The organism is Kribbella sp. NBC_01510, assembly GCF_045040325.1.
Classification (GTDB): Bacteria; Actinomycetota; Actinomycetes; order Propionibacteriales; family Kribbellaceae; genus Kribbella.
Genome location: NZ_CP109418.1, coordinates 5,372,413 through 5,428,499, shown reverse-complemented (window position 1 = coordinate 5,428,499; position 56,087 = coordinate 5,372,413). Strand labels below are relative to the sequence as shown.

Below are 56,087 nucleotides of genomic sequence, written 5' to 3'. Positions count from 1 at the left end.
TTGCAGCAGACCTGGTACGCCAAGAACGCCGACGGCAGCGTCACGGTCGCACTGTTCAACCTGGCCGGCACCCCTGCCACGGTGACCGGCACTTTCGACCAGCTGGGCATCACCGGCAAGGCGACCGTCCGCGACATCTGGGCGGACCAGAACACCCGGAACGTGTCCGGCCAGGTCTCCGCCGCGCTGCCGGCCCACGGGTCGAAGCTCTACAAGATCACTCCGAACGACACATCAGGTCCGACCAAGCCGGCCGACCTGACCACGACGGACGTCAGCCGCACCACCATGTCGCTGACCTGGCGGCCGAGCACCGGCGCCTCGTCGTACAAGGTGTTTGCCAATGGCAAGCAGGTGGCAACCAGCTCGACCACGAGCGCCGTGGTGACCGGGCTGCTGCCGCAGACGCAGTACACCTTCACGGTGAAGGGCGTGAACGGCGGCCGTACGTCGGACGCCAGTGCTCCGGTCACCATGTTCACCGCGAAGTCGGGTGGACCGGTCCGGTACGAGGCCGAGGCGCCGACCAGCACGCTGACCGGGAACGCGGGTATCTCCGGGTGCACCCTGTGCTCGGGTGGCGCGAAGATCGGCAACATCGGGTACGACGCCACGGTGACACTCAACAACATCACGGTCCCGGCCACCGGCACGTACCTGGTCAAGATCGCCTACACCGACGGCGACACCAGCCGGCAGAGCATGCTCACGGTGAACGGCACCGACACCTACTGGGCCGACTACTCAGGTCTCGGCGACAACGACTGGGGGACGCCGCAGGTGACCTACCTCCCGATGAAGCTGACCGCCGGAGCCAACTCCATCAAGGTCAGCAACCCGGCCGGCTACATCGCCGACATCGACTGGATCACAGTCTGACCGTTCCGGAACCGTTCGTACGACGTCTGCCGTAGTGGCGAGGTATGACGGACGATGGATTGATGAGCGCCTATCCAGAAGCACTCGTGCCACCCGGCGGAACCGCTCCGGTCCCCCGCCGGGTGCGCGCGACCCTTGGCAACCGCGTCGTTCTCGACACGACGGACGCGATCTATCTGTGGGAGTTCCCGCCGTACCCGCAGTACTACATCCCGCTCGCGGACGTGGCGGCCGGCGTACTGACCGATACCGGCGAGACGAAGGAGTTCGAGCACGGTGTTGCGCGGGTGCACACCGCCGGATCCGGCAAGGCCTGGGTGTACGACGAGGGTGTCGCAAAGGACCGGGCGCGGTTCCAATTCGACGCTCTCGACAGCTGGTTCGAGGAGGATGAGGAAGTCTTCGTCCATCCGCGCAACCCGTATGCGAGGTGTGACGCGATCCGGTCCGGCCGGCACGTCAAGGTCGAACTGGACGGGAAGCTGCTGGCCGAGTCCCGCTCGACGGTGATCGTGTTCGAGACCGGGCTGCCGCCGCGCTACTACTTCCCGCGGACCGAGGTGAACTTCGAGCACCTGACCCCGAGCGACACCCGGAGCGCGTGCCCGTACAAGGGCCGGACGTCCGACTACTGGTCCGTCAGCGACCGCCGCGATCTCGCCTGGTCCTACGACTTCCCGACGGCTCCGTTGCTGCCGATCACCGGCCTCGTCTCCTTCTTCAACGAGAAGGTCGACCTGACCATCGACGGCGAGCTGAAGGCCCGTCCCATCACCCCGTTCTCCGACCGCGAGATCAGCGCCGGCCCCCCGAACTGAGGTCAGATGGCGGCGGTGGTGGCGCCGTCCATGGTGATGATCGAGGCGGTGACGTAGCTGGCCCGTGGGGACGCGACGAAGACGGCCACGTCGGCGACCTCGCTCGGTTCGCCGGCGCGGCCGAGCGGGATCTCGGCGACGAGATCCCGCAGCAGTTCCTCTTTGGTACGGCCGGTCGCGCGGACTGCCGCCTCGAGGCCCTCGTCGACGCGGGAGGTCCGGGTCGTGCCGGGGTTGATCACGTTCACCCGGACGCCCTGCGCGGCGTACGCCTTGGCGTAGCCGACCGATGCCAGCATGAGCGCCGCGTTGGCCGCGCCGCCGCCGATGTGCAGCGGGTTCGCCGCGCGGCCGCCTTGGCCGACCACGTTCACGATCGCGCCGCTGCCGCGCTCGGCCATCCCGCGGATGACCGCCTCGGTCGCGTGCATGTAGGTGAAGTACTTCGCCTCCATCGCGGCGTGCAGCGTCGTGCTGTCCAACTCGTCGACGGGCGTCCGCCGGGCCGCACCCGCACAGTTGATCAGGATGTCCGGTACGCCGATCCGCTCGAAGGCCGCCGTGGTCGCGTCGGGATCGGTGAGGTCGACCGCCTGCACCTCGAAGCTCAGGCCCTTGGCCGCAAGCTCCTCCTGCGCCTTCGCCAGGTTCCCGGCGTCACGGGAGATCCCGATCACCTTCGCACCCTCCCAGGTGAGCGCCTCCACACAGGCCAGGCCGATGCCCTTGCTCGCTCCGGTGACGACCGCGGTCTTCCCGGACAGTTGCAGATCCACGTGACTCCTCAGGTGTTGGCGTCGTACTCGTCGCGGGCGGCGGCGATCTCGTCCATGTGGTCGTAGGCCCAGGTCCGCATCGTCGCGACGGCCGCCGCCAGGCTCAGGCCGAGCGGGGTCAGCGTATAGCTGACCGTCACCGGCACAGTAGGAAGAACATCACGCCGGACGACGCCGTCCCGCTCGAGGTTGCGCAGCGTCTGGGTGAGCATCTTCTGGGTGATGCCCTCGATGATCGACTTGAGCTGGCCGGAGCGCAGCGTGCCGCCCTTCTCGAGCGTGCTGATCACCAGCATCGTCCAGGTGTCGCCGATCCGGCCGAGCACCTGACGCGTCGGGCAGGCGCCTTTCGTGGCGTCCCACCTACCTCTGACCTGGTCGGTATCCATTCGGTGCCTATGGCAGTAATTAGTGCTGTCTTCCGCCCGCCACGATCGGTTCGTAGCGTCATTGCCGAGTCTAGGTGAAGGAGCAGGACGGCCATGAGAGCAGTGGTTCCGGTGGACACCGGAAGGATCGGGTTCGCGGACGTCGACGACGTCCGGCCGAGCGCGGACGAGATGGTGATCGAGGTCGCGGCGTTCTCGATCAACCGCGGTGAGACGTTCCAGCTGGAGCGGCCGCAGGACGGGTGGCGACCCGGCAAGGACATCGCCGGCCGGGTGATCGAGGCCACCCCTGACGGTCCGCCGGTCGGCACCCGCGTGGTCGCTCATCTCCCACACTCGGGCTGGGCCGAGCGCGTGACCGCGCCGGCCACCCAGGTCGCCGTACTGCCGGACACCATCTCCTTCGCGCAGGCTGCCGCGCTCCCGCTGGCCGGACTGACCGCGCTGCGCTTGCTGCGTACGGCGGGCAGCGTGATCGGACGGCGGATCCTCCTGACCGGCGCGTCCGGCGGAGTCGGCCACTACTTCACCGAACTCGCGGCCGGCGCCGGCGCATCCGTCACGGCCGTCGTCTCGTCCCCCGCCCGCGGCGAGCGACTGCTCGAACTCGGTGCCCAGGACCTCGTGTACGACGTCGCGGACGCACCCGGACCGTACGACCTCGTCTTCGAATCCGTCGGTGGCCAGAGCCTGCCGGTCGCGTTGTCGAAGCTGGTACCGGGTGGTGACCTGATCTGGTTCGGCGAGGTCAGCCGGCAACCGGTGACGCTCGACTTCTTCGACTTCTTCACCGCTCCCGAGGCGGCGCGCATCCGGCACTTCCACTACGTCCACGGCCGCGACGACGAGGACCTGGCAACGCTGGTCCGGCTGGTTGCGTCCGGCCGGCTCCACCCGGAGCTCGGCCGCGTCGAGGACTGGTCCCGGACGGAGGTCGTACTCGATGACCTGCGTGAGCGTCGCATCCGCGGCAACGCCGTACTGACCCTGCATGAGGAGGAGGCAACACCGATGGATCCGAAGACCGTTGTGACCCGGTACGTCGAGGCGGTGGCGGCGGGTGATCTGCCGACGATCCGCGCCAGTTTCGCGCCCGACGTCGTGTGGACGTATCCCGGTGACCTCCCGCTGTCCGGAGACTGGAAGGGACGGGACATGGTCGTCGACGAGTTCCTCGGTGCGGCCGCCGGCAACCTCTTCGCCCCCGGTACGCCGGTGACGATCAGGCTCGTCAACGTCATCGCCGACGGCGAGCAGGTGTTCGCCGAGTGGACCGCACAGGCGACCGCCCGCGCCGGTGGTGCCTACGACAACAAATGTGGCGGAGTCTTCACCGTTCGGGACGGCCTGATCGTCGCGGTCCGGGAGTACCTCGACACCGACCACGCCCGCCGGGTCCTGTTCGCCGGCGAATCGATGCCCTGAGCAATCGTCAGCTTTCGGCGCCCCAGGCAACGAATTGGAATCGGCGCTACTCCGGCCTTGATCGGGTCAGTACGATGAGTAACCAGATCGACACTCTTTGTTTCGACGCCTGATGCCCGAGCAGTTGCCCAGAGCACCCGACGCCGGAGGACCCGTGCCGACCACGTCACCTTCTCCTACCGCCACTGAACGCGTTTCCTGGCGGTCCGTTCTTCACCACGACCTCCCTGCCTCGCTGGTGGTCTTCCTGATCGCAGTACCGCTCTCGCTGGGGATCGCCGCCGCCTCCGGCGCCCCGCTGATCGCCGGCCTGGTGGCCGCGGTGGTCGGTGGGGTGGTCGCCGGTGTGCTCGGCGGCTCCCCGTTGCAGGTCAGCGGTCCGGCCGCCGGCCTGACCGTTGTCGTCGCCGGCCTGGTCGGTCAGTTCGGCTGGGCCGCGACCGCCGGCATCACCTGCGCCGCCGGCCTCGTGCAGATCCTGCTGGGCGTCACCCGGATCGGGCGGCTCGCCCTCTCCCTGTCTCCCGCCGTGGTGCACGGCATGCTCGCAGGCATCGGCGTGACGATCGCCGTCCAGCAGGTGCATGTCGTGCTCGGCGGCAAGGCGCAGAGTTCCCTGATCGAGAATGTGGCCGCACTGCCCGCGCAGCTGATCGCCCATCACGGTCACTCCGTCGTGGTCGGCGTACTGACCGTCGCCATCGTGCTGGCGTGGCCCAGACTGCCCAAGGTCAAGGTGATTCCGGCACCGCTGGTCGCCGTGGTCGCGGTGACCGCGCCGGCCGCGGTCTTCATGGTCGACGTTGCCAGGGTCGATCTACCCGACCGCCCTCTGCAGGAACTGATCATGCCCGCGATCCCCGATGGCACGCCGTCGGAGATCGCGACCGCGGTGGTGACCGTTGCCCTGGTCGCCAGTGTCGAGTCGCTCCTGTCGGCCGTTGCCGTGGACAAGCTTCATCGCGGGAGGCGCAGCAACCTCGATCGCGAGTTGATCGGCCAAGGCGCCGCGAACGCGGTGTCCGGCGCGCTCGGCGGCATGCCCGTGACCGGCGTGATCGTACGCAGCTCAACGAATGTCGCGGCTGGAGCGCGGACCCGCGCCGCCGCGGTCCTGCACGGCCTCTGGATCGCCGCGTTCGTCCTCGCCGCCGGCTCGATGCTCGAGCTGATCCCGATAGCCGCACTGGCCGGCGTCCTGCTCGTCACCGGGTTGCGCCTGGTCCAGCTCGCCCACATCCGCACGCTGCGGCGGCACGACGAGTTGCTCGTGTACGTCGTGACCGCGGCGGGCGTCGCCGTACTCGGACTGGCCGAAGGTGTCCTGATCGGACTGGCGCTCGCGATCGTGCGCGTGCTGTACCGACTCGCCCGGGCGACAGTGACCACAACCGAGGACGACGGGCTGTGGACCGTGCGGATCCGCGGCACGCTCGTGTTCCTCGGGGTCGCGCCGCTGGTCCGGACACTGCGGTCGATCCCGGCCGGCGCCCGCGTCCGGGTCGACCTGGATGTCGACCATCTCGACCACGCGGCGTACGAGGCGATCGAGGACTGGCGGCGTGGACACATCGCCCGCGGTGGTTCGGTCGAGCTCAACCGGGCGGCGTTCCGAGCGGCGATGCACTTCGATCCGGCGCGGCGGCTGATGCCCTGGCAACCCCAGGTCATCCCCGAGCCCGACCAGCGGGTCTCGATGCTGGACGGGATCCGTGAGTTCGAGGCCTCGGCCGAGCTGATCCGGCCGATGCTCGCGAAGCTGGCGGCGGACGGGCAGCGGCCGGCGCAGCTGTTCATCACCTGTGCCGATTCGCGGATCGTGCCGACGATGATCACGACCAGCGGTCCAGGCGATCAGTTCTGCGTGCGGAACATCGGCAACCTCGTTCCACCGAAGGGCTCGAACAGCAACTCCGTCGACGCCGCGATCGAGTACGCCGTCGACGTCCTCGGCGTGAAGTCGATCGTGGTCTGCGGTCACTCGCACTGCGGCGCCGCCGCGGCCGCACTGGAGGCGAACGTCCCGGCCGGTTCCGGCCTGCAGAACTGGCTACGCCACCTCGAGCCTTCGGTACGCCGTGCGGTCGGGCTGCCGGATATCGTCGACCCGGCGACCGGCGTGAAGTTGTCCCCGGCCGACAAGCTGTCCGTCGCGAATGTCGGCGTACAACTGGCGAACCTTCGCAGCTTCGCCTGTGTCCGCACGGCAGAGGCCGAAGGGCGGCTCGAACTGATCGGGCTGTGGTTCGACATCGGTGCGGCCGCGGCCCGGCTGGTGCTCGACCGCGAGCCCTATCTGGTCCGCGCCGACGAGGAACTCGCCACCGCGGGCAGACGCTGATCGAGCTGGGAGACGTCGGCCGGGATGCGTACCCGCCGTGCGTCGAAGATCAAGAGCAGCGGGAGTGCCAGGGTGATCGCGACCAGGCCGTCGAGCCAATAGTGGTTGGCGGTCACGACGACGACCGTGAACGTGAGCAGCGGGTGTGCCATCCACAACCAGCGCCAACGCGAGCGAGTGGCCCGGATCAGGAACACCGCGACCATGAACGCCCAGCCGACGTGCAGGCTCGGCATCGCGGCGAACTGGTTCGCGACTCCCGAGTCGGTGCTCGCTCCGTACACGGACTGGCCGAGCAGTACGCCGGTGTCCACCCAACCCGGCATCATCCGCGGCGGCGCGAGCGGGAAGAACATGTGCCCGATCAAGGCCAGCCCGGTCAGCGACGCGAGCGCCCAGCGCGCCTTCCCGTACTCGACCGGTCGCCGGATCATCAACCACAGCAGCACCACGGTCGTCAGCGGGAAGTGCACACTCGCGTAGAACACGTTGGCGACGTCGGCCAAACCGTGGACCCGCAACGCCTGCTGCTGCACGGCCGCCTCGCTCGGCAGGCCGAGCCAGTTCTCCCAGCGGATCAGCTCATCGGCATGCTTGTACGCCGATCCGGTGTGCTCCGCGGACAGGAACCGGCCGAGGTTGTACACCCCGAACAGCACCGCCAGCAGTGCGATCTCCCGCACGATCCGCCAGATTCCGCCCGGCGGTCTGGTCACCGTCGGACGTGATGACGGTTGTCCCACCCGCTCCAGAGTCATCTGTGCCACGCCGACCCCCAGCTCAAACCGAACGCTCGTTCTCCGAACTTCCACCCTGCTCCGACGGCCGCCCGAAAATCAAGAACGGTCATTCGTTTTCCCCTGTGATCCCTGGCACTCTTTCAAATTATCGCAACCTGCTGATAGTTGCGAAGAATATGAATTTACTCACAAGACCGGTGCACGATGGTGGCCCAGCGCCGGGAGAGTGCGGGCATGGCGACGGTGCCTCGCTACCCCTGGCCGTCCGGCCGCCTCGGTCGGTCACTTGGTGCACCAGATCCGCACCGCGCCGGCCCGCGGGTACGGATCTGGTGCACCAAGTCGATCTCTGCTGCGGCCGAACCCGGTTGCGACCTCGTACACGAGGGGATATCCCGGCACGCTGCCGGTTGTCGGCTCTTGTCAGGGTGAGAGAACCGGCAACGCGATGGGATAACCGGCGCTCCGGTCGGTTCCGTGGGTGTTGCGGCCGCCGTCGACCGGATCGCCAAGCCATCACAACCAGGCGCGGACGAAGGCCTCCCGCGAGCGGTCGCGGCGTCTGGGTGATTGTGATGGCCTGGAAGTCCACCCACACCACCCTGGCGGCGGTGCCGGTTGGGCGATGCTGCGCCGCTGTCCGGACCTGCACCACTCACAGCAACGCGATACCCCACAGGCCCCGCTCGACGGTGACCACTCGGCAGCTGCCGGACCGGGTTAGTGAGTGCCCCACGTCCGCCCAGGCCGAGACCCGCAGGCCGGCCAGCGGGCCCTCACCGCAGGCGCCGTGCTCCGTCGAGTGCGCCACGATCACCCCGATCGCTTCGCGGTAACCGCCGTACTCGTCCGTCAGCCGACCAGGGTCGGGTCCGCTGTGTAGGTGTCGCAGGCTGACGGGCCGGCCGCCTCGAAGCCGTTGAAGTGCCATAGCGCGAAATTCGCCACGTCCCCGTGGTCGTGGTCGGGATCACGGCTGTTCCGAATGGCCTGGTTCCGCAGGTCGAGCCATTCGCTGTCGACCGGGAAGGACTCCTGGTCAGCGCCGAAGTAGGCGCCGCCGAAGCAGTGTGCCTGAAGCTCGACTCTCCGGCTCTCCTCCCGTTGCGCGTCGGCCCCGGTGGCCGTGGTCCCCCATTCGTACTCCGCCAAGCGCATCCCGGTCAGCGCCTGGACGTGATGCCCGTACTCGTGCGTGATGGTCAGCGCCATCCAGGCAAGCGCCACCCCGGGGCCGCGCTTGTAGTCGTCCAGATTCTCCTGTGCGCCCAGGTAGATAGTGTCCCCGCAGTAGAACGCCCAGGCGTCGTCGCCGTGACATGGCGAGGTCGGCGACTTGCCCGGTACGACGGCCAGCTTCGGTGGGGTGAAGGTGAACCCGGCCTTCCGGATCACCGGTGCCCACGCCTTGTTCAGGCAGGCGACGAACTCGGCGTAGTAGGTCTGGACGTTCCGCAGCGAGGTCGCCGGCATCGCCGGCTCCACACATCGCGGCGCCGTGAGCTTCCCGGCGCGGTAGATCGGATTCCGCGTGAGCGCCGCCGGTTGAGGTGGCCTGGAGACCGGCGCGGTCGGCGCCGTCGTCGGGACCTTCGTCGGCACCAGCGATCGCACCTTGGCCGTCGCGGATGCGGCTGACTTCCTCGCGGTGAAGGGACCATCGGTCGGTGTGCAAGCGGAGAGCAGGACGACAGCGGCAGCGCAGAGGGCGGCCGCACCCCTTGTGTTCACCGACTGACTGTAGACCAGGTGATCGTGGCCTGGTCAGGACGGGCGTCGACCTGGACTAGTCCATCGGCTGGGAGGGCGTCGTACTGGTCGGCGACGACGACTGGGGTTGCGAGGGCATACAGCTCGTGGGCGATGAGGGCGCCGAGGGGGATGATCGGGTCGAGGCGGGCAAGGATGATCGCGGCTGGAGCGGTCCGGGTGCGGATCTGCTCGGCGAGGACGCTGGAGGCTGAACTGGAGCCGCGGCCGGATTCCATCAGGAGGATGCGGCCGGCGAGGATTGCGCCGCACTGGGGATGGTGGGCGTCGATGATGCGGCCGACTTCGTCGGTGCCGCCCCAGAAGGACAGTGGCGCGGTGAGGCGGATGACTTCGCCGGAAGCCGTGCCGGGGTGCAGTGTGCGGGCGGTGACGATCATGAGTCGAGCACGACTCGGCCTGCGCGGGCGGAGGCGACGCATTCCTCCAGCGATCCGAGGACCGCGGAGACGTTGATGTTGCCGGGAGCGTAGTGCGCCCACTTGCCTGAGTTCGTCATCACGTTCTTCCAGCCGGGCGCGAGGATCGACGTCACGTACGTGCAGGTGTCGACGACCACGGTCACGCCCGCGGCTTCCAGCACCCGCAGTACGCCGGTCTCCGCCGCCCGCGCCCGCGTCGCCCGACCGGTCGACAGATAGAAGGGCACCTTCAGCGCGGGCCCGTTCCCGACGAGGCCGGCCAGTCGAGCACATTCGCCGTACGACGCGTGCGGCGTACCGACGCTGACCGCATCGAGCTTGCCTTCGCGGAAGGTCGACAAGCCCCGCCGGACCTCCCGCAATGTGGCGAGGTGGACCTCGTGCACCGGCAGCCCATCCAGCGAGGTGGGCGCCTCCGGCGTCACGCCGACCGCGTGGAACAACGCGACTCCCCCAGCCGACGCGGCCGCCGCACCGAAGGCCTTCAGCTCGTCCTCCCCGACATCCGCCGGAATCCCTACCAGCACAGGGATCTCGGCACCGACCACCGATCCGACGTGATGCCCCAGCAATGGATATGCCAGGTCGGACTGCAGGAATCGACCCAGCGGACGGCAGTCGAAGACCACGGTCCCCCGCCGCGCCTCAGTCGTCTGGAGTCCGGAGTACGGCGCTCGCCCGGTGATGGCGGCGCAGATGTCGAGGAAGTCGCCGTACCGATCGGTCCGCGCGCCGAGGACCGAGTTGGCGAACACGATCGCATTCGACTCCGCCCAGGCCACGTGCTCGCCGAGACCCGGCCGATTCGGCAGCTGGTACGGCGCGCACGTGAAGGTCGGCGCACACCCGAGAGCGACGTACGCCGACATCAGCTCACGACCCGCGGCCGCGAGGTCCCGGTCACGGACCAGTCCGGGATGGAGAAGGTCCATCGAGCCGACGTTCAGCGTGGTCGGGACGCGGACCTTCGCATCCAGGTCGGCCAGCCGGTGGGCGAAGTCGAGACTGACCTGGCCGTGGTACAGGCATGAGTCGACATGCGCGGACGTGATCTCGACCAGCCGCGGCGCGTCGGAGATCCGCGCCTGCGCCACGATCACGCGCATCGCGAGCGCGACGCCATCTCCGCTCTGACCGCCGAGCATCGCTTCTTCCTCGGCGGTCAGGTGGAGACTCTGCATGCGTCGAAGCTAAACCTTCTGCCGGCGCGAGGCGACCAGCGCCCCCGATTCGTAGCCGTCGGCGCGTAGGCCCTGGCCGGCGGTGACCTCGAGGATGTCGATACTGAGCGGCATCCCGGTCAGGTCCTCGGAGCTGATCGGGCGGTCGTCCAGGTAGATGTCGACCCGGTCGATGCCCTGGACATCGATCGCGACGGTGAGCGTCGTACCGCTGAAGGTCGTCTTCAGGTCGAGCCGGCGGACCGGCCTCGCCGCGAGCAGCGAACCGGCCCTGTTCAGCAGGTCGACGTTGCCTTCGAGCAGATCGGCCTGGGTCAACTTGTGGGTCTCGGTCGGCTTGACACCGAGATCCTCGACCGGTGTGCCGGACAGCGCGCCGACGCGCAGAGTCCGCCGGATCGCGACCCGCATGTTCGCCCCGTTCGGCAGCGCGACGTACGGCGAGGTCTCGTCCGGTGGCGGTGGTTCGTTCAGCAGCGAGGCGAGCAGACCGTGGGTCCACACGTTCGCGCCGCCCGCACCGGTGTTGTCGTCCACGCCGAGGATCGTGCCGATGGCGTGGTCGGCGAACCCGGCGGCGAAGATGTCGGTCGCCGAGTACACCCGGGCGTCGGTGATCAGCACCACCGGACCGAAGTACTTCTGGCCGATGTCGTTGGAGCCGTCCACGGGCGTGATCGGCTTCGACGCCGAATACGCCGCGCCGGTCTCGGTGGCCAGGTCGAGCGAGTCGAACCACGGACCGAGGTCGATGCCGGCCGGGTTGTCCTTGTGCCGGCGGCAGATCCGGAGGTTGAGCGGCGTACTGATGAACTGCACCGGCTCCGGGTCGATGTGCCGCGGCGTCATCGTCTGCAGGGTGAATTCGCTGGCGTAGATGTGCCCGCCGCCGTTGTCGCGGACGTCGACGATCAGGCCGTTCTGCGGCAGCATCGCGGCCAGCCGGACGAACTCGTCCCGGAACGCGACCGGGTCCTGAACGCTGAACGTGAAGATCCGCAGGTGCCCGAAGGTCCCGGACGGCGTCACCACCTCGCGGGCCCGGAAGACACCGGGCATCGTGGTCGGCAGGTCGGCGCCGCTGACCGCGGCCGGGGCGCTCAGCTCGGCCGAGCTCTGGCCGCGTTCGAGGTCGACGACGTCGCGGACGTACAGCGTCTTTTTCGCGCGGGCCTTCTCGTCGGAGTCGAGGTCGAGTCCCATCGAGGCGGAGGTCGCGTTGACCGCGTCGAGGTCGGTCATCGGCGGGAGGTTGGTGGTGACCTTCCATTGCTCGCGCAGCTCTTGGGTTGAGCCGTCGAGACCGGTGTAGGTCAGCGTCACCCAGTCCTCGTCCGGCGGTGCCTGGATCACCAGGGGTCGCAGGGTGAGCGACTCCAGGCCGCGCGCGAGGTTGGCGGCGTCGTTGCTGCCGGCGAACACGGCGCCGTTCAACGCGACGGCACGAGCGATCGGCGTACCGTTCCAGTGCGTCACCTCGGCTCCCTTGCCGAACTGCGTCGCCTGATAGCCGGTGATGGTCTGGGTGATCAGGTAGTGCTCGGCGCCGGCCGGGTCGTAGCACTTCTCGATCATGAACGGCAGGAACGCGATCTTCCCCGCGAACGGGACCGGCAGCAGGTAGTTCGTGTGCAGGTCGCGGACCGAGTGGAAGATGCTCGACATCGCGCGATGGAAGATCCATTCCGGTTCCATCGTGTCGCTGGTCTGACGCTCCATGTGGGCTCGCATCACGCGCAGGCGCTGCAACGGGTTGACCGCATGCATCGCGACCTTCAGCGGCAGATGCGCGTAGTTCTCACCGAGCAGCAGGAGCGCCTGGTCGACCAGGAGCTTGCGCTGGTCGAGCGTCAGGGTGCCGGCCGATTCGAGGAAGTCCGGCAGGGGTACGACGGCTGCCTGCGCGGCGGCCGCCTGCGTCGTCGTGGTGGTCCCCCGGTTTGCCGTCGTACTCGCGATCGACTTGCGGGCGGCGCGTTTCGTCGCCGTGGCCGTCTTCGCCGGTTCTTGCCGGGCGGTGGTCCGCGACGCCGCGGTCTTCCGCGCCGTGGCCGTCTTCTTCGCTGCGGCGGTCTTCTTCGCCGCCGTCTTCTTCCCCGTGCCTTTCGTGCTGCGTGGCTGAGACATCGCTCCCCCAATACGGCGGCCCCTCCCCGGGCCGCGATGCCTCCACCGTCGTCCGCGCGTGTGGTGATGTCAACGGCCAGCGGTTGACCACCTGGCTGCAAGGATGGGCGCGTGAGTGAGTTCTGGGACAGCATCACGTCGGCGCAGCCGGACCCGTCGCTGAAGGTGGTGATCGGCACGGGTGTGGTCGCGCTCGTGCTGATCGCATGGCGGCCGTTCTGGCGGTTGACCCGGCAGGTCATAACGATCGCGCACGAGGGTGCCCACGGCCTGATCGCCGCCTTGGTCGGACGGAAGCTGGCCGGCATCCGGCTGCACTCGGATACGTCCGGCGTTACTGTGTCCCGTGGCCGTCCGACCGGTCCGGGGATGATCGCCGTACTGCTCGCCGGCTATCCCGGGCCCGCGCTCTTCGGCCTCGCCGCCGCGTTCGTCCTGAGTCGTGGGTACGCCGTTGCGCTGCTCTGGGGACTGTTGGTCGCGCTGGTGATCCTGCTGCTCCAGATCCGCAACCTTTACGGGCTCTGGTCGGTCGTGGTCTTCGGTGCTGTCGTCTTCGGCGTGTCGTGGTGGGGATCGCCGTCGGTGCAATCCGCGTTCGCTCAGCTGCTCACGTGGTTCCTCCTGCTGGCCGCGCCACGTGCCGTGCTCGAGCTGCAGCATTCACGCCGCGGCGGGCAGGGGCGGAGTTCGGATGCGGATCAGCTGCGGCGACTGACCGGCGTACCGGCGTTGCTGTGGGTCGGGATGTTCGGCCTGGTGACGCTGGCGTGTCTGGCGCTCGGTGTCGTGTGGTCCGGGGTGCTGCCGGGCTAGGGCGGTGGCGGCAGGGTCACTCCGAAGCCGGTGATCGCCAGGCGGAGCAGGACCTGCCCTGGTCTGAGCAGGTCGGCGATCTTCGCCGCACTCAGCAACTCCAGTTCCGCCAGACGTTGTGCATAGCCGCCTTGCACGCGCGCCTGCTGCAGTTCGATGGTGTTGTGCCAGACCTTCTGCCGGGACTCGCGCAGGAAACGCTGTGACGACAGGCGGTTGAGCGGTGTCAACGCCGCGTCGAGCAGACTCTTCGCACCCGATGCCGCCAGCTCGTCGTCCTCCGCGCCCACGCGTTCCGCGAGTACGCCGTCGATCCGCTCGTGATCCCGGCGCCGGCGGTCCATCAGGAACGGATCGCCGAAGTCGTCGTCACTGATCACGGCGAGCAGAGCCTGCGGCAGGTCGTAGTTGACGTGCGCGTTGATCCCGAGCAGCACGTGCCGCAAGGCAGGCAGGTCGGGCGGGGCGTCGAACGCAAGCCGCCACGGCCTGGCCACGGGGATCCGCAGCTCGTCCCCCGCCACCTTCGCCGCCGGCCGGCCCGCGAGATCCGCGTCGTGGGCCTGCAGGTAGAGCTCGGCGAATTTCACGTCCCAGTCCTCGACCCACGCCGGGTCCTCGAACCGGGCCCGATCGATCGCGTCACCCACCGCCTGCGTCGTGCGCAGGTACGTGCCGAGGAAGATCCGCCGGTGCGTGAGTTCGGCCGGCAAGTCGTCCAGCCGCTGCCGCATTCGCGCGACGACACCGGCCACCGGTTTACCATCGTTCATCGGATCTCCCAAGGGGGGAGGGATCAATGCGGGGCAGAACAGATCCACTGTCCTTCGACCCGGTGGTCGTCGGCAACCGTGAGACGGACGCCTGGGCGGCCTACTACCGGCACGAGTGGCGGCGGTTCATGGTCGCGTCCGTCGGGATGGTCGCGGCCGGCTTCGGGATGTCACCGGGCCGCACACTCGCCGGAGCCTGGTATGTACTGCGCGCGAACCAGATGTGGTCGCCGTACCCGGACAACCAGCCGGATGCGGCCCGTGCGTACATGCGCCGCTTCTACGAGCTGGTCGCACGCGCCAACGGTCTCCACTTCGACCCGGCGCGAGCCGCGCGCCTGGAGGTCGAGTGGTGGCGCGTCCACCGGGCGAACCAGCACGACGAGTCGGTCACCGAGGAGCAACTCGAGGACGCGCTGATCGATCTCTACGCCTACGTGTACGGCGCCGCCGACCGTGAGACGCTCCGCCCGGCCGCGAGCAAACGGGTCGAGGCGATGCTCCTGTCCGACCAATGGGTCCAGGCAGGCCGGCATCGCGACGACCCGTTGCTCGCGGCCGAGCGGCGTGCGCTGGTTGCGTCGTACGCCGCTCTCCGCGCTGCTGTCGAGCGTTAGTGCTGCACGGGCTGGCCGGAGACCGGGTCCAGGTAGAGCGACTTGTTCTTGTGGTGGAAGTCGAACAGGTTGCCCAGTGAGCCGGCCTTCTCGTCGAACGAGTAGTTACCGATCGGACCGGTCTTCCAGTTCTCCTCGACGAACTTCAGGATCGACGTCTGGTCGGTCGTGCTGTGGTCGACGAAGTTCTGCTTCGCGTACGGCGAGACGACGAGCAGCGGCAGCCGGGGACCGTAACCGCAACGGTCCTGGTAGCCGCCGGCGATCCGGGCGGCGTTCGTACCGCAGGTCTTGTCCATGGTGAGCCCGTCGTGCGCGGGGTCGTTGGACTGGTTCACGACCGGGGCGACCTGGTGGTCGTACCAGCCGTCGCTGTCGTCGTACGCGATGACGACCGCGGTGTTCTTCCAGTCCTTGGTCTTCTGCAGCCGATTGATCGTGTCGACGACGAAGTTCTGCTCGTCCAGCGGGGTCGAGTAGCCGGCGTGACCGTCCTGGTACGCCGCCGCCTTCAAGTAGCTGACCGCCGGCATGCTGCCGTGGTCGACGGACGCCCAGAAGTCCGTCAGGTCGTACTGGTGGTTCGCCGGGCCGTTGTTCCCGATCTCCGTGACCGACGCCGGACGGACGTGCTGCAGGTTCTGGGTGCTCTGGTAGTACTGGAACGGCTCGTGGTGCGGGATGTAGTCGACGCTGCTGACCCCGCCGATGTCGGAGTGCTTCGCCGTACAGTCCGCGAAGCCGCCCTGGAACCAGCCCCAGCTCACACCCTTGGCGTTGAGCAGGTCACCGACGTTCTTGTTCTTCGGGTCCGTCACCGTCGAACTGTCCCGGGTGTTGCACTTGTCGCCCGCCGGCTGCGGGTCACCGATCATCGTGCCGGTCGCGGCGGGCACGGCCTCCCCGTCGGCGCTGAAGCCGTGGGTCTGACCCGACACCAGGTTGATCGCGCCGGGCGACGACGGACCGTAGTTGGTCCCGTACGAATTGTCGCTCATCGCAAAGTGCTGCGCGTAGTTCCACAGGCCGGTGACGGTGTTGCCGTCGTAGTACCCCATCACCAGGCCCTTGCCGTGGCCATAGTCCGCGCAGGTGCCGGCACCGCGGCCGACCGTCTCGACCACCTTGTCCATCAGGCCGGAATTCACCGCCAACTGCTCGTCGGTGTAGTTGTGGTCCTGGTCGCAGGTCTGTGCCTGGTCGCGGGCGAGGCGGAACGGCTGGGCGGAGTTCGGGTTGTTCGGCGCGGCGAGCGGGGTGTTCAGCCCGTTCACACTCGGCGTCCCGGCGGCGGCCGCGAACTGCGGTTCGCCCGCGGGGTTGGCGGCGTTCGGGTACGTCGCGAAATAGTGGTCGAACGACACGTTCTCCTGGAAGATCACCACGAGGTGCTTGATCGGGGTGGCGGTCGGCGCCCCCTGATCGTGGCCCAGGGCAACCGCCGGTACCGTGGCGGCGGCGACCAGCACCGCCCCGAGCCCGGCGGCCAGGGGGATCCTGCGTTTGGTCCGGACGAACACGTCTGACTCCTTCGAAGTGTCGTAGGCCGGGAGCCACCGGATTGATGGCTCGTCAGCCCACCTAGCCTCTCCCCCATACCCCGGCTGACCCTAAGCCACTCCAGGTCAGCCGCGCCCGCCGATGATCGGCCGGCCCCGCTGGGCCACGCCGGGGCCGCCGTACGGGTAGTCCGCCGCCCCGGGGTCACTGGCCTGGTCGAGCTTCGCCGTCTCGTCGGCCGTCAGGTGGAGGTCCGCGGCGGCGAGGTTGTCGTCGAGCTGGTCCAGGGTGCGGGCACCGAGGATCACCGAGGTCATCGCGGGACGGTCGACCAGCCAGGCGAGAGCGACCTGGGCCATCGAGTTGCCACGGGCCTCCGCGATCTCCCGGACCGCTTCGACGACATCACGCACCCGCTGGTTGCGGCTCCGGCGATGCCAGGACTCGACCCCGCGGTCCGGATTCTCCCCGAGCCGGGTCGCGCCGGTCGGCTCCTCGTCGAAGGAGTACTTCCCGGTCAGCCAGCCACCGCCCAGCGGCGACCACGGCAGCAGGCCGAGTCCGTTCTCCTGCGCGGCCGGCACGATCTCCCACTCGATCTCCCGCACCAGCAGGTTGTACTGCGGCTGGAGGGTGACGAGCCGTGACCAGCCGCGGTGCGCGATCAGGTCGCACGCCTTCTGCAGCTGCCACCCGGTGAAGTTCGAGAGTCCGCCGTACGAGATCTTCCCTCCGCGGACGGCGTCCTCGAGGAAGCCGAGCGTCTCCTCGAGGGGCGTGACCGGATCCCACGCATGCAACTGGTAGAGGTCGATGTGGTCGACGCCGAGGCGCTGCAGCGACGCGTCCAGGGCACGGCGGAGGTGCCTGCGGGACGTCCCGACGTCGTTCGGTCCACCGCCGGTCGGGAACCGGCCCTTGGTCGCGAGTACGACGTCGTCGCGGGCGGAGCTCTTCGCGAGCCAGCGGCCGACGATCTCCTCGGACCCGCCGCCCGAGTACACGTCCGCGGTGTCGATGAAGTTGCCGCCGGCCTCGACGTACCGGTCCAGCTGCACGTGTGAGCCGGCCTCGTCGGTCTCGCTGCCGAACGTCATGGTGCCGAGCGCGTAGGTGGAGACGACGGCGCCGCTCGTGCCCAGGGTGCGATATTCCACGATGATCCCTTTCTCGGAACTGTCCCACCCGCAGACTACGGTGGCGATCATGAAGACGAGTGAACTGCTGATCGACGCACACAGCCGGATCCAGGAGGTGCTGCACGACGTCGTGGAAGGTCTCGACGACAAGACGCTCGCGACCCGGCCCGGTGACACGGCCAACTCGATCGCGTGGCTGGTCTGGCACCTGACCCGGGTGCAGGACGACCATCTGGCCGACGCCGGTGGCTACGAGCAGGTGCACACCGCGGACGGCTGGCACGAGCGGCTCGGCCTCCCGCTGTCCGCCGGCGACACCGGGTACGCGCACAGCTCGGAGCAGGTCGCGCTGGTCCAGCTCTCGGCCGACCAGCTGCTCGGGTACTACGACGCCGTGCACGCGCGCACGGTCGAGTTCCTGAAGACGGTCACCGACGAAGGTCTGGACCGGATCGTCGACCGCCGGTGGACCCCGCCGGTCACACTCGGCGTGCGACTGGTCAGCGTGATCGACGACTGCGCCCAGCACGCCGGCCAGGCGGCGTACGTGAAGGGTCTGCTCAGCTGAGGGTGGTCTGCCAGAGCGAGGTGCCGGCGATCAGGTAGAGCTTGTGATCCGGCATCTGCACGGCGTCGGTGACCTGACCTTCCGGACCTTGTGACTCCTGGACGGTCCAGTGCCCGTCCTGGCCGGTGAGCACCTTCACCTTGTTGTCCTGAGCAATGATCTGGACGATCTTGCCGCCGTCGACGACCGGCGGCGGCAGTTTGTCCTTGTCCCCCACCGGGATCGACGGGACACCCGGGAGCCGCTTCGCCGTACCGGAGGCGTCGAGCTGCCAGATCGCGAGCTGACCGTCGACGTACCCGGAGATCACACAGTCCTTGCGGCAGGTCGCGGTGATCGCCTGGCTGCGGTTGCCGGGCTCCGGCAGCGCGATCCGGGACCAGCCCTGGTTGAGCTTGGTGGATCGCCAGACGGCCGCCTCCTGGGCGACCACGTTCGGCGCGAGGCGGACCTGGGACCCGACCAGGACGATGCTCTCGCCGAGCGTCGTACCGAAGCCGGGACCGACCAGGAGGGACGGCGTGCTCTGGAGCGCGGTCTTCGCCGGGTCCTGCCGGGTCCATTTGGCGTCGCCCTGCGGCAGCCACACCATGGCGTCGTTGCCGGTCTCCACACCGCCCCACGAGCCGAGCAACGCGCGGCCGCTCGGGGTGATGACCGCGCTGTAGAGGTCGCCTGCGGTCTCTCCGCCGAAGGTCCAGAATTCCTGTGGACGCTCGATGAGTCCGGTCTGCGGCGTGCCGGTCCACACCGTCCAGCGGGTGTTGGAGTGGGCTCCGCCGGCTGCTCCACCGAGGGCGAGCAGCTGCTTGCCGTCGTACGCGATCGAATACCAGATGGCCTCGAAGGCATACGGGCTCGCGCGGTTGGGCTTCACGACGATCGACTTGCGCTGACCGGTGTGGTCGAGGAGCTGGAGCTCGGGGACGACCTCGGCACCGCGATGGCGCAGGCCGATGAGCAGCTGGTCGTCGTAGGCGGTGAGCGTGACGGGCTCCGCCGTACCGACGTCGACCTTCGACCAGGCGACCGCCGCCGGGGCGGCGGGCTTTTCGTGACTACAGGCGGCGATGGTCGCGAGCAGCAGCGCGACTGCGAACAGGCGTCGCATCAGCGGCTCTGCGGGAGTTTGGTGGCCTGCTTCCGGCCGGTCCGCGGCGCGGACGGCGGTGGCACGACCGGGCCGATGTCGCCGTCGGGCGCGGTGTCGAGGTCGATGATCACCGGCGCGTGGTCACTCGGCCCGGTCCCCTTGCGAGCCTTGCGATCGATCCACGCCGCCTTCACCCGCGCGGCGACCGGATCGGTCGCGAGCATCAGGTCGATCCGCATCCCGAGGTCCTGGTGGAACATGCCGGCGCGGTAGTCCCAGTAGCTGAACACACGCTGATCCGGCCAGCGGTCACGGACGACGTCGTGCAGATCCTTCGCGGCCATCAGGTCGGCCAGCGCCTGCCGCTCGGGCGGGGTCACGTGCGTCTGGCCGACGTACGCCGCGGGGTCGAAGACGTCCGCGTCGGCCGGGGCGATGTTCATGTCGCCGCAGACGATCTGGTCTGCCGGGCCGGAGGCGACGACGTCTCTGAGGGCTTTGAGCCAGGCCAGCTTGTACTGGTAGTGATCGGAGTCCGGGACGCGGCCGTTGGGCACGTAGAGCGAATGGATCCGGATGCCACCGCACGTCGCCGCGACCGCCCGGGCCTCGGGATTCGGGAACCCGGGCGCTCCGGCGATGCCTGTGACGACGTCCTCCAATCCGGCCTTGGACAGCAGGGCGACGCCGTTCCACTGTGGTTCGCCGTACAGGGCCGTCTCGTAGCCGCGGCCTGCCAGCTCGTCGCCGAGCAACGCGGTGAACGCGTCGTCCGCCAGCTTCGTCTCCTGCAGGCACACCACGTCGGGCTGCCGTTCGTCCAGCCAGCCCAGCAATCGGGGCATCCGCTGCTTCACCGAGTTCACATTCCAGGTCGCCACTCGCACTGGACCAAGGTAGACCCGACTACGGACCATTTTCATGGTTCCGTCGTCTGACGAGGGACAGCCGAGCGTGATCAGCCGAGCTTTGGTGCCCGCCAGACCAAGGTGTTGAGGAGATCGGTCGACGGTCGTTCGACGCTGTTGTTGTGCTTCGGCTTGTCCTTGCGGCCCCACGCGTCGTCGCCCAGCCACGGCGGTACGCCGAACGGCAGGTCGCGGGCTGGGATCGGTGCGTAGTCCGACTCAAGGAACTTCGGGCCATAGTTCGGTACGGCGAGATCACCGTCGGGATCCGGGGTGACGATGGCCCGCAGGTCGGTGATGGCCTGCCGCCAACTGTCGACCAGCTTCTGGGGCTCGCGGCTGGACGGATGTGGCACCTCGAACACCGGCACGTCCGGCTTGGTGTCCCACAGCCGCACCGCGGACCGAGCCTGCGCGCCGAACGCGACGATGGCCTGCAACTGCTCGCCGGTGATCATCTGGAGCAGGGTGTTCCGCCAACTCAGGTGATCTGGCTGCGACAGCAGCGGCACGGCTTGCTGGGCAAGCGACGGCCGCAGCGCGTACGCGTAGGCGTTGACGAGCGAGTAACTGCGGGTCAGGCCGAGCTTCGTCAGGAAACCCTGCACGCGTTGGCCCGCGTCGCCGACCAGCGTGCGCCCGGCGATACGTTCGGTCGGGCCGGGATCGGAGGCGATCGCGAGCAGCCGGGCGCTGCGGTTCAGCCGGCCGCGGTAGAACACCGGGCCCCAGTCGTACCAGAACAATTCCTGGAAGTCCGCATAACTCGGCACTTTCGCGAAGTGCCGCGCCACCACGGCGGGCGGGCCGGGATCGAAGTCAGCCATCGCAAATACCTCCCCCTCGACGATTCGTGACCTACTCTCGTGATCAGGGGCGGCAAGGGGATTCTACGGGAGGGAAGCCATGTTCGTACTGCGTGGAACCGTGGTGACGATGCGGCCGGACGGGCAGGTTCTCCCCCAGGGCGAGGTGTACGTCGGCGACGACGGACTGATCGCGGCCGTCACCCCGATCGACGCCGTACCCGCTGGTTTCGAGAACGCTGCACGGATCACGGCCGGTGGTCTGATCTATCCCGGGCTGATCGATCTACACAATCATTTGATGTACAACAGCCTGCCCTTGTGGACCGAGCCTTCGCGCACGAAGCCATGGACCTCGCACAACCAGTGGGGAAAGGCGCCGACGTACAGCGCGCAGATCAGTCAACCGGCCCGGCTGCTCGGTGCCGCGGCCGGTCGTGCGCTCCTCAGGTACGTCGAGACCCGGGCGATCGTCGGCGGTACGACGTCGATCCAGGGCAACCCGCGAGGCGCCGTACCCCCGGACAACGACCTGATCCGGAACGTCGACTCCGAGAAACTCGGCACCCACGACGATTTCATCCGGGTCAGCACACTGGTTGCCGACAGCAAGGAAGCGCTGGCTCCCTATGCGGCAGCGGTCGCGCAGGGGCGCGGATTCATCGCGCATTCGGCCGAGGGGTCGGATCCGAAGCTGCGCTCGGAGTTCGAGTTGCTGGACCAGGTCGGGGTGGTCAAACCGCAACTGGTTGCCATTCACGGTGCCGCGCTGAACGCGGACGACTTCGCGAAAATGAAGGCGGGGAATTCGAGCCTGGTCTGGTCGCCTTTCTCCAACTTCTGGCTGTACGGCGCGACAGCGGACGTTCGTAGCGCAAAGGCTGCCGGAGTGCGGTTGTGCATCGGCTCGGACTGGGGTCCGTCGGGGACGCGCAATGTGCTCTGGGAGTTGAAGGTCGCCGATCTCTGGAACAAGGCCCACTCGGTGTTCACCGACGAGGAACTGGTGCGGATGGCGACGTCCAACCCGGGCGAGGCGTTGTCCGGGGTCTGGCCGCATCCGATCGGACGCCTGGAACGCGGCGCGCTGGCCGATCTGATCGTCGTACGGCGATCCGGGGCCGACCCGCACCGCAACCTGATCGAGGCCACCGAGGCCGACATCCGGCTCGTGGTCGTCGGCGGACGAGCCCGGTACGGCCTGCGGTCCTTGATGAAGCCTCTGGCTCCGACGGCGACGCAGATCTCGGTCGGCAAGCTCTCTCGCTCGATCGACTACGGCGACGCCGCGGTCACCTGGAAAACAGTCGTCGCCGAGCTCGAGCGGATCCGGAAGGATCCCGCCGGTGCCGCGGCTCGGGCTGCGGAAACCTTCGCTGCCCTGGCCGCCGCCGACGAAGCCGGCTTCTCCGACCTGGTCACTGCGGACGCCTCCCCCGGCGGAGCTCCGGCCTTGCTGGCGGCCGGCACCTTCGTGCTGCTTCCGGACATGCCGGCGCCGGAGCTCAACGTCGAGCTTCGCCGCCGCGGCGCGGCCGGCGCCACGCCGGAAGCCGTGACCATCCCACCGCTCGAGCCCCTGACCACCGGGGACGCCTGGTTCGACGCAGTCGACGCGAATCCCTTCCACGACGGGTTGCTGAGCGGACTCCGCGCGTACGCCTGAGAGCGCGAGCGCCTGGGACTTCCGGTTGTCACGTCAGGTAGTTATCCACATACCGAAAGTCGTTGCGTTCCCGCGGGTCCGATCACGGCACTCTCTTTGACAAGGAGAGGGGCACGGATGGCTGAACTGGACTGTGAACCGGCGGACGTTTCCGCGCTGGTGGCCTACCTGCGCGACATCGGGCGGCACGAACTACTGACTCTGGAGGAGGTGAGCGAGCACTCGTACTGGATCGAGGCCGGGCTGCTGGCGGCCGAGCGGCTGCGCATCGATCCGGGCCGGCACGATCCGGCCGACCTGCGGCAGGTCGTCGCGCTCGGGAAGCACTCGTGGCGGCGGATGGTCGAGGGCAACCTGCGGCTGGTCGTCTCGCTGGCCCGGCGGTACACCGGCAAGGGCATCTCACTTCTGGATCTGATCCAGGAGGGCAACATCGGGCTGATGCGAGCGGTCGAGCGGTTCGACCACCGGCTCGGTCACCGGTTCTCGACGTACGCGATCTGGTGGATCCGGCAGTCGATCGGCCGCGCGATCTCGGACCGGTCCCGGTTGGTGCGGATGCCGGCGCAGGCGTACACCGATGCCTGCCGCCTCGCGTCGCTGCGCCACGACCTGACCCAGTCCCTTGGCCGCGAGCCCACGACCGCGGACCTCGCCACGGCAAGCGGCCTCACCGCGGCCCGGGTCGAGCGCGCCGAGGCCTGGCGAATCCACCCCGACACCCTCGACGCCGACGACTCCGAACCAGTCATCGACGACGCCCCGATCGTTCTCCGAGCCGCCCTCCGCCGCGACATCGCCCACCACCTCCAGTTCCTCGACGACCTCCACCAGGCCGTCCTCGTCCACCGCTACGGACTCCAGGACCACGCCCCCTGCACCCCTGAAGAAACCGCCAGCGCCCTCCATCTGACCCCCGACCAGGTCCGCACCCTCGAAAAGGAAGCCCTCCGCCACCTCCGCCGCCAAGCCATCCCCCACCTCCGCGACTACGCGGCCTGACCTGCCCCCCACACACAGCGTTTGGAGCAACTGGAATGATGAAGATGTGAAACTCCGGCGTACGTCCTGGCCGCGCGAGTTGGCTGACGCAGTGACCGTCGCCTCGCGCGACGCGTCCGGCGCGAAGGACGACATCCTCGCGGCGGTCCGACTGACGGACGGGCACTGGGTCGCCGGCACGAGGTCTGCCGTCTACCTGCCGACCGACTCTCCGGACACCTTCCGCCGGGTCGGCTGGGAGAAGATCGAGCGCGCCGGGTGGGACTCTGAGGCGTCGATCCTGAACATCTTCGAGACCACCGACTTCGGTACGCCGTTGCGCGCGACGGAGCTCAAGGTCGACGACCCCGGCCGCTTCGGCCAGCTCCTGCGCGAACGCGTCGACGCGAGCATCGTCATCCAGCGCCACGTCCCGCTCGCCGGCAAGCGCGGCGTCCGGATCATCGGCCGCCGCAACCCGTCCACCACCGACGCCGCGGTCACCTGGAACTTCGTTCTGGACAAGGGATTGGAGCCCGACCACCCCGGCGTACTGGACGCCGCCGAAGCAGCCCTCCGAGAAGTCCGCGAGGAGTTCGGAATCTGACGCAGAAGTCAGCCTCCAGGCCGGCGAATCCCGTTTTTGTAGTTCGGGTCGCGCCTGCTAACCTACTCAGGTCCTCGGGGTTCGGGGGGCAGGAAACACCCACGATCCCGCGTAGCTCAATTGGCAGAGCAGCCGGCTGTTAACCGGCAGGTTACTGGTTCGAGTCCAGTCGCGGGAGCAACACACCAAGCCGGTCTCCTCTGGAGCCGGCTTTCTTCATGCCCGCACCCCAGCGGCCGTGAGCACAGAGGCGGGTAGGTTCGGCGGCTCTGGGTGGGGCTGGCCGGAGCATTGCTGTTGGTGACCGAATGCGGCACCCAGAGTGCGGTTGGCGGAATACCCGAGCGGACGCCGACCCCATCCGAGCACTCAGTGCCGACACCCCGGCCGACGCCCACTCCGCCACCCTCCACATGCCCCAGCACCGGGGCGTCGATCTCGGTCGGCCAGGTCGACGCGGCCCTGGGACACCGCGCCGTCGTCATCAAGCTGACCAACTGCCACTCCGGCGTTTTGACCGTCAACGGCTACCCCGACGTGACCGTCCTGGACGCCAAGCGCAGGCCCATGAAGGTGACCGTCACACACGGTCTGTCGTACATGGCCATCGACCCCGGACCCACCAAGCTCAGCCTGCGGAAGGGCGAATCCGCCCTCGCGGCCGTCTCATGGTCCAACACTGTGGAAGCCGGCGAAGACAAAGCCGCCGGCACCTACCTGTCCATCGCCAGAAGCACGCGGGACAAGCCAGTGGTCTGGCCTGTCGACACCGACATCGGCACCACGGCCAAGATCACCCTCACCGCCTGGTGCCTGACGTTCCCGACCTGACGTCCCGACCACGGCGCGCTGGTCCAATTCCCGCGACACGCGGTTCCTAATTTGGCCTATACCAGCTATTCCCGTACCGTGCTCCTGATCCCGAGGGGGGCCTCGGGGATGAGGGGAAGGAACCCTGTGAACATCAAGAAGATCCTGAACAGCAAGAGCGGCCGTCTGATGGTCGCCGCTGTACTGGGGGCCGGCGTGCTGGTCGGAGTCTCCGTCGCGGCGAACGGCGCCGTGAAGCCGGACTGCAAGTCCCTGTCGTACCCGCTGTGCCCGCGGTCGGTCGCGGCGACCCAGGTCGTCGACAACAGCGTGCCGGCGAGCAAGCTCGCACCCGCCGACCGCGCTGCGTTCCTGAAGGACTCGAACGGCAAGCTCGGCGTTTCGAAGACGTTCGACCCGGTCGTGATCGCCCACATCGGCGGCTCGTTCAAGACCGGCAAGACCAAGGTCGGCGAGTTCACGCTGCCGTCCGGCACCTGGCTGATCAACTCGTCCGCGTTCTTCGCCCGCACCGCCGCGGGCCCGGCGGGCACCCGGCCGCAGCTGGCTCTCCGGGTAGGGGCATCCGACACCGCGTTCGGTGACGACTACGGCACCATCCTCGGCGCCGAGATCTCCCCCTCGAAGGACCGGGAGCTGACCGGCTCGACCGTGAAGGTCGTGAAGGTGACCGCTTCGACCAAGGTCGAGGTGTTCGCCTTCGGCTACAACGACGACGCCGGTTCGGCCGGATCCGGCGACATCACCGCCGCGGCTGACGTGGTCGCAGTACAGGTCGGCTGACCTCGTCCGCAAGCCATCGGGGCCCCGACCGCAGCCTGCGGTCGGGGCCTTCGCACGTCCGCCCTCCGGAAGAGGGCTCCGCGGCCGGCGCCTACTTGCCCTTCCGCCGGTCGATCGCGCGCTGAATACGCTGCTGCGGTTGCCCGGTCAGCTTCGCGATCAGCGGCACCCGATACTTGTACGCCGCGATCGCGCCCACCACGAGCACGAGGAAAATGAACCAGCCCATCGGCCTTCCCTTCCACGGAACAGCCCTGCACAGGACCTGCCTCCATCATGCCCGGTCCGACCCAACCACCACTCCGTCAAACCCCTGACCCACCCCTGGTTTCCCACCTCTCCCACTCCCACCAGATACGATCCTCCGAGCACGGGGCGGTAGCTCAGCTGGTTAGAGCAGGGGACTCATAATCCCTGGGTCGCGGGTTCGAGTCCCGCCCGCCCTACGGCATGAACCCGCAGGTCAGAGCAACTTCGACCCTCTGGCCTGCGGGGTGGCACCGAAGCGCGTGCCATGGGCCGTGCCATGAAGCCCGTGCTACCGTCCGTGCACGGCCGATGAATCCCGTAGGTCGAGGCGACAGCGTGGGTCGATCCGGCGCCTCAAGTCGGGATCGCTCCAGGTCCGCGTCTACGCCGGCGTTGACCCGGTGACGAAGAAGGACCTCTACCTCACCGCAGTTATCCCGGCAGGCCCGCGCCAGGAGAGGGAAGCAGATAAGGCGCGCACCCGGCTTCTCAGCCAGGTCGATGAGAAGCGAAATCCCAAGACGCGTGCAACGGTCGCGCAGTTGATGACGAGGTACTTCTCGGTGCTGGACGCGGACACGCAGACAGTCCGTGGCTACCCGTCGAAGTACGAAACTCACATCAAGCCGCTGCTCGGCACGACGCAGCTGTCGGCGCCTCGACGTTGAGACGCTCGACAGCTTCTATGCCGAGCTGCGCAGATGTCGCATTCATTGCCAGGGACGAAAGAAGGACATCGAGCATCGAACAACCCGTCCACACCAGTGCGACGAGCATGTCCGCGACCGTTGCCCGCGCAACAATCCTGAGAGATGCCGTAGATGCCGTCGAGTGTGCAAGCCCCACGTCTGCCCGGCAGCATGGTGCCGGACCAGATCGCGAAGGTGGGCCAGTCGGCCGCCGCGTGGCAAAGCGACATCTTGGAGCAGGAACCGATGACCTTCTCATTACGAGGGAGAACTACAGCGTCGGATCTGCTCTACCAGAGCTTCTAACAACACGGCCGCCCCCAACGAGCGCGAGATTCCCCATGAGTATCCGTCGTTTGGTGCCACGAGTCATGCCATGCATCTCGACCACCCTGGTCGCAGCTCAGGCCTGGTCGTGCCCGACCAAGTGCACCGGCCCGCCTTCTAATCTGTAGGACCCGCCCGGCTTCATTCCTGACCGGGTGGCCCCCAAGAACTCCCGTCGCCCGCGGTGCCGAACTCCCTGTCATTGGTGTTGTTGGAGTCACGCTGGGGTCAGCCTGAACAACAAGGTGCCGGTTCGACGTCGCCCCTGACCGACCTTCCGGCCTGCGGGACGATCGCAGCTCGCTACGGTGACCGCGCGAACGACGAACCGGTGACCATCAAGCTCACACACGACCAGGCCCTGGTCCTCTCGGACTGGCTGTACGCCGTGACGATGAGGTCGGATCAGCTGAACGCGATCGTGCCCGACCGAGCAGCCTGGCGCCGTTGCGGACGATTGCCGCCACGCCCGACAAAGCGCTGCCAGAGATCTTCGCGCCGGATCGTAGAGTGTGGTGGCAGATGACGGCGGCGATGATCAGGGCCATGGTGGGGTCGAGCCAGTTTGAGCTGCCGGTACCGCGGATGACCGCTCCCGTGACGGCGACGCCTGCGGCGGCCGTTGTGGCGCGCATTGCATCCGGCGATGTGGGTTGAGCTTGGAGCTTCCACCGCTCGGGATATCGCTTCCTAGCGCGCTGCCCTGCGCTGGATGGCGCAGGGGCAGCCGTTCTCGATTTAGTTCTTCTCGAATTCGTAGGTGTAGAACACCAGGCCGTCACCGATCTTTCGTGTGCTGACGAGGTTCAGCGCCTTCTTGTCGCTGGTCTCGTCGAAGACACGCTGGCCGATTCCCAACACGACCGGGAAAACTACCAGCCGCAGTTCATCGACCAGGTCCTGTTCCAGCAGTGTGCGCACGAGCTGGTAGCTGCCGTAGACCAGGATTTCGCCGTCCACTTTCCGCTTCAGCTCCGAGATCTCTTTCACCACGTCGCCGTTGAGGACCGTGGCGTTGCTCCACTGAGGACCTTCGAGGGTCGACGACACGACGTACTTGGGGATGCTTTTCACTCGGTTCGCCCACTCGGGGCTTACGCGGACATCCGCGCCATCGCGCGACAGCATCCGGGCCGCGAACCACTCACTGGTCCGCCCGCCCAGCAGTAGCGCCGCGGCACCCAGCGCTTCCTCGGTCTCGCGGGCGACCCAGTCTTCGAGGTCCTTGCCCCCCACGAACTGGTGGAACCAGCCGCCCCGCTCGAAGCCCTCCTCACCGTCGGGGTCTCGGACCACTCCGTCAAGGGTGACATTTGAGCTGATGACGATCTTTCCCATTCCGTGCTCCTTTGACGATGTTGTCGGCCATCACTGATCCAGACAGCGCGCCGTCGCTGCGGTCATGGCGTTGCTCATGACCCGGCGGTTTCCATCGCGGGGCCGACCTCGACCCCGCCGCCGACCCGCATCACCGGACAGTCCTTGGCCAGCGCCACCGCGGAGTCCATGTCGACGGCGGACACCACCGAGTGGCCGATCATCCGGAAGCCGCTGCCGCCGACCTCGCCGAGCGAGGCGTAATCGGTCACAGCGTGGCCGACGTCCACCAGCGCCGCGCCCAGCCCGCCGAACCAGGCCTGCCACTCGGCCGGCGTCTCGGCGGCGGGCCTGTAGTCGGAGGGCACACGGTAGGAGAAGACGTACGCGGCCATGATCTGTGGTCCTGTTCTGTAGTCGGGCGAGCCCCGGATTTGGGACCGCCTCTAACCGGGTAGACGCCGGCACGGCGATCAATTGGGCGCGCAGACACCGCCCAATTCGCGGGGCCGACGGCGTCTTTATTAGTAAGCAAGTCGAACGCGGCCTGCGGAAAGAAGAAAGGCGAGGATGCATGCCGATGGAGATGGACACGACGGACCTGATCGCTCGGGCTCGGGCCGGCGACCACAACGCGTTCCGCGACCTGGTCCAGGGCCACTCCCACGAGTTGCAGGTGCACTGCTACCGCATCCTGGGATCCCTGCAGGACGCCGAGGACGCACTCCAGGAGACCCTCGTGTCCGCCTGGCGTAACCTCGGCGAGTTCAGCCAGCGGTCCTCGCTGCGGACCTGGCTGTATCAGATCGCGACCAATCGGTGCCTGGACATGTTGCGCGCCGACAGCCGACGCCCCCGCATCGCACCCCCGCTGCCCCAGGCCACCCTGCCCGAACCCACCGGCGCCGGCGACCCACCCTGGCTGGAACCCTACCCCGACGTCCTGCTCGACCACCTCCTCGACCAGCGCCCCGGACCGGAAGCCCGCTACGAGACCACCGAGGCCATCTCCCTGGCCTTCATCACCGCCCTGCAACTGCTGCCCCCACGCCAACGCGCCGCGCTCGTCCTGCGCGACGTCCTGGGCTACCACGCCGCCGAAGTCGCCCAGATGCTCGATGCCACCCAGGAATCGGTTCAAAGCGCCCTCAAACGCGCCCGCGCCACCGTCGACAACCACCTCGCCGACTCCAGCAGCACCGGCAGCACCGGCAGCGGCAGGCCTGCACGCCAACCCGACACCGCGGCCGAACACCGGCTCGTCGCCCGGTTCACCGACGCCCTGGAACGCGCCGACCTGGACGCCCTGATCGAACTGCTCGTCACCGACGTGAGACTCTCCATGCCCCCCGTCACGCTGGAATACCGCGGCATCGAATCAGCCCAGCGCGTCTTCGCCGCCGTCGTCTTCCGCCCCGGCCTCACCTACCGCGTGGTACCCACCCGCGCCAACGGCCAGCCCGCCTTCGGCTTGTACCAGGCAGACCCCCACGCCGGTGCCTACCGCGCCTACGGCCTCCAAGTCATCACCACCGCCGACGACCACATCACCGCCATCACCTGCTTCAACACCAACGTCATGACACGCTTCGGACTACCCCGAACCCTCCCCGAAACAGATTGACAGACTTCTGGCGCCACCCAATTGTTGTCCCGCGCTTGAAGGCAGAACTCGGATGGTTGCCTCGGGCTGCTTCAACGAAGCTCCGGCTCGGGGCGCCGCCCCCATAGCCTTGCATCGCCGGCGAGCCGCGGCAGCAAGCCGGGCGGCCCGCGTCAGTGCACGCTCGAGTTTCCGCGTCCGGCTCTGGGCCTGGCGCAGTTCGCGGCGGGCCTGCCGCACCACTCAGTTCAGCGTGGGAACACCTGGGAACGAACAGGTGTCGATTCGAGTCGTCTGGAGACGGAATCGGCCGAACTGATGTTGGCTGGCCAGGCCTGGAAGGGGTTGGTGTCGACGGTGTACCTCGGTTTCCTAAACCGGGCATCATCCGCTGAGCTGCGGGCCGCGCTGCCCGATCAGCCTCCGCGCTGTAGCAGGCGGCCAGAGTGAGATGATCTGTAGTCCACACGGCTCCGGATCATCAAAGGGTCGCCGCGCACGTCCACGACCGCCACATCACCAGATCACGGCCTGCGGCTAGGTTCGCGCGTTGCGCACGGCCCAATCGAGCGAGTAGTCCGCCACTTCTTCCCAGCCGTCCTGGGAGAATGTGGAATGGGAGCGGTCGGGGTACTCCTTGAGCTCGGTGAGTGCGCCCGTCTTCTTCTGGATCTTGTAGGCGGCGCGGGTCGACACCGCGGGCACGGTGTGGTCCTTGCCGTTGGCGAGGAACAGCAGCGGCGCGCGGCTCGAGTTGTGCCGGTTAACCCTCGTCACCGCGTGGGGTGTGAAGTTGGCGAGCGCCGCCTGGAAAAGCGGGCGCCCCGGCCCCGGAACCGCGAGCCTGTCGTAGATCGGTCTCGACTCCTCGAGTGTGCGCGTGTTGGTGAAGCCGTAGTGGAATTCCTCCGGTGTGAGCATCTGAGTCCTGTGGCGGTTGGCCGGGTTCTTTAGCGCCACCGACGCGACCTTGGCCTGGGCGAGGGGCAGGGTGTATACGCCGTGGATCTGCGCCGGGCTGATCGCCACGGCCGAGGCGCCAAGGCCGCGGTCCAGCAGGAGCTGCGTGATGAGGCCGCCGAACGAGTGGCCCATGATGATGGGCGGGGCGTCGAGACCGCGAATGATCCGGTCGTAGTGGTCGGTGATCTCCTTTATCCCGAGCCGCTCGTACTTGGAGGTGTTTTGGCGGACCTCCTCCACCGTTCCCTCGAGTCCCGGCCAGGCCGGTGCTAGCACGGTGTGGCCCTTCGACTCGAAGCGCTGCTTCCAGCCTTCCCAGCTGAGCGGCGTGAGCCAAAGACCGTGAATGAGGACGATGGTCGGCTTCTGCGCCGCCGGGGTGGCCTCGGGTGTGTTCGTGGTCATGAGGCTCCGATCCAGGGAAGGGGTGCGGGTACTGACGCGGGATCACAACGCCTCGCGCTGACCTTCAGCACTCATTCGTGTTCCCTTGTTCACGGTGCGCGCTTCTCGTACCCCGCCGCAGCGCCCGGGTACGCCCAACCAGACTGGTCCGGTCCGCCAGGACAGGCATCATCCGGTGCGGGTGAAGCGCCGCGCAACCCACGACGTGACCACTGTTCGGGTACATGAGGGCTACTTCCGCCCGATCGTTCGAATCAACAATCGATGTTCGCCGCCCTCGCGGTCTCACGCTGGATCGAGGACACCACCGAATGGTCGATCAAGAAGTTCGTCCCCACCACCCGCCGATACCACACCATCGAAATCCAGGCCGGCGCCCACACCATCACCGCCGCCGACCCACTACCCGACGACCTACGCGAAATCCTGCGAACGATCCACGGCCGCGACGGTGCGCACTCGGCACAAGTTAGGTCCTCGCCTGGGCTGACTCTCGCGCGCCCAGCGCGCTGGGGCTAGATGATCACCTAGGGATGTTGCCGAGCTGCCGGCGGCCCCGGCATCCCGTGACACGGTTCATGACTGGAGTCAACTCGTGCTGCCAGAGGCGTCCAGAGGCGTCTGCGGCGGTAGTCCCGACGCCTAGAAGATGGCAGAAGGGGCAGTAGAACTGGCCCGGGCCGCGCCGGTCGGCGTCGTCGAGCTGATCGCCCCGCTGGTCCGACACTTGACACAGAAGGACCCCCGGAGTGCGGTTCCGGAGTCGTTGAGTATGCGGATGTGTTTCCGGGCTTACCGCTTACGCGCCTGGTTGCGTTGGGCTTGGGCGATGGCTCGCTGCGTTTCGCGGATGCCGAACATGACGAGCTTGGCCATGATCTGCATCACTGCGATGGTCAGTTTCACCACGCCGCTGATGATGGCTACGACGATGTCCACTGATGATTCCCCCTCTCTCGAGGTGATCGCGATTGGTGGGCTCGGTGTTACGGCTAGTCGCGCGCATCGTACGGGCTGGCCGTCGGTGTGCCCCGAACCTGACCCGGTGTCGGTCCAGGTCGGCGGCTGCGGGCGCCGGTGGCGGCGGGATCTCTTGGCCGAGCGATTCGCGTCAGCGTGATCGCGTCTTGCGGCCGTACTGCCGTCTGAGTTCCGTGAGTCGCCCGCGAATCGGACTCGGCGGCATCTTGTCGAGGTTGAGCGGTGGGTCTAGTTCGCGGAGAACGGCGCTCTCCAGTCCGTCGAGGGCGTCACCATCATCAACAGGGATTGTCACGAACCGCAGGTGCTCGTGCATCCATGCGGTTAAGCGCTCTTCGTCAATCTCTGTCTCCGTGCGAGCGCTTGCAAGGATTGATCCGAGGCTCAGACGGAAGGTCGAGAAGTCATGGCGGCCACCAAGGTGCATGCCGCGGATGCGGCCCCACAGCGTGTTGCTCGACTTTGGCCCGCTGCGTGGCCGCGTGGCACCAGCGAGCCCGGCGTAGATCAGGCCTGGGTGGACCGGTTGACCGAGCCCAGCCGTAAGGTCGCGCGAGCCATCGTGATCGACCCACCAACTGTAGAGCCCAGGCGACCGAAACTCGGTGACTCCGGTGACTGGGACCTCACCGGGCGTCCGCGCGCCGCCGCCCGGGCCGAGACGCTTGACGAGATCCACCACTGCGGAAAGCGGTAGAGCACGCTGTGTGTCAGACGCGTCGAGTCTCGACTCGCGGTACCAAGCCAGCTGCCGGCCCATCGTGAGCCCGAAAAGCGGCTCGACGACCTGTGCTCCAGCTGCTTGGAGCTGATCCCGAATCGGCTCGCAGTATGCCGCGCCGGCGTGAACCTCGATGACCTTCCCGGCGAGCGGCCCCACCTGGTCCTTGAGTTGATCGATGACCTGCGCGCCCCATGCGCGTCGATACTGACGCGACGTCTTGGACAGGCGCAGGTCGTATGGCTCCAGGACGGTTTCTGGCGCGACGAGCCCATGTTTCGCTGACAGAACAAACCAGGCAGCGCCGGAAGCCTCAGCATAGGCGCGTTCCTTCCGGAACAGCGCGGACGTGTAGAGGTCCTGGGCTGGTGCGGGACGGTCGAGCTGCTGCTTCACGCACCCGACGAGAACGAGGTCCGCTGAATCTGAAGTGCTGGGGACCGATCGGAGTGTCGGCGACATGCCGGGAGACACGGCTTGCCCCCCGGAGCGTCGTACGAAGGTCACGGAGTCCCCGACCCGGACGTCGATCGTTGTGAAGCCGGGCCATCCCGATCGGTCGCCCTTCCAGAAGGCGGCGTAATCATAAGCCGAGCGCGGTAGCCCACCTACGAGTTCGTCGAGTTCACCCCACGTGTAGGTGACTCGATCGTCGACCGATGCGAGCGCCTCGCGGAGGGGGGACCACTTCGCCATGACTCAAGTGTGGCCCAGCGGACAACGGCACGAAACGGCGAGCGCTCGGACAATCGGCGCGCACCGTATCCAGACAAGCCCCGGCTATTCATAGGGTTCAGTGATGGCGACGTCGGGATGTCGGTGGGGCCGGCTTCGTGATGGTGGTGCTTCGCGGGTACGTCGCTTGGCCCGCTGGCGCTGCCGGATGCGGTTCTCCGAGGGTCCTCGTGGCTGGTGTCGAGTGGGCTTCGGGCGGGTTCTGGGATCGCCACAGACTCCGCAAACGGGGGCACGGTGTGCATCGAGGAATACCGCGACATTGTCTATCTGTGCGACACGGCAGCCGATGGATTGGCGCCCAGGATGAACGTCGCCACCCAGAGCTCGTCCGGTCAATACAACACCCGCTACACCCTGACCGCCTCCGGCGGGAACGGAACATGCGTCCATGCCCAGGAGTCGGATGGCGGCTCCCACGACCTCCCATACGATGCCTGGATCCGCAGGCTCGGGGCTCGAGCTGACATACCTCTCTGAGCCAATTCGGCATCACGCGTGTCGCATACCAGTCGCGCTCGCGGTCGGCGCCGATGTCTGCGGCATCATCCGTTCGGCCAACCTTTCGCATCTGCGGACGGCGAATGCCGCGTCAGGGACCCTTCAGGGGTTCCCCGGTCTGCACGGATACGACCACGTCGTGGATCGCCTTGGTGACCGCGTCGGCATGAGCTGGGTTTTCCACGAAGGAAGCGTGGGTCGACCCCGACTCGACGCGATGAAGGCTGTTGGTCGACAGCGTGGCCATCTCGTTCTGAGCAGCGATCCATCCCTTGGCGTTGTCGAGTTCGGCGGTCAGGACGACCAGTGGCTTCGCACCGAGGCTGCGGAGTTCCCCGGCCTCGGCTTCGGACCGGTTCGCGACGCCGAACTCGTCGAGGAAGCCACTCATTTCCTTCCCGGTGGCGGCACTTGCACGCGCATCGTCGCGGTATCTGGGCGGTAGATCCGAGAAACCGGTGTCGGCGACAAGGTGCCCGACCCCCAGCCGAGAGGTCGTTGCGACCAGCGAGGACAGGTGCTTCAAGACGCTGTAAGAACTCGCCTTCTGCGGGGACACCGGGGTGCTCTTGGCGGCGGTGGAGTCGACCAGCACGAGACCGGCGACCTCCTCGGGATACTTCGCGGCGTACGTCCTCACGTACAGGCCGCCAAAGGAATGCCCGGCCAGTACGTACGGACCCGGAACGTGTGCGCGATCCAGCAGATTGTGCAGATCGGTGGCGATCTGCGCACCATCGGGCGGACTCGCGGCAGGATCACTCCAGCCACGCCCCGCCCGGTCGTACACGCACACTCTGCTGTCGCGGGCCACAGCGGGTGCGATCAGCCCCATCGAGGCCGCGGAGCCGCCGCCACCCGGTTCAAGAATCACGGTCGGGCCGCGTGAGCCAGTGCACTCCAGGTGGAGTCGGTACGGTCCCACATCGACGAGCTGACCGCGCATGGCGACCGCAGGTTCGGTCGATTGGCGGATCGTCTCGTACGCTCCGCCGAGGGCGAAGATCACCAGGATGACCAGCACCGGGTTCAGCAGCCACACCCTGGTCCGGCTGTGCAGCGCGCGCCTGGCGCGGGTCCAGGCCCAGACCACCAAGACCACCAGCGCCGGCGGCCAGACCCACCCCAGCGCATCCACCATCGCGTCCGGGGCCAACAGCACCAGCGCCCCGGACAACGCCATGAAGATCGCCGGCGCCACGGCCCAGCGTTGTGGCTGATCGGTGAACCGAGTAGACAGAACCGCCATCAGCGCCCACCCGAGCGCAAAACCGAACAGCACCATGGCGGTGGCGAAGTCCACATCTACCGTGCCGACTGGGAGGAACGGCAGGATCACCGCCGCAACGAAACCCGCGGCCAGCGATCCGGCCACGACCCCGCCAACGTGCGAGCGCCCTGGCCCCGGGCCGGCGGGAACGTCCGTGTCTGGTGGCGGGTTGGAGACGCCCTCGGGGATCAAAGGATCGTGAATTGTCATCCTCGATGGCCTGTCTCCAGCGCAGTCACAGCCGGCTTCAAACGGTTCGCCGGGGCGACGCCGAGCGGAGTCAGCGCGCAGGAATTCCTCGGTGCCTCCAACCTACGCCGAGAAGCTACCAAACACGACACTCGGGAGTCCCGCCGTGCGCAGCATCTTGCCAGCGGCAAGATCGGACACAAGTCAAACATTCACCGGCGAAGCGTGCTCGCGGGCGAGCCCTCCTGACCTGACATCAGGCCGGCTGTCGGCGCCAGAAGCACGGGGGTTGTATCTGATGCAGGGACTCCCGTCTGGTCGCGTTTTCGGTGTCGTTGCAGGTCAGGGCCCGCATCGGTGGCGCGCCGTGGGATGGTGTGTGTGTTGTTGCTCCGGGCAAGTTGCACCAGCGAGAACCAAGAGGGTGGATCTTCAGTGAAGATCCGGCTGGGCCTCGGTCAGTCGATGCCTTCGACGATGCGGAAGTCGCGCTCGACGCCGTCGGACAGGGCGACCAGCGCGTCCTGGTAGGCCGCACTGTCGTGCGCCGCGACGGCCTGCTCGAAGCTGTCGAACTCGATCAGGACGGTGCGCTCGGCGATTCCGGCGTCATGCGCCACGACTCGACCGCCACGGACGAGGACCCGACCGCCTCCGGCCTTCACGGCCGGGGCGGCCAGCTTGTTGTAAGCAGCCAGCTTGTCAGGGTCTGAAATGGTGCGGTAGGCGCTGACCCAGTAGCCCTTGGGCATGGGACCTCCAGTGTTGGGATGAGTGCATCTGACTTACGGGTTGGTCTCGGACGAGCGTCGGCGGGCGACAGCGAGGCTTGACAGCGTCGCGATCGCCATGGCGCCGATGGCGCTGCCCAGGGAGTACCCGACGCGGAGCTCAGGTTGCGGCTGAGTGGAGAAGCTGACGCACAGCTGGGCGACCCTCCTCGTCGAGACGGATGACAAGATGCCGGTTCCACCGTTCGTCGGTACGGGGGTGGTCGGAGCGCCAGTGACACCCGCGGCTGTCCTCCCGGGTGATCGCTGCCGCGACGACCGTTCGCGCCACCGTCGCCAGGGGGCCGTCTCCCGCCGACTCGAGCTCGTCGAGGGCGGTCTGCAATCCGGCGCCGTCGCGGCGGATACCGGCGTGTTCAGTCAGGATCGCCCGGATCCTGTCCGGTTCGCGGTCCTCTCCCAAGGTCAGCCAACTGGGCTGCCCGTACGACTCCGCGGGCAGGTCGAGGGTCAGAGCCGTGGCGACACGCCGCCCGAAGACCAGGCCTTCGAGCAGGCTGTTGGATGCCAGTCTGTTGGCTCCGTGGACGCCACCGCCCGCGGCCTCGCCGACGGCGTAGAGACCCGGCACATCGGTTGCGCCGTCGCGGTTCGTCCGGATTCCGCCGCACAGGAAGTGTTCGGCCGGGGCTACCGGGATCGGCTCGCTCAGCATGTCGACGCCGATTCGCCGGCAGGACGCCAGGACGGTCGGGAACCGCCGGCAGATGGTGTCCTCCGGGATCGACCGGGCGTCCAGCCACACGTGCTCGCACCCGTCGCGTCGCATCGTCGACTCGATGGCCCGGGCAACGATGTCCCGCGGAGCGAGGTCGGCATGCGGGTGCACGTCGGTCATGATCCTGCCGCCGCGCAGGTCACGGAGTACGGCGCCTTCACCGCGGACGGCCTCGGTGACCAAGGGGAGCTGACCTGTGCTGTCGCCGGTGAAGAGTGCGGTCGGATGGAACTGTACGAACTCCATGTCGACCAGCGACGCCCCGGCCTGCAGCGCCAAGGCGATGCCGTCGCCGCGGACGGTCGACGGATTCGTGCTGGCCAGGTAGGCGTTGCCGATCCCGCCGGTGGCCAGCACGACGGCGCGAGCGTCGATCTGGCTGACGTCCGCGTCCTCCTCGACGAGTACGCCGGCGATGTGTCCGGAGCCCGACTTGATCAGGCCGACGGCCCGTCCTGTCACCGTCCGGACGCCGGCGAGCTGCACTGCCTGGTGGAGTGCGCGATGAACTTCGGCGCCGCTGGCATCGCCGCCGGCATGGACAACCCGGTGGCGGTCGTGGCCACCTTCGAGGGTTCTCGACAGTGAACCGTCGCTGTCGCGGTCGAAACGAGCGCCCAGGGCGATCAGTTCGGCCAGGCGTTGTGGACCTTCCTCGACGAGCGCGCGGACATTGCGCGGGTCGCAGAATCCTGCGCCGGCGATCTCGGTGTCGTGGGCGTGGTCGAACGGGTCGTCGTCGCCGTACGCGGCGGCGATCCCGCCCTGTGCCCACGGTGTACTCCCGGAACCGGCACTGACAACGAGTACGTTCCGGGTCGCCGCGAGGCCCAGGGCGGCCGACAGGCCGGCCGCACCGCTGCCGATGACGACGACGTCGGCGGATCGTCTCACCGAGCACCACCGGGTCTGCCGATGGCAACCATCCGCTCAACCGACTGCCGGGCGCGCTCGGCCACGTCGAATGGCACCTCCACCTCGTCGCGGCCCTCACGGAGGCACCGCAGCAGCAGTTCGGGCGTGATCATCTTCATGAAGCGGCACGAGGCCTTCGGGTTCACCGGCCGGAAAGTCGTACGCTGGTTGACCTTGCGCAACTGATGGAGCATGCCGATCTCCGTCGCGATCAGCGCCGTCTTCGCGGTCATGTCGCGAGCGGCGCCGAGCATCCCGGAGGTCGAGAGAATCCGGGTCCGGTCCGCGGGCAGATCACCGACGCCGGCGAGCCAGATCGCCGACGACGCGCAGCCGCACTCCGGATGCACCAGAACCTCGGCCGTCGGATCGGCCGCCACCTGGGCCCGCAGATCGGCCGCACTGATCCCGGCGTGGACGTGGCATTCACCCATCCACACGTGGATGTTGTCGCGCCCCGTCTGCCGTCGCACGTGGTTGCCGAGGAACTGGTCGGGCAGGAACAGGATCGGCTGGTCCGCCGGGATCGACTCCACCACGTCCACAGCATTCGACGACGTGCAGCACACGTCGGCTTCCGCCTTGACCGCGGCGCTGGTGTTGACATAGGCAACCACCGCAGCCCCGGGATGCTCGGCCTTCCATTTGCGCACCTGATCGGCGTCGATCGTGTCGGCCAGCGAACACCCGGCCTGGGCCGTGGGGATCAGCACGGTCTTGTCCGGACTGAGGAGCTTCGCGGTCTCGGCCATGAAGTGCACGCCGCAGAAGACGATGGTCGATGCGTCGGTGCTGGCGGCGAGCCGCGACAGTTCGAGCGAGTCGCCGACATGATCGGCCACATCCTGGATCGCGGGGTCCTGATAGTTGTGGGCGAGGACGACCGCGTCCCGCTCGTGGGCCAGGCGTCGCACCTCTCCCGACCAGGTCGTCGCAGTGCTCTGGGCAACGGACATTGCCTGTTCCCTTCCCTCGGATGGTTTTCGCCCATTAGGCGATAACTAGGGTGACGGTACCATCGGCGACATGCCCGTCGCCAAGAAAAGTGATCCGGTCAACATCCCCAGCTATCCGCACGAGGTGCTGGCCGTGGTGCTTTCCGTCCGTGACGGCAATCTGTGCGTCCTGCTGTGGCGGCGCGGGCAGAGCCCGTTCAGGTATCGCTGGGCGCTGCCCGGGGGTGGCGTGCAGCCCACGGAACGGCTCAGGGAGGCGATCACCGGTCATCTCGCGGCGAAGGTCGATGTGCGTGATGTCGCCCATCTGGAGCAGTTGGCCACCCACAGTGCGATCGATCGAGATCCGCGGGCGCGGGTCCTCGCGACCGCGTACCTCGGGCTCGTTCCGTCCGACGTACAACCGAATCTGCCGGCCGACACGGCCTGGCACCGGGTGGACGAGTTGCCGCGTACGGCGTTCGACCACCACTACTTCATCGACGCGGCCGTGGGGCGGCTACGGGCGAAGCTCTCGTACACGAACATCGGGTTCGCTCTGGCTCCGGCTGAGTTCACCATCGCCGAGCTACGCGACCTGTTCAGTGCCGCCTTGGGCTATGAGCTCGGCGCGACCAATCTGACCCGAGTTCTGACCCGGCGACAGGTCATCGGCCCGACCGAGCGGACCGCCCGGCCCGGACAGTCCGGCGGGCGCCCCGCCGCGGTCTACAAATTCGTGGCCCGCGAGTTGACGGTGACCGACCCGTTCGCCGTACTGCGCCCACCTCGATGATCCGGCTCACGGCCGCACAGTCTGCTCCTGAGGCTCGAACGGACTGATCAGCAGGCTGGTGTCGAGCGCCGGTGCCGAGTGCGTCAGCGCGCCGACGGACACGGCGTCGACTCCGCTGGCGGCGATGTCGGCGACAGTCTCGAGACTGATGGTGCCGGAGGCCTCGAGCCGGCATCCGGATCCGGATGCGTCACGCTGCTCGACCACTGACCTGATGACGTCGGTGGACATGTTGTCGAGCATGATCCACTCGACCTGGCAGTCCAATGCCTCGTAGGCCTCGGCCAGGGTGGTGACTTCGACCTCGACGGCCAGGTGCCGGCGGGTCGCAGCCATGCCGTCGCGGACCCTTCGGACGGCTGAGCGGACGCCACCTGCGGCAGCCAGGTGGTTCTCCTTCAGAAGCACCATTGCGGCGAGGTCGAGTCTGTGGTTGGTTCCGCCGCCGCAGGTCACCGCGTACTTGTCCAGAGCCCGGAGGCCGGGCGCTGTCTTACGGGTGTCGAGAAGCTTCACCTCGTGCTGCCCGATGGCGGCCACGAACGCGGAGGTCAGCGTGGCGATGCCCGACATCCGCTGGACGAAGTTCAACGCCGCCCGCTCGCCGGTGATGATCGAGCGCGCCGGTCCACTGATCCACGCGAGCTGCTGCCCGGCGCGAACCGGGTCGCCGTCGGCAACGGCCGGTCGCACCGCGACGGACGGGTCGATCGCGTCGTACACGCTTTCTGTCAGTGGTAGGCCCGCTACTCGTCCCGGCTGCTTCGCGATCATCACTGCCTCGACGTCCATTTGCTCAGGGACGCTCCATCGAGTGGTCACATCGTCTGCTGCGTGGTCCTCCGACAGTGCGGTGCGGACGGCGGCTCGGATCGTGTCGGTAGCCAGTTGCATGAGTTCGTCTACCTGCCCTCGCTCGTGGTGTTCAGGTGTAGCACCTCCGCATCTTTGCCATCAGCAACCATGCGTCTTTCGAGGTGTTTTCGATCATCAGGCGATAACCGCGTATCACGGTACCATCGTTTATGGAACTGGTCGGCCAGCCGGTTCAGCCGACCGGCCGCCCACCTGGACCTCCGGCGCCGGGCAGACCCCCCAGCTGTGGCAACTCCCGTCACTCCAACACCCGCCGGTACCAGTTGGAAGTGGATGGGATCGTTCGTCGGGTAAGTTTCCGGGACGGAAGATGCCCGGTGATCTTGCGATCTGGAGACTGATCGCCGACCACGGCGGTTCATCTCCGATCGAAGTGTCGACGTTCTTGGGCGGGGTTGTCGAATCCTGGGAGGCGGGTTCGTGGATAGAGCAACCGGACCGAACAAGGTCCCAGCCTCAAGGAGAACCACGATGAACGACCAGGCCAGCCGGGTAACCAAACCGTTCCGATTCGGGGTCGTTGCGCCGATCGGTTCTGACCTGCCGACGTGGCGAGACCGCGTGCGCCGCATCGCCGACAGCGGCTACTCCACGTTGCTGATGCCCGATGTCCCTACATGGCAACCAGCACTTGGCCCCACGCTGGCAACCGCTGCCGCGCTCGCTGACCTGCGGATCGGCTCGTGGGTCTATGCCGCTGCGCTGCGCGAACCATGGAGCACAGCATGGGAGGCCCACTCACTCTCAGTACTCACGGAAGGTCGCTTCGAAATGGGCATTGGCGCCGGCCGACCCGGGATCGAAGTCGAACTGGGGCGTCCTGCCGTCTCCCCAGCTGAGCGTCGTGCCAGGATGCGCGAGACCGTGGCCGCCCTGCGTAGGTTCGACGGCGCCGATCTGCACACGCCGGTTGTCATGGCGGTGAGCGGACCGAAGTCGCAGGCGCTGGCGCTCGAAGTCGCTGACGCAGTCACGTTCGTACTCTCGCCGGAAGATGATCGGGTCGAAACCACGAACCGGGTACGCGACTTCCCTGGTGGCCGGGACATCGAACTCGCCCAGCACGTCGCCGCTGTCGGTGACGGTGTCGCTCCGTTCATGGCGCCGCCCAACCTCGACACCGCAGCGCTTCGCGCGGCCGACTCGCTCGTCATACTTCCGAGTGACCCTGCGGCAGCCGCCGAAGAAATCCAACGACGTCGCGAGGAGATCGGCTTCTCCTATTTCGTCATCGGCGCCGACTTTGCCGACACACTCGCGCCGGTCGTGGCCAAGCTGGCCGGACAGTAGGCGGCGCACGCCTCGCAGGTCAACTAGGCCACAGCGATCGCGTCGCCGCTCCCGAACGGGTCTTCGTCCGCCTCAGCTAAGCCGGTGCGGACATCCGATGGTTCCGCTACCTCCGTTTTCCGCCCTTCTCGCGGCTCTTCAACTCCCGTTCCTGCCCTGGGCGAGGGCCACTGACGATCGACGGCGCCCAGCACCTCAAGTCCCTCGAGGTCGAGGTGTCCGGCGACAACGGCACCACCTGGACCACAACCAAGATCCGCAAAACCCCGACGGGCTACGCGGCCACCTTCTCCACCCCGGCCGGCCCCACCGTCTCCCTCCGAGCCCACCTCACCGACCGAGACAACAACACCACCGACCAAACAGTCACCTCCGCCTACCACCTGAAGTAGCCCAAAGCAGCCGCCGCCCCTCGGCGGTGGCTGCTTTTGGTGCCTCAGTCCTGCTTCACTTGCAGTCGCTCCGCGCGGCGCGCGATGGCGGCGCGGACGAAGTTGACCACCAGACGTGCGTGCAGGAAGAAGGCCTGGAAGAACATCCAGTAGCTCTCGCCCTGGCGGATGAACCCGAAATAGATGCCGTAGGCAAGAAACCCCACGCCGCACGCCGAGGCGCTGACCAATCGGGCCCCGTCCGACTGCTCAACACCCTTCATCACCGCGAATGCCCGCTATCGACTCGCGGATGGACTACCCGCCTGGTGAGCCGGGGTCTCCCGCTCGGTCAGGGCATTGCTCCTGTCGGTGGCGAAGACGATGGAGGCTCCAGCACGCGGTGCAGCGTCCCGGCGAACGACGGTGCGAGATGACTAGTGAAGTTGCCGGAGGGCGGCGCGGATCTCGGCGTCGGAGGCGTCGGTCGGCAGGAAGGTCGACGGTATGCCTTTGCTGTCGAGGAATCCGATCACTCCAGACTGGCTCGGATCGATGCCCGCGGCGTCGCTGAGCCATACGGCAGGCTCAGTGGCCGGGTAGCCGACCGGGACCGGCAGGTGGCCGGCCTTCCGTTGGATCTCGGCTGTCGGCGCGGGATGCTCCTTGTCGCCGACGGTGTCCCAGGTCAGGCCGATCACGGTTGGCGACTTGCCGCCGGAGGTGAGCTTGGCCAGACGACGGACTGCGGGGGCAACGTCGGTGACGTCGCCGGCGGCCACGACGACCGGTTTCCCGTCGTAGTCGGCCCAGCGCAGTTGTCCGCCGCCAAGACGCGGCACGGTGAAGGCCGGCATACCGTCGGAAGCCGGGTTGAGGGCCGGATCGTCGTACAGGCCCGGCCCGTGCTCGCCTGGGCGGCGGCCGCATGCGGCGTCGATGAGCTTGAGTTTCGACGCCGGCGGAGGTGGCAACGTCCCTGCCGCGGCCGACTCACCAACCCGGCGCAGTTCTTTCGCGGCCTGCGCGGCCAGTTCGACGTCGCCGGGCGTCGTACCGACGCGGATGGCGAGCGGGCCAGTGAAGAGGACGACCGAGTCACCAGCGAGGGAGACGGTTGGTACGCCGTGAATCGGGGTCAGTCGTGAGCACCCGACAATATTCCCGCCAAGCGGGATTTCCTCGGCGCCGACCTCGATACCTGAGCTGCAAGAGCCTTCGCTGCAAGAAGATCCGTAGCCGACGTTCAATGACTGGCCGGGGTCGAGGGAGGTATCACCCTGCGCCTCGGTGTCCCCGGTGAAGATGATCGCGTCCTCCAGCGGCAATCCGTGGAATTCGGCGCCGAGGTAGTAGATCGGTGTCGTCGTGGTGGTCGCGATCTGGCGGAGCCGGGCCTCGGTCTTTGCCGGCCCTGGTCCGGATGGACCGCTGCCTGGCGCTGGACTGTCGCCGCCGGCTGGCATCTTCGTCGAGAACGTGTCAGGAGCAATCACAGGGCCGAACGTCACCTCGGTCAGTTTGTCCGGGCCGCCGCTCGACAGGACCAGACCGGTCTGCTCATCCAGAGCGATCTCTCGCGCGTCCATCGGCTCCACCGGCGAGCCCTCAGCCGTCACCACCTTGTCGCAGTGATAGCGCACCGCTGTCCTGGCGAACAGTGTCGTCGTGCCCAGCCGCTTCGCTGCGGCACACATGTCGGCGAACTCCTTCGTGCCGGGCCTATAGAAGAACGTGGCTCGGGGGAACTCGTCCTGGCTCGGGTTGTCCTGCCGCTGGTACTTCGGATCGCTCTGCGGGTCGAAGGACAGCAACACCTTGCCGTCCCACACGACGTATGCGCCGGCGTCTGGTCCAGTGAGTAGCGTCTGCCGGAACCGCCTGTTTCCGTCCACGATCAACTCGTACGACCCGGCGTCGTCGGCAGCCGTTCCGCGCATCTTGACCAGATCAGGCGGCACCGTTGCCGAAGGCGACGCAGACCCGCCCACTGATCGTTGCCCGCCACAACCACCTGCTGCCGCGACGGCGAGCACGACCGCGGCGACGAACATCTTTGCTTGCTTGGCCCGCACAGTCATGCCGACTGCGCTCCTCCCCTGTCGACGATGCTCCAGGGACCGGCGGTGGCGACCGGCCATGATCCGTGGTGCACCCCAGACCTGCCCTCTTGACGCACGCAGCACGGCTTCAGCTCAGTCTGCGCGCGGAGACGCCGGAGCGGGCTGAGTAATAGTGCTCAATTCGCCGGGGGGATCGTCCCAGATTCGGCCTAGTACTCCATCGCCGCTGTTTGTCCGGCGCCGTGGGATCAATCGTGGTGCGAAATCGCGTCAAAGAGAATCAACTGGCGCGGCCAGAATCCCTTTCGAACCCAGACTTCTGACGCCTATCCGTGGTGCGAACCAGGGGGTGACATGGGTCAATTGGAGTGATCAGAGCCAGCCGCCGAGGATCCCGAACGCCATGTCTTCTGCGTCAGCAACTCCGCAACCGTCACCGGCTGGGTCTGACGACGTACTCACGCCCGGCAGGTCTCGGTAGCGTGGTGGCATGAGCGCAGATGGGCGGACGCGGGTGTGGCGGTTCCGGCATGTCGCCACGCGGTACGTGAATCCTGTGTCGCGACATGTCGCGGGATGGCTGCCGGGGTTCGGGATCGTGACTTACAGCGGACGGCGCAGCGGGCGGATCTACAGCACACCGCTGAACGTGTTCCGGCGGGACGACAGGTACTTCTTCTTTCTGACGTACGGGTCCGAGGCGCAGTGGGTGAAGAACATCCTCGCGGCCGGTTCGTGCTCGCTGAAGACCCGTGGTCAGGTCGTGCATCTGGTTGACCCCGAGCTGGTCACCGACCCCGAACTCCGCCCAGCACCGTTCCTGGTCCGGCTCATCGAACGCCGTGTCGCCGGAGTCACGCAGTACCTGACGATGCGGACGGCGCCGAGTATCTGAGCGTGTCCTGCCAGGTACGGGAGGCCCGCTCCGGCCCGAAGCGCTACCCCGTGGCCGTCGACCACTCCGCGGCCTCGGGCGCGTGGGTGGTCACAGTACGGCGATGGGGTTGATCGGCGACCCGGTCGCGGTCGGCAGCCGGAGCGGCGCGATGACGCACAGGAAGGTCCAGTGCGCCGTTTCCTCGCATATCCGCACGAGGTCATCGAACTGGAGGTAATCCAGCAGCATCACGCCGAGCGCGTTGATGGCAAGGACGTGGACGGGGAAGGCCACCCCGTCGGTCAGGCTCGGCGCGGTGTCGTTGTTCCCATCACCGCCCAGGACCGCGATCTGCCGCTCGGCCAGCAGCGGCATCACCTCCGGGTGCAGCCCGGCCCGGGCCGCGGCCGCATCCCAGGGCCCGAGCTCCTCCCGCCGCCGCCGGTGACCCACCCGCACCAGCAGAATGTCGCCACGGCCGACGTGGACGCCTTCGTCGCGCTCCGCGGCCAGCAGGTCGTCGACGGTCACATGGTCGCCGGGGTCCAGCCAGGCCACCCCGCGAGACCGTGGTACATCGAGGAGCACCCCGCGGCCGACGATCCCGTCGGCGGCCACTCCGACGGACAGCTCGGTCGCGCCGCTCTCGGTGATGGTGTCCGCGGGCACCCCGTTGTACAGCTCGCCGTCGAAGATCACGTGGCACAGGGCGTCGAGGTGGCTGTCGGCGTTGCCGTGAATGTTCATCTCGATCCGGTCCATGCCGAACGCGACGCCTCGGCCGGCCTCCGCGGCCGGTGGCCCTTTCATCTGGTGCCGGGCGGGTTCGGGGTCGTCAGCCGTCACCCGTCCCTCCACCGGTGCGGCGAGCGAGACTGCCCGACCCAGCCTGACTTCACCTGCGCCGGCCATGGTTCCGGCGGAAGTGAGGTAGTTCAACGCCCCTCGCCGGTCGTCAGACCCCCAAGGCCGCTGGTTGCGCAGCTGCTCGTACAGCGAGCGGAACTCCGCCTCGGTCATCCGGCCCGGCGGCAGTCTGCTCTCCCCGGTGCCCGTACGTCCCCTACCGGTCATGTCGACAGCCTCCCCGTTTTGCGCGCCTGTGGGTAGCCCGTCACCAGATAGCCCGCTGCCCAGCGAGTCCGCCGATCGCACGGCCACCCAGAGCACGTGCCGCCACGCATCTCGACCACCCCAGGACACTGCTCACGCCTGGTCGGCTCCGGCCAGGCGCAGCCGGCACCTTCTGATCCGTAGAGGCAGGCACTCTGATCGCGACCCGCTGGCCTGTGCTCCGGAGGTCGTCGACGAGGTGCTCATCGTCGCTCGCCGGTGCAGGTCGTTGGGGTCAGGTATTGCCTTCGGGCCATTGCGTACATCACCGACTCGTTGCCCTCGCCGAAGGACTCGACAAGCCCGGCTCCGATCGCGTTGCACATCACGTTGGGTCCGGCTCGCGCATCGTCCATTCGTGCGGCAGCGCCGCGAACCACATCACGTCGATGCGCTCGCCCTGCCACACGCTGTGTGCGCGCATCGTTCCCTCGTGCACGAACCCCGCTCGGCGGGCCACCGCAGCTGACGCTTCATTGTCCGCCTCGACCGTCAGGAAGGCACGAGCTGCGCCGAGCTCGAACAACCACCGTGTGAGCAGAACCACCGCCCGAGTCGCGTACCCGCGCCCTCGCACGCTCGGCCCGATCCAGTAGCCGAACTGCGCTACGTCTTCCTTCGTCCAGTCATCGACGCCGCAGCAGCCGACCAGGCCACCAGAGGCTGCATCCGTGATCGCGAATGCAACACCAACTGGTGGCTCCGTCGCGACGAATGCCCGCCAGCTCGACGCGAACTCGTCGATGATCGCTTCAGCTTCCTCGATCGAGAGCGGCGGAGCCGGTCGTCCGAGTCGGTCGTGGGCCCCGTTGTAGCGTCGGATCGCTGGATCGGCGAATGCTTCCGCCATGAACCCGGCGTCATCTCTCGACCAAGGCCGGAGAGTGACCACGCCATCCGAGAGCGACACGACCGGAATGTCGGCATCCGCTTCACGCATGTCTATCGGCTCCTTCGCTCCGGTTGACCCTGCGCATGTCGAACTCGGAGGTTACCCCGAGCCTCCTCTGGGACTCACCGCCGCCAAGCTCGGGTCCGCGTCGACGACAGCGCCGCCGGCTGGCCACGTGTCGAGCTTGAACTGACGACCTTCTCATTACGAGGAGGAACGACAATGCTTCACATGGTCCCGACCAGCAACTTTGCTTTCATCCTGATCGCGCCACGACTTCATATCCCGCATGCATTGACACCACTTCGCACCACGACCGGCACCACGAACGCGACCGGGCTCGCTGAGGCGGCTCGACCTGCCAACGCGGCCCAAGGCGCGCTGGCCGGAAGACGCCGCATTCGAAACCGGAGCCGGCGGATTGAGGTCTGACGGGTCGCCGCAACTGGTACCGGCGGGTGTTGGAGTGACGGGAGTTGCCACCGCTGGGGGTCTGCCCGTGACGTCCGACCACTTCCATAAACTGTGAATATAAAACTGCTATGCTTCGAGCATGAGTCGTCAAGACACCACTCCTGGCGCGTCCGCCGCCATCGGTGCAACCCTCTACGGCCTGGCCACCAGGGCCGTGAGACGCCTGCCCCGGGACATGAGCCTGACGTCCGCCGCCACCCTGGCCACCCTGGACCGGACCGGCCCGCGGCGCATCACCGACCTGGCCGCGGTCGAGGGCGTCACCCAGCCCGCGATGACCGCCCTGGTCCGGGTGATGGAGGAGTCCGGCCTCGTCGAGCGGTGGGGCGACGCGTCCGACAAGCGGGTCACGCTGGTGTGCCTGACCGAGGCCGGCGCCTCCTATGTCCGGACGCGGCGCCAGGCGGGCGTCCACGCGTTCGAGCGGTTGATCGGCGAGCTCACCGGCGACGAGGTCGAGGCGCTGGTGGCGGCCCTTCCGGCGCTGAAGCATCTGGCAGAGCTCGAAAGCCAGGACCGCGAAGGGCCGAAGCAGTGACCGGGCAGCCGGTCGGCGGGGTGAAGGCGTTCCCGGTGGCGCGTTCCGAGGCGCGGCCGCTGGTCCCCGCTTTGATGTTCATCGCCCTGGTCGTGGCGGCGGTCGCCAGCCTCGGGACGCCGCTCATCACCAGCGTGGCGACCTCGTTCCACGTCTCGCTCGGCAGCGCGCAGTGGACGCTGACCGTCGCGCTGCTCAGCGGCGCCGTCGCCACGCCGGTCCTGGGCCGGCTCGGAGCCGGCCCGCACCGGCGGGCCACGATCCTCGCCACGCTGGCGGTCGTCGTCGCCGGCAGCGCGCTCACCGTGCTGCCGCTGCCGTTCGCGTGGCTGCTGGCCGGCAGGGCCGCCCAAGGCGTCGGGCTCGGGCTGACGGCGCTGATGATGGGCGTGGCCCGGGACCACCTCCCCGAGGCGCGCAGCGCGGCCGTGATCGCCCTGATCTCGGTGGTCTCGATCATCGGGGCCGGCGTCGGCTACCCACTGGCCGCACTGCTCGCCGAGCTCGGCGGGGTACGGGCCGCCTACGGCCTCGGCCTGGTCATCACCGCCGCCGCCCTCCTGACCGCGTGGCGCTCCATGCCCGAAGCCCCCGAAGGCCGCTCCGCCCACGTGGACGTGGCAGGCGCGGTCGTCCTGGCCGCTGCGCTGCTCCTGGTGCTGTTCCTCGCCGGCGAACGGAATCTATGGAGCCGGCACCTCGCCGTGGCGGCGAGCCTCGCCGTCGTCGCGGTGGTGCTGCTTTGCGTCTGGGCCGTCATCGAGCTGCGTAGCACGACGCCCCTGGTCGATGTGCGGGCGGTGCGGCACCCGGCGGTCGCCGGGGCGAACCTCGCCATGTTCGTCGGCGGGATCGGCATGTACCTCCTGCTCACGCTCATCACCCGGTACGCGCAGACGCCGCACGGCGCCGGCTACGGCTTCGGGCTGACGACCTTCGTCGCCGGGCTGGTCCTCATCCCGTTCTCGGTGCTGGGGTTCGTCGCCGGCAAGCTCACGCCGCGGGTCCGGACGCGGATCGCCGACCCCCTGCTCCTGGCCGGCAGCGCCGTCGTGGTCGGCGGCGGATTCGCCCTGTTCGCGGCGGCCCGGTCGGACCTGGCCGAACTGTTCGCGGCGATGGGCGTGCTCGGCTTCGGCGTCGGCGGCTTCTCGGCCGCGATGCCCGGCGTCATCCTGGCCGTCACCCCCAAGAGCGAGACGTCGAGCGCGATGAGCTTCAACTACGTCGTCCGCAGCGTCGGGTACTCCCTGGGCAGCGCCATCGGCGGCCTGATCCTCGCCGCGGGCACCGGCCCCGGCCACCTCTTCCCCGACGACAGCGCCTACACCACCGCGGCGCTGGTCGGCATCGGCGCCATGGCGATCACGACGCTGACAAGCCTTGCTCTCGCCCGCCGACGCTCGTCCGAGACCAACCCGTAAGTCAGATGTACTCATCCCAACACTGGAGGTTCCATGCCCAAGGGCTACTGGGTCAGCGTCTACCGCACCATTTCAGACCCTGACAAGCTGGCTGCTTACAACAAGCTGGCCGCCCCGGCGGTGAAGGCCGGGGGCGGTCGGACCTTCGTCCGTGGCGGTCGAGTCGTGGCGCATGACGCCGGAATCGCCGAGCGCACCGTCCTGATCGAGTTCGACAGCTTCGAGCGGGCCGTCGCGGCGCACGACAGTGCGGCCTACCAGGACGCGCTGGTCGCCCTGTCCGACGGCGTCGAGCGCGACTTCCGCATCGTCGAAGGCATCGACTGACCGAGGCCCAGCCGGATCTTCACTGAAGATCCACCCTCTTGGTTTTCGCTGGCTGCGGCTGCCGGTGCGGCGGGGTTCGTGGGTGCTCGTGCTGGTCCTGGGCGGCTGCCCAGGCCCCCGAGCGAGCATCTGCCTACGCCAGCCGTCAACCATCGCCTCGAAAAGCCGAAATCGCGACCAGACGGGAGTCTCTGCATTAGATGCAACCCCCGTGCTTCGAGAGCCGATAGCAGGTCTTATGTCCGGTAAAGGACGATGAGTTGCATCTGATGCGACAACTCGTCGCTGCGGGATGCCGTCAGGCCGAGTGCGCCCAACCGATCGCCCGCATCACGCGTCGCGCCACTTGTGTCGGCGCGTCGAGCCCCGGGTCGACAAGAACACAGTCTCCATCCAGACCTGCGTCCAAGATCAGATCCAGTTCGCCACTACGCCGAAGGTGCCAGTCCCGATCGGGTCCCGGCACGTGCCGTTCAGTCAGCCGCGCCCGGACGAGTTCCAAATCGGTCTTGAGCCGACACAGCTTCATCGGCATCGCCATGGCCGACTCGTACTTGCGTGCGGCGGCGCGGCTCTCAACTGCTCCAGAAACGACCACACGCATCGCCCCAGCAGCACGGTAGTTCTTCGCCACGGAGGCCAAGTTGGTCAGTTCGAGCTCCATGTTGAAGGGATCCTCGGCCGGGGCTGGCCATCCGCGCGCCAGCTCGTCCAGATCAATAACCGCATGCGGGATCCCCAGCTTCTGCAGTTGCTCACCGATCACCCGAGCGGTTGTCGTCTTGCCGACGCCAACGGTTCCAGTGATCAGGAGTGCTTCTACCGTCGCCGGTCCACCATGCATCGAACAAACCTAACGGGACGGCCCTCGAAACCCGATCGACTTTGCCGCCTTGAGCGAACCCTGCCCACAATCGATCCACCGCCCAGTTCGTTCCGGCCTGCGCCACCAACGGGCAGCCTCGCCCGGAGTGGCCATGAGGCTGCACCCGACGGATACTGCAAGTCGAATAGGAGTGGTCCCAGTAGTCTCCTGACCGGGAACCGGGCAAAGGTTGGCGTTACGCGTCGACCAGCGCCGGCTCTCCCGGTCGACCAGCGCCGCACAGGCACCGGACAGTGGCAGGTATTTCTCCTCACCGCCAACGGCACCAGCGGCGGCGTGCACGTCGGCTGGCACGAACCCGGCCAGGTCCGGCCCGTCACCGACGACCGCGCCGACCGGCAGGCACCGGCCTGACGTTGGCCCAGACTGGTGATCGAGTCTCGTCCCATGAGGAGCCCGCGTGATGCTCGACATTCCCGATGAAGTGTGGAACAAGGTCGTCGCCGACGGAAACGCCGCGTGGCTCGACGAGCTGCCCTCGATCGTGGAATCTCTAGCGCAGGAGTGGTCATTGACCATCGGCGCCACGTTGCGCGGCGGCCACGCGGCGCTCGTCGTCGAGGCGACGCTCCCTGACGGAACGGCGGCTGTCCTCAAGGTCGGCGTTCCGGGGACTCAGCGCGATCTCACCTTCGAGGCGACCGCGCTGCGCCTCGCCGACGGCGACGGCTGCGCGAGCCTGCTGCGCGAGGACCTCGACCGCGGCGCACTCTTGCTCGAGCGACTCGGGGCTGCCATCTACGACGTGGTACCTGATCCAGCGACACGGCACGACATGATGTGCGATGTCGCCGTCCGGTTCTGGCGGCCGGTCAGCCCCGATGTCGACCTGCCGACAGGCGCCGACAAGGCACGCGAGTATTCCGACCTGCTGCCGCGACTGTGGGAACAGACGGGTCAGGCGTGCTCGGAAGCGACAGTCGAGGACGCTCTCGTGTGCCTGGACCGTCGCCGCCGCGCCCACGATGACCGACACGCCGTGCTCGTACACGGCGACGTCCACGACCTCAACGTGCTTCAGGCGGCGGACGGCACGTTCAAGCTCATCGATCCGGGTGGCCTGCGCGCTGAGCGGGCATGCGACCTTGGCACCATCATTCGATGCAATCCCGACGCCGGCGACGACCTGCACGCCAGGGCGAAGCGGCTGGCCACCCACACTGGTGTAGACGCCACGGCGATCTGGGAGTGGGGAACGATCCACCGCGTCATCAGCGGCCTGTACAGCCGACAGATCGGGTTCCAGCCGTTCGGTGATCTGTTGCTCGCCGAGGCAGATCGACTAACAGTCAACGGCGACGGGCCGGGCGGTGGTCAGTAGCGGCGAATCTTCTCGATCCGCCGGTGATCTCGTCGTCGGTCAAGTGCTCGCCGTTGTCGCAGCTTTCCCGGCTGGCGCTCTGAATCTCGTCGTATCCGATCAGGACCCGCTACTTCGCCTGGCGCTGCGCGAATGATGTTCGCAGCGGCATCCGTTCAGAAGACGAGAACAATAAGGGACTCCTGCACGCCCGAAGCCCTCTAGGCATCCCGTCCTAGTACTCCAGCCGTAGTTCCTGATCAGGGGAGTTGGGCCGGTGGCCGGACGCCGGTGGACGATCGAGGAGTCTTTGTGCGCCACGAGGCGCCTTGTCATATTCCCCATCCAGTGGGGAGGAACTCGGAGGGAGGTTCTTGGGTCTGATGACTTACCTGGCGCCGAAAGGTTAAGGGGACAACAGCATGTCAGCGAACCAGTGGCCGGGTCCAGGCGTATGGGACGGTGCGCTGGGAAGACCCGCGCGATATGGCGAAAGCTGGATTGCCTGAAGCCTAATCTCCAGACGATGAAACTTCACATCCACCGGAAAGACGTCTGAAACCGGTGTTACGCCCTGCCTCGGCGTTGAACGATAGCCGAGGCAACCTCCGGGGCGGGAAGCGATGTCCAATGAGGACATTCAAGGAGATGAGTGGGCCGCCTACGTCGCGCTGCACCGTATGACAGGGACGAACGTGGGATCGCCTACGGGGCGCGAGTCCTACGGCGACGCAGTTCCCGTAGTAGTCGCAGGAGTCACGACCTGCCAAGGAGGACGGGAAAGCCGTCTGCATGGGCGAAGGGGAACAGGTGATCGGGCACCATCAGATCGGGAGGTATGCGAAATGCAGAGCGCCGAAGCGGTGCTGGGTGTCCTCCGTGAACGCGGCAGGCGTGGCCTGCCATGTGATGAGCTGTATCGGCAATTGTTCAACCCGCAGTTGTATCTGTTGGCCTACGGACGTATCTACTCCAACCACGGGGCGATGACGGCCGGGGCCACGAAGGAAACCGTGGACGGCATGTCGCTGGGCAAGATCGGCCGCATCATCGATGCGATGCGCAACGAGCGCTACCGATTCAAGCCCGTGAAGCGGGTCTACATCCCGAAACGCAACGGGAAGTTACGCCCGCTGGGGATGCCAACCTGGTCGGACAAGCTGGTCGGCGAGGTAGTGCGCCTGCTGCTGGAGGCCTACTACGAGCCGCAGTTCTCCGACCGTTCCCACGGGTTCCGTCCCGGCCGGGGCTGCCATACCGCGCTCCGCGAGGTGGCCAACACCTGGACCGGGACGAACTGGTTCATCGAGGGAGACATCTCCGACTGCTTCGGATCTCTTGACCACGAGGTCATGGTCACGACGCTGGCGGACAAGATCCACGACAACCGTTTCCTGCGGCTGGTGCGCAACATGCTGACAGCCGGATACCTGGAGGACTGGGTCTACAACGCCACACTGTCCGGAGCGCCGCAAGGCGGCGTGGCGTCTCCGGTCCTGTCCAACATCTACCTGCACCGATTGGACGCCTTCGTCGAGACAGTCCTCATCCCGGAATACACCCGAAAGGCACGCAGGGCCCGCAACCCTGCCTACCTGGAGGTCGCGGCCGCGCTCGCACGCGCCCGCAGGCGCGGCGACCGTGTCGAAGCCCGAAGGCTGCGCAATCGCATGCGAAGCCTGCCAAGTCAGGACCCTCACGATCCCGACTACCGACGGCTGCGATACATCCGCTACGCCGATGACCACCTGCTCGGGTTCACCGGACCCAAGGCTGAGGCCGAGGAGATCAAACAGCGCCTGGCGGCGTTCCTGCGCGATGATCTCGCGCTGGAACTTGCCCAGGACAAGACGCTGATCACGCACGCCAGAAGCGGCGCGGCACGATTCCTCGGCTACGACATCACCGTCGGACACGACGATCGGCAGTTCACCCGCGGCAAACGCGCGGTCAACGGCCAGATCCAGTTACGCGTGCCCCCGGCGGTGATCAAAGCCAAGAGCGCCCCGTATCTCATGCGCGGCAATCCCGCGCGGCGGCCCCGCCTGATCAGCCGTGGCGACTACGACATCGTCAGGATCTATGGGGCGGAGTATCGGGGCATCGTCCAATACTTCTTGTTAGCCGGCAACGTTCGCCTACTGCACCGGCTGCGCTGGGTCATGCTGACCTCGATGCTGAAGACGCTGGCCTCCAAGCACCGCTCGACGGTGTCGAAGATCGCGGCCAAACACACGGCCAAGATCCAGACCCCACACGGGCCACGCACGTGCTTCGAGGCCATCGTCGGACGCGGCAAAGACAAGAAGCCACTGGTCGCACGGTTCGGTGGTATTCCACTCACACGGCAGAAGACGGCCGTCCTCGACGACCGTCTTCCGGAACGGGTCATCTACCCCCGCAAAGAGCTGGTCACCCGGCTCCTACGGGGCAGATGCGAGCTCTGCGACCAACCCGGCGAGATGCAAGTCCATCACGTCCGCACCCTCGCCGAGCTCGCCCCACCCAGACCAGCCCAACCCGGATGGAACAACCTCATGGCCAAACGGCGACGCAAAACCCTCGTGGTCTGCGCCGCCTGCCATGACTACATCCACACCGGGACCCCAGTCGCAACACTCACGGAATAGTCACTGGAGAGCCGGATGCCCGGAAACAGGCACGTCCGGTTCGGCGGGAGGCCGCGCGGAAAAGGACCTGCACACCACAGGCACCTCGCCGCGCGGCCCACCCAACCCAAGCAGGTAAGGGACTGACCGGCCTGGATGAGCACCAGGTCCGGCGCTGGACGTCATGGCACCGATCGACCATCCTCGCGATGCTGGGCCACGCGTGCGGACCGAATACGCGCCCCGACGGTCGCCGAAGCCGCCGTTGTCGGTGCGTCCGACCCGGCCACCGGTAAGCCGATCGCCGCCTTCGTGATCCTCCGCTCGGAGGCCGGGGACGTCGGTCCGGACGTGGTCCAGGAGCTCCGCAACCACGGCACTAAGGAGATCGGCCCGATCGCGAAGCCGCGCCGGATCACGGTCGTCGCCGAACTCCCGAAGGCGCGCTCCGGCAAGATCATGCGCCACCTCCTCCGCGACGTCGCCGAGAACCGCGAGACAGGCGACGTCACCACCCTCGCCGGCTCCACCGTCATGGACCTCATCAAGTCCAACCTCGAATCCGGCAAGACCGACGAGGACTGACGTCGCATGCCGAAGGCCCCGCGGTTCAGATTTCCCGGGGGCCTTCTTGTGCTTTTGGGGTGGGGTGGTCAGACCTGGCCGGCTCTTTCCAAAGCGGTGCAGCAGGTGTTCACCAGGAGTCGGGTGACGTTGTAGGGGTCGATGTTGGCGTTGGGGCGGCGGTCCTCGATGTAGCCCTTCTTGTCTACCTCTACCTGCCAGGGGATGCGGACCGAGGCGCCGCGGTCGGAGACGCCGTAGCTGTAGACGTCGTGCGGGGCGGTCTCGTGGGCGCCGGTCAGGCGCTCTTCGATGCCGTCGCCGTAGCCGGCGATGTGCTCCTCGACCTTGCCCGGGGCGCCGAGGGACTCGCAGGCGGTGATGATCGCGTCGTAGCCCTCGCGCATGGCCCGGGTCGAGAA

56 protein-coding genes, 2 tRNA genes and 1 pseudogene (2 of these 59 only partly in view) are annotated in these 56,087 nt (G+C 67.5%); 28 read left to right on the top strand and 31 right to left on the bottom strand.

Annotation, left to right across the window (positions count from 1 at the left end):
• Positions 1-879: the final stretch of a fibronectin type III domain-containing protein gene (locus OG558_RS27335; protein WP_405065568.1), read on the top strand. 1,173 nt of this gene lie to the left of the window's left edge; only the last 879 of its 2,052 coding nucleotides appear in the window; its start codon lies off the left edge, out of view; its stop codon occupies positions 877-879.
• A gap of 62 nt (positions 880-941) precedes the next feature.
• The gene (locus tag OG558_RS27330) at positions 942-1,697 is read left to right on the top strand and encodes a DUF427 domain-containing protein (protein WP_405065567.1); all 756 of its coding nucleotides are present in this window, start codon (positions 942-944) and stop codon (positions 1,695-1,697) included.
• 2 nt (positions 1,698-1,699) lie between these two features.
• Here OG558_RS27330 and OG558_RS27325 read toward each other — a convergent pair whose 3' ends face one another.
• Together OG558_RS27325 and OG558_RS27320 are read right to left on the bottom strand one after the other, a co-directional pair.
• Entirely contained in the window at positions 1,700-2,473 is a 774-nt protein-coding gene (locus tag OG558_RS27325) for an SDR family NAD(P)-dependent oxidoreductase (protein ID WP_405065566.1), read from the bottom strand.
• A gap of 8 nt (positions 2,474-2,481) precedes the next feature.
• Positions 2,482-2,862: a helix-turn-helix domain-containing protein gene (locus OG558_RS27320; protein ID WP_329475459.1), complete on the bottom strand. Its 381-nt coding sequence runs from the start codon at positions 2,860-2,862 to the stop codon at positions 2,482-2,484.
• A gap of 93 nt (positions 2,863-2,955) precedes the next feature.
• On the opposite strand from OG558_RS27320, the gene OG558_RS27315 reads away from it, so the two are divergent.
• On the top strand, positions 2,956-4,287 hold the full coding sequence (locus tag OG558_RS27315; RefSeq protein ID WP_405065565.1) for a nuclear transport factor 2 family protein: 1,332 nt from the start codon (positions 2,956-2,958) through the stop codon (positions 4,285-4,287).
• A gap of 112 nt (positions 4,288-4,399) precedes the next feature.
• On the top strand, positions 4,400-6,628 hold the full coding sequence (locus OG558_RS27310; protein WP_405065564.1) for a bifunctional SulP family inorganic anion transporter/carbonic anhydrase: 2,229 nt from the start codon (positions 4,400-4,402) through the stop codon (positions 6,626-6,628).
• Here OG558_RS27310 and OG558_RS27305 read toward each other — a convergent pair.
• From OG558_RS27305 to OG558_RS27280, 6 genes are all read right to left on the bottom strand, one after another.
• On the bottom strand, positions 6,580-7,344 hold the full coding sequence (locus tag OG558_RS27305) for a phosphatase PAP2 family protein (RefSeq protein ID WP_405065563.1): 765 nt from the start codon (positions 7,342-7,344) through the stop codon (positions 6,580-6,582). The genes OG558_RS27310 and OG558_RS27305 overlap by 49 nt on opposite strands.
• Before the next feature lie 679 nt (positions 7,345-8,023).
• Entirely contained in the window at positions 8,024-8,179 is a 156-nt protein-coding gene (locus OG558_RS27300) for a hypothetical protein (RefSeq protein WP_405065562.1), read from the bottom strand.
• 41 nt (positions 8,180-8,220) lie between these two features.
• The gene (locus OG558_RS27295) at positions 8,221-9,099 is read right to left on the bottom strand and encodes a neutral zinc metallopeptidase (protein WP_405065561.1); all 879 of its coding nucleotides are present in this window, start codon (positions 9,097-9,099) and stop codon (positions 8,221-8,223) included.
• Positions 9,096-9,518, bottom strand: coding sequence for an aconitase X swivel domain-containing protein (locus tag OG558_RS27290; protein ID WP_405065560.1), 423 nt, complete (start codon positions 9,516-9,518; stop codon positions 9,096-9,098). Before OG558_RS27290 ends, OG558_RS27295 begins: the two co-directional genes overlap by 4 nt.
• Positions 9,515-10,741 (bottom strand): aconitase X, encoded by a 1,227-nt coding sequence (locus tag OG558_RS27285; protein WP_405065559.1) that lies wholly within the window; start codon positions 10,739-10,741, stop codon positions 9,515-9,517. Before OG558_RS27285 ends, OG558_RS27290 begins: the two co-directional genes overlap by 4 nt.
• A 9-nt stretch (positions 10,742-10,750) precedes the next feature.
• Complete coding sequence (locus OG558_RS27280) at positions 10,751-12,868, bottom strand: S41 family peptidase (RefSeq protein WP_405065558.1); 2,118 nt, start codon at positions 12,866-12,868, stop codon at positions 10,751-10,753.
• Positions 12,869-12,979: 111 nt separating this feature from the next.
• Between OG558_RS27280 and OG558_RS27275 the strand changes: the two genes are divergently transcribed.
• Positions 12,980-13,684: a M50 family metallopeptidase gene (locus OG558_RS27275; RefSeq protein WP_329475451.1), complete on the top strand. Its 705-nt coding sequence runs from the start codon at positions 12,980-12,982 to the stop codon at positions 13,682-13,684.
• On the opposite strand, the gene OG558_RS27270 is transcribed toward OG558_RS27275, so the two are convergent.
• Positions 13,681-14,457: a DUF5995 family protein gene (locus OG558_RS27270; RefSeq protein WP_405065557.1), complete on the bottom strand. Its 777-nt coding sequence runs from the start codon at positions 14,455-14,457 to the stop codon at positions 13,681-13,683. The two genes, OG558_RS27275 and OG558_RS27270, sit on opposite strands and share 4 nt — an antisense overlap.
• A gap of 26 nt (positions 14,458-14,483) precedes the next feature.
• Between OG558_RS27270 and OG558_RS27265 the strand changes: the two genes are divergently transcribed.
• A complete protein-coding gene (locus OG558_RS27265) occupies positions 14,484-15,074 on the top strand; it encodes a hypothetical protein (protein WP_328522176.1) in 591 nt (196 codons plus the stop codon).
• On the opposite strand, the gene OG558_RS27260 is transcribed toward OG558_RS27265, so the two are convergent.
• Together OG558_RS27260 and OG558_RS27255 are read right to left on the bottom strand one after the other, a co-directional pair.
• Positions 15,071-16,594, bottom strand: a complete 1,524-nt coding sequence (locus tag OG558_RS27260) for a phospholipase C (RefSeq protein ID WP_405065556.1) — start codon at positions 16,592-16,594, stop codon at positions 15,071-15,073. The two genes, OG558_RS27265 and OG558_RS27260, sit on opposite strands and share 4 nt — an antisense overlap.
• A 105-nt stretch (positions 16,595-16,699) precedes the next feature.
• The gene (locus OG558_RS27255; protein ID WP_405065555.1) at positions 16,700-17,782 is read right to left on the bottom strand and encodes an aldo/keto reductase; all 1,083 of its coding nucleotides are present in this window, start codon (positions 17,780-17,782) and stop codon (positions 16,700-16,702) included.
• Here OG558_RS27255 and OG558_RS27250 point away from each other — a divergent pair.
• On the top strand, positions 17,781-18,281 hold the full coding sequence (locus OG558_RS27250; RefSeq protein ID WP_405065554.1) for a DUF664 domain-containing protein: 501 nt from the start codon (positions 17,781-17,783) through the stop codon (positions 18,279-18,281). The two genes, OG558_RS27255 and OG558_RS27250, sit on opposite strands and share 2 nt — an antisense overlap.
• Here the strand turns inward: OG558_RS27250 and OG558_RS27245 are convergent.
• The 3 genes from OG558_RS27245 to OG558_RS27235 all read right to left on the bottom strand — a co-directional run bounded on the left by OG558_RS27245 (position 18,274) and on the right by OG558_RS27235 (position 21,109).
• Positions 18,274-19,392, bottom strand: coding sequence for a hypothetical protein (locus OG558_RS27245; RefSeq protein WP_405065553.1), 1,119 nt, complete (start codon positions 19,390-19,392; stop codon positions 18,274-18,276). The genes OG558_RS27250 and OG558_RS27245 overlap by 8 nt on opposite strands.
• Positions 19,392-20,261, bottom strand: a complete 870-nt coding sequence (locus OG558_RS27240; protein ID WP_405065552.1) for an exodeoxyribonuclease III — start codon at positions 20,259-20,261, stop codon at positions 19,392-19,394. Before OG558_RS27240 ends, OG558_RS27245 begins: the two co-directional genes overlap by 1 nt.
• Positions 20,262-20,332: 71 nt before the next feature.
• On the bottom strand, positions 20,333-21,109 hold the full coding sequence (locus OG558_RS27235) for a uracil-DNA glycosylase family protein (protein WP_405065551.1): 777 nt from the start codon (positions 21,107-21,109) through the stop codon (positions 20,333-20,335).
• Positions 21,110-21,188: 79 nt separating this feature from the next.
• Between OG558_RS27235 and OG558_RS27230 the strand changes: the two genes are divergently transcribed.
• From OG558_RS27230 to OG558_RS27205, 6 genes are all read left to right on the top strand, one after another.
• Positions 21,189-22,754 (top strand): amidohydrolase family protein, encoded by a 1,566-nt coding sequence (locus OG558_RS27230; protein ID WP_405065550.1) that lies wholly within the window; start codon positions 21,189-21,191, stop codon positions 22,752-22,754.
• Between the two features lie 117 nt (positions 22,755-22,871).
• On the top strand, positions 22,872-23,756 hold the full coding sequence (locus OG558_RS27225) for an RNA polymerase sigma factor RpoD/SigA (RefSeq protein WP_405065549.1): 885 nt from the start codon (positions 22,872-22,874) through the stop codon (positions 23,754-23,756).
• Between the two features lie 46 nt (positions 23,757-23,802).
• Complete coding sequence (locus tag OG558_RS27220) at positions 23,803-24,342, top strand: hypothetical protein (protein ID WP_405065548.1); 540 nt, start codon at positions 23,803-23,805, stop codon at positions 24,340-24,342.
• A 105-nt stretch (positions 24,343-24,447) separates the two neighbouring features.
• Positions 24,448-24,520 (top strand) — tRNA-Asn (locus OG558_RS27215).
• A gap of 194 nt (positions 24,521-24,714) precedes the next feature.
• Positions 24,715-25,173 carry a DUF4232 domain-containing protein gene (locus OG558_RS27210; RefSeq protein WP_405065547.1) on the top strand — a complete coding sequence of 153 codons (459 nt, stop codon included), beginning with the start codon at positions 24,715-24,717 and terminating at the stop codon, positions 25,171-25,173.
• Positions 25,174-25,299: 126 nt separating this feature from the next.
• Positions 25,300-25,956 (top strand): hypothetical protein, encoded by a 657-nt coding sequence (locus OG558_RS27205; RefSeq protein ID WP_405065546.1) that lies wholly within the window; start codon positions 25,300-25,302, stop codon positions 25,954-25,956.
• Positions 25,957-26,047: 91 nt separating this feature from the next.
• Here OG558_RS27205 and OG558_RS27200 read toward each other — a convergent pair whose 3' ends face one another.
• Positions 26,048-26,185 carry a hypothetical protein gene (locus OG558_RS27200; protein WP_328522188.1) on the bottom strand — a complete coding sequence of 46 codons (138 nt, stop codon included), beginning with the start codon at positions 26,183-26,185 and terminating at the stop codon, positions 26,048-26,050.
• Positions 26,186-26,328: 143 nt separating this feature from the next.
• Between OG558_RS27200 and OG558_RS27195 the strand changes: the two genes are divergently transcribed.
• The 3 genes from OG558_RS27195 (at position 26,329) to OG558_RS27185 (ending at position 27,878) form a co-directional block, all read left to right on the top strand.
• Positions 26,329-26,402 (top strand) — tRNA-Ile (locus OG558_RS27195).
• A 204-nt stretch (positions 26,403-26,606) separates the two neighbouring features.
• Positions 26,607-26,873, top strand: a complete 267-nt coding sequence (locus tag OG558_RS27190) for a hypothetical protein (RefSeq protein WP_405065545.1) — start codon at positions 26,607-26,609, stop codon at positions 26,871-26,873.
• Between the two features lie 795 nt (positions 26,874-27,668).
• Positions 27,669-27,878, top strand: a complete 210-nt coding sequence (locus tag OG558_RS27185; RefSeq protein WP_405065544.1) for a hypothetical protein — start codon at positions 27,669-27,671, stop codon at positions 27,876-27,878.
• Positions 27,879-27,959: 81 nt separating this feature from the next.
• Here the strand turns inward: OG558_RS27185 and OG558_RS27180 are convergent, their stop codons facing one another.
• Both OG558_RS27180 and OG558_RS27175 read right to left on the bottom strand, forming a co-directional pair.
• Positions 27,960-28,559: a dihydrofolate reductase family protein gene (locus tag OG558_RS27180; RefSeq protein ID WP_405065543.1), complete on the bottom strand. Its 600-nt coding sequence runs from the start codon at positions 28,557-28,559 to the stop codon at positions 27,960-27,962.
• Positions 28,560-28,633: 74 nt separating this feature from the next.
• Positions 28,634-28,933, bottom strand: a complete 300-nt coding sequence (locus tag OG558_RS27175; RefSeq protein WP_405065542.1) for a hypothetical protein — start codon at positions 28,931-28,933, stop codon at positions 28,634-28,636.
• Positions 28,934-29,118: 185 nt separating this feature from the next.
• Here OG558_RS27175 and OG558_RS27170 point away from each other — a divergent pair, with 185 nt between their 5' ends.
• On the top strand, positions 29,119-30,162 hold the full coding sequence (locus tag OG558_RS27170) for a sigma-70 family RNA polymerase sigma factor (protein WP_405065541.1): 1,044 nt from the start codon (positions 29,119-29,121) through the stop codon (positions 30,160-30,162).
• Between the two features lie 516 nt (positions 30,163-30,678).
• Here the strand turns inward: OG558_RS27170 and OG558_RS27165 are convergent.
• A complete protein-coding gene (locus OG558_RS27165; RefSeq protein ID WP_329475434.1) occupies positions 30,679-31,509 on the bottom strand; it encodes an alpha/beta hydrolase in 831 nt (276 codons plus the stop codon).
• A gap of 264 nt (positions 31,510-31,773) precedes the next feature.
• On the opposite strand from OG558_RS27165, the gene OG558_RS27160 reads away from it, so the two are divergent.
• Complete coding sequence (locus OG558_RS27160) at positions 31,774-32,028, top strand: hypothetical protein (RefSeq protein ID WP_405065540.1); 255 nt, start codon at positions 31,774-31,776, stop codon at positions 32,026-32,028.
• Between the two features lie 273 nt (positions 32,029-32,301).
• Here the strand turns inward: OG558_RS27160 and OG558_RS27155 are convergent, their stop codons facing one another.
• From OG558_RS27155 to nadA, 6 genes are all read right to left on the bottom strand, one after another.
• A complete protein-coding gene (locus OG558_RS27155) occupies positions 32,302-32,448 on the bottom strand; it encodes a hypothetical protein (RefSeq protein WP_405065539.1) in 147 nt (48 codons plus the stop codon).
• Between the two features lie 172 nt (positions 32,449-32,620).
• The gene (locus tag OG558_RS27150) at positions 32,621-33,673 is read right to left on the bottom strand and encodes a DUF6884 domain-containing protein (protein WP_405072221.1); all 1,053 of its coding nucleotides are present in this window, start codon (positions 33,671-33,673) and stop codon (positions 32,621-32,623) included.
• Between the two features lie 865 nt (positions 33,674-34,538).
• Positions 34,539-35,822, bottom strand: a complete 1,284-nt coding sequence (locus OG558_RS27145; protein WP_405065538.1) for an alpha/beta hydrolase — start codon at positions 35,820-35,822, stop codon at positions 34,539-34,541.
• Positions 35,823-36,364: 542 nt separating this feature from the next.
• A complete protein-coding gene (locus OG558_RS27140) occupies positions 36,365-36,658 on the bottom strand; it encodes a DUF1330 domain-containing protein (RefSeq protein ID WP_405065537.1) in 294 nt (97 codons plus the stop codon).
• Between the two features lie 139 nt (positions 36,659-36,797).
• Positions 36,798-38,309, bottom strand: a complete 1,512-nt coding sequence (gene nadB / locus OG558_RS27135) for an L-aspartate oxidase (RefSeq protein WP_405065536.1) — start codon at positions 38,307-38,309, stop codon at positions 36,798-36,800.
• Positions 38,306-39,286, bottom strand: a complete 981-nt coding sequence (gene nadA / locus OG558_RS27130; RefSeq protein WP_405065535.1) for a quinolinate synthase NadA — start codon at positions 39,284-39,286, stop codon at positions 38,306-38,308. The genes nadB and nadA overlap by 4 nt, the downstream gene beginning before the upstream one ends.
• A gap of 70 nt (positions 39,287-39,356) precedes the next feature.
• On the opposite strand from nadA, the gene OG558_RS27125 reads away from it, so the two are divergent.
• Positions 39,357-40,061: an NUDIX domain-containing protein gene (locus tag OG558_RS27125; RefSeq protein WP_132195477.1), complete on the top strand. Its 705-nt coding sequence runs from the start codon at positions 39,357-39,359 to the stop codon at positions 40,059-40,061.
• A 6-nt stretch (positions 40,062-40,067) separates the two neighbouring features.
• On the opposite strand, the gene nadC is transcribed toward OG558_RS27125, so the two are convergent.
• Positions 40,068-40,955 carry a carboxylating nicotinate-nucleotide diphosphorylase gene (gene nadC / locus OG558_RS27120; protein WP_405065534.1) on the bottom strand — a complete coding sequence of 296 codons (888 nt, stop codon included), beginning with the start codon at positions 40,953-40,955 and terminating at the stop codon, positions 40,068-40,070.
• Positions 40,956-41,408: 453 nt separating this feature from the next.
• Here nadC and OG558_RS27115 point away from each other — a divergent pair, with 453 nt between their 5' ends.
• Together OG558_RS27115 and OG558_RS27110 are read left to right on the top strand one after the other, a co-directional pair.
• On the top strand, positions 41,409-42,227 hold the full coding sequence (locus tag OG558_RS27115) for an LLM class flavin-dependent oxidoreductase (protein ID WP_405065533.1): 819 nt from the start codon (positions 41,409-41,411) through the stop codon (positions 42,225-42,227).
• Positions 42,228-42,442: 215 nt separating this feature from the next.
• The gene (locus OG558_RS27110; protein WP_405065532.1) at positions 42,443-42,619 is read left to right on the top strand and encodes a hypothetical protein; all 177 of its coding nucleotides are present in this window, start codon (positions 42,443-42,445) and stop codon (positions 42,617-42,619) included.
• Between the two features lie 44 nt (positions 42,620-42,663).
• Here OG558_RS27110 and OG558_RS27105 read toward each other — a convergent pair whose 3' ends face one another.
• Positions 42,664-42,885: a hypothetical protein gene (locus OG558_RS27105; RefSeq protein ID WP_405065531.1), complete on the bottom strand. Its 222-nt coding sequence runs from the start codon at positions 42,883-42,885 to the stop codon at positions 42,664-42,666.
• Positions 42,886-43,035: 150 nt separating this feature from the next.
• Positions 43,036-44,679, bottom strand: coding sequence for a hypothetical protein (locus OG558_RS27100; RefSeq protein ID WP_405065530.1), 1,644 nt, complete (start codon positions 44,677-44,679; stop codon positions 43,036-43,038).
• A 472-nt stretch (positions 44,680-45,151) separates the two neighbouring features.
• Here OG558_RS27100 and OG558_RS27095 point away from each other — a divergent pair, with 472 nt between their 5' ends.
• Positions 45,152-45,556 (top strand): nitroreductase family deazaflavin-dependent oxidoreductase, encoded by a 405-nt coding sequence (locus OG558_RS27095; protein ID WP_405065529.1) that lies wholly within the window; start codon positions 45,152-45,154, stop codon positions 45,554-45,556.
• Positions 45,557-45,646: 90 nt separating this feature from the next.
• On the opposite strand, the gene OG558_RS27090 is transcribed toward OG558_RS27095, so the two are convergent.
• Positions 45,647-46,612 (bottom strand): cyclase family protein, encoded by a 966-nt coding sequence (locus OG558_RS27090; protein ID WP_405065528.1) that lies wholly within the window; start codon positions 46,610-46,612, stop codon positions 45,647-45,649.
• Positions 46,613-46,976: 364 nt separating this feature from the next.
• Positions 46,977-47,591, bottom strand: coding sequence for a GNAT family N-acetyltransferase (locus OG558_RS27085; protein ID WP_405065527.1), 615 nt, complete (start codon positions 47,589-47,591; stop codon positions 46,977-46,979).
• Between the two features lie 505 nt (positions 47,592-48,096).
• Here OG558_RS27085 and OG558_RS27080 point away from each other — a divergent pair.
• From OG558_RS27080 to OG558_RS27070, 3 genes are read left to right on the top strand one after another with little or no spacing between them, the layout of a single operon-like run.
• The gene (locus OG558_RS27080; protein WP_329475420.1) at positions 48,097-48,555 is read left to right on the top strand and encodes a MarR family transcriptional regulator; all 459 of its coding nucleotides are present in this window, start codon (positions 48,097-48,099) and stop codon (positions 48,553-48,555) included.
• Entirely contained in the window at positions 48,552-49,979 is a 1,428-nt protein-coding gene (locus OG558_RS27075) for an MFS transporter (protein ID WP_405065526.1), read from the top strand. Before OG558_RS27080 ends, OG558_RS27075 begins: the two co-directional genes overlap by 4 nt.
• Before the next feature lie 33 nt (positions 49,980-50,012).
• Positions 50,013-50,306: a DUF1330 domain-containing protein gene (locus OG558_RS27070; protein WP_405065525.1), complete on the top strand. Its 294-nt coding sequence runs from the start codon at positions 50,013-50,015 to the stop codon at positions 50,304-50,306.
• A gap of 298 nt (positions 50,307-50,604) precedes the next feature.
• Here OG558_RS27070 and OG558_RS27065 read toward each other — a convergent pair whose 3' ends face one another.
• Positions 50,605-51,150, bottom strand: coding sequence for an adenylyl-sulfate kinase (locus tag OG558_RS27065; protein ID WP_405065524.1), 546 nt, complete (start codon positions 51,148-51,150; stop codon positions 50,605-50,607).
• Positions 51,151-51,595: 445 nt separating this feature from the next.
• On the opposite strand from OG558_RS27065, the gene OG558_RS27060 reads away from it, so the two are divergent.
• The 3 genes and pseudogenes from OG558_RS27060 to OG558_RS27050 form a co-directional block, all read left to right on the top strand.
• On the top strand, positions 51,596-52,513 hold the full coding sequence (locus tag OG558_RS27060; protein ID WP_405072220.1) for an aminoglycoside phosphotransferase family protein: 918 nt from the start codon (positions 51,596-51,598) through the stop codon (positions 52,511-52,513).
• Between the two features lie 602 nt (positions 52,514-53,115).
• Complete coding sequence (locus OG558_RS27055) at positions 53,116-55,122, top strand: reverse transcriptase domain-containing protein (protein WP_405065004.1); 2,007 nt, start codon at positions 53,116-53,118, stop codon at positions 55,120-55,122.
• A gap of 222 nt (positions 55,123-55,344) precedes the next feature.
• Positions 55,345-55,686, top strand: a pseudogene (locus OG558_RS27050) (AMP-binding enzyme); the annotation flags it as partial.
• 68 nt (positions 55,687-55,754) lie between these two features.
• Here OG558_RS27050 and glnII read toward each other — a convergent pair.
• Positions 55,755-56,087 carry the 3' portion of a glutamine synthetase gene (gene glnII / locus OG558_RS27045; protein WP_329475416.1) on the bottom strand. 687 nt of this gene lie beyond the right edge of the window, so only the last 333 of its 1,020 coding nucleotides appear in the window; the start codon falls outside the window, past its right edge; it ends in the stop codon at positions 55,755-55,757.

What these genes read in the sequence shown, in the direction of transcription:
- OG558_RS27330 (WP_405065567.1), top strand. Translation starts at nt 942, where the DNA reads ATGAGCGCCTATCCAGAAGCACTCGTGCCACCCGGCGGAACCGCTCCG.
- OG558_RS27320 (WP_329475459.1), bottom strand. Translation starts at nt 2,862, where the DNA reads ATGGATACCGACCAGGTCAGAGGTAGGTGGGACGCCACGAAAGGCGCC.
- OG558_RS27315 (WP_405065565.1), top strand. Translation starts at nt 2,956, where the DNA reads ATGAGAGCAGTGGTTCCGGTGGACACCGGAAGGATCGGGTTCGCGGAC.
- OG558_RS27310 (WP_405065564.1), top strand. Translation starts at nt 4,400, where the DNA reads ATGCCCGAGCAGTTGCCCAGAGCACCCGACGCCGGAGGACCCGTGCCG.
- OG558_RS27290 (WP_405065560.1), bottom strand. Translation starts at nt 9,518, where the DNA reads ATGATCGTCACCGCCCGCACACTGCACCCCGGCACGGCTTCCGGCGAA.
- OG558_RS27285 (WP_405065559.1), bottom strand. Translation starts at nt 10,741, where the DNA reads ATGCAGAGTCTCCACCTGACCGCCGAGGAAGAAGCGATGCTCGGCGGT.
- OG558_RS27280 (WP_405065558.1), bottom strand. Translation starts at nt 12,868, where the DNA reads ATGTCTCAGCCACGCAGCACGAAAGGCACGGGGAAGAAGACGGCGGCG.
- OG558_RS27270 (WP_405065557.1), bottom strand. Translation starts at nt 14,457, where the DNA reads ATGAACGATGGTAAACCGGTGGCCGGTGTCGTCGCGCGAATGCGGCAG.
- OG558_RS27265 (WP_328522176.1), top strand. Translation starts at nt 14,484, where the DNA reads ATGCGGGGCAGAACAGATCCACTGTCCTTCGACCCGGTGGTCGTCGGC.
- OG558_RS27250 (WP_405065554.1), top strand. Translation starts at nt 17,781, where the DNA reads ATGAAGACGAGTGAACTGCTGATCGACGCACACAGCCGGATCCAGGAG.
- OG558_RS27255 (WP_405065555.1), bottom strand. Translation starts at nt 17,782, where the DNA reads ATGATCGCCACCGTAGTCTGCGGGTGGGACAGTTCCGAGAAAGGGATC.
- OG558_RS27245 (WP_405065553.1), bottom strand. Translation starts at nt 19,392, where the DNA reads ATGCGACGCCTGTTCGCAGTCGCGCTGCTGCTCGCGACCATCGCCGCC.
- OG558_RS27235 (WP_405065551.1), bottom strand. Translation starts at nt 21,109, where the DNA reads ATGGCTGACTTCGATCCCGGCCCGCCCGCCGTGGTGGCGCGGCACTTC.
- OG558_RS27230 (WP_405065550.1), top strand. Translation starts at nt 21,189, where the DNA reads ATGTTCGTACTGCGTGGAACCGTGGTGACGATGCGGCCGGACGGGCAG.
- OG558_RS27225 (WP_405065549.1), top strand. Translation starts at nt 22,872, where the DNA reads ATGGCTGAACTGGACTGTGAACCGGCGGACGTTTCCGCGCTGGTGGCC.
- OG558_RS27200 (WP_328522188.1), bottom strand. Translation starts at nt 26,185, where the DNA reads ATGGGCTGGTTCATTTTCCTCGTGCTCGTGGTGGGCGCGATCGCGGCG.
- OG558_RS27180 (WP_405065543.1), bottom strand. Translation starts at nt 28,559, where the DNA reads ATGGGAAAGATCGTCATCAGCTCAAATGTCACCCTTGACGGAGTGGTC.
- OG558_RS27175 (WP_405065542.1), bottom strand. Translation starts at nt 28,933, where the DNA reads ATGGCCGCGTACGTCTTCTCCTACCGTGTGCCCTCCGACTACAGGCCC.
- OG558_RS27170 (WP_405065541.1), top strand. Translation starts at nt 29,119, where the DNA reads ATGGAGATGGACACGACGGACCTGATCGCTCGGGCTCGGGCCGGCGAC.
- OG558_RS27165 (WP_329475434.1), bottom strand. Translation starts at nt 31,509, where the DNA reads ATGACCACGAACACACCCGAGGCCACCCCGGCGGCGCAGAAGCCGACC.
- OG558_RS27160 (WP_405065540.1), top strand. Translation starts at nt 31,774, where the DNA reads ATGTTCGCCGCCCTCGCGGTCTCACGCTGGATCGAGGACACCACCGAA.
- OG558_RS27150 (WP_405072221.1), bottom strand. Translation starts at nt 33,673, where the DNA reads ATGTCGCCGACACTCCGATCGGTCCCCAGCACTTCAGATTCAGCGGAC.
- OG558_RS27140 (WP_405065537.1), bottom strand. Translation starts at nt 36,658, where the DNA reads ATGCCCAAGGGCTACTGGGTCAGCGCCTACCGCACCATTTCAGACCCT.
- nadA (WP_405065535.1), bottom strand. Translation starts at nt 39,286, where the DNA reads ATGTCCGTTGCCCAGAGCACTGCGACGACCTGGTCGGGAGAGGTGCGA.
- OG558_RS27125 (WP_132195477.1), top strand. Translation starts at nt 39,357, where the DNA reads ATGCCCGTCGCCAAGAAAAGTGATCCGGTCAACATCCCCAGCTATCCG.
- nadC (WP_405065534.1), bottom strand. Translation starts at nt 40,955, where the DNA reads ATGCAACTGGCTACCGACACGATCCGAGCCGCCGTCCGCACCGCACTG.
- OG558_RS27115 (WP_405065533.1), top strand. Translation starts at nt 41,409, where the DNA reads ATGAACGACCAGGCCAGCCGGGTAACCAAACCGTTCCGATTCGGGGTC.
- OG558_RS27100 (WP_405065530.1), bottom strand. Translation starts at nt 44,679, where the DNA reads ATGACTGTGCGGGCCAAGCAAGCAAAGATGTTCGTCGCCGCGGTCGTG.
- OG558_RS27095 (WP_405065529.1), top strand. Translation starts at nt 45,152, where the DNA reads ATGAGCGCAGATGGGCGGACGCGGGTGTGGCGGTTCCGGCATGTCGCC.
- OG558_RS27090 (WP_405065528.1), bottom strand. Translation starts at nt 46,612, where the DNA reads ATGACCGGTAGGGGACGTACGGGCACCGGGGAGAGCAGACTGCCGCCG.
- OG558_RS27085 (WP_405065527.1), bottom strand. Translation starts at nt 47,591, where the DNA reads ATGCGTGAAGCGGATGCCGACATTCCGGTCGTGTCGCTCTCGGATGGC.
- OG558_RS27080 (WP_329475420.1), top strand. Translation starts at nt 48,097, where the DNA reads ATGAGTCGTCAAGACACCACTCCTGGCGCGTCCGCCGCCATCGGTGCA.
- OG558_RS27070 (WP_405065525.1), top strand. Translation starts at nt 50,013, where the DNA reads ATGCCCAAGGGCTACTGGGTCAGCGTCTACCGCACCATTTCAGACCCT.
- OG558_RS27065 (WP_405065524.1), bottom strand. Translation starts at nt 51,150, where the DNA reads ATGCATGGTGGACCGGCGACGGTAGAAGCACTCCTGATCACTGGAACC.
- OG558_RS27060 (WP_405072220.1), top strand. Translation starts at nt 51,596, where the DNA reads ATGCTCGACATTCCCGATGAAGTGTGGAACAAGGTCGTCGCCGACGGA.
- OG558_RS27055 (WP_405065004.1), top strand. Translation starts at nt 53,116, where the DNA reads ATGTCCAATGAGGACATTCAAGGAGATGAGTGGGCCGCCTACGTCGCG.